Consider the following 54,740-nt stretch of genomic DNA (forward strand, 5'->3'; position numbering starts at 1 on the left):
GTGGGCCTGAGAGGCGCCGGCCTTGGCGGATCAAATCCACCGCGAGGATGTTTAGCAATGCCTGCGCCGCGGATAATTCCGCGATCGCGCCAGTATCGCCACGCCCCCTCCTCTGGATCGCGCGTTCGACAGCCCAGAACATGACTTGACGGCTTGTGTCTGGCATCTGAAAAGGGCTGGCCTGCGGACGTGGCGGAATTGGTAGACGCAAGGGACTTAAAATCCCTCGATCTCTGATCGTACGGGTTCGATTCCCGTCGTCCGCACCAGGTTGAAACCAAATTGAAATTCGGCTGCCCTGCACAGGCCCGCCCCTCTTGAAAAAGTCTGGCTGGGTAGCCGGACCAAAGACGGCCATCCGAATTCGTTTTTTAGCCGAAGCGAAACGAAGGCTGCATTTCCACGTTGAGGTTCGTCAAAACGAGGGAGATTTTAGAAAATGGATCCGGCAACTGCGGCAGTGATGGTTTTGCTCTCGTGCAGCCCGGGCGAGACCTCCATCTGCAAACCTATCGACACGGGGACGACAATTTACGCATCGCTCGATCTGTGCATGGCTTCACTGAAGGAAAGGCTCGCAAGTTCTCCGAACGGCGAAACCATTGGGCGATGTCGCCTGGTTGATGCGGCCGTCACCGGCGCCGTATCGGTCGGCCTTACAACGGTTTTTGTGACTCGCGGCCTCGGCGACGACGCCGTCACGAGTAGTTACGTCGTACCGCACGAGCAATAGGAGCTTCGTTCCCGTTGGCTTACGGTAGCGTTCGTCCCCTCGGCGATGGCGAGATGATGGACGGCGGCGCGGGCGTGAGGCTGCGGAAATAGCGCCGTACTACGTTCGCAATCCATACCTTAACGTTTGTTCAATGCGCCTAATTTAGAGTTGGAGCATGCGCTTCTCCATTGTGCTTTTTGGCTGGGCGGCAATTTTCGGCTGGGACTTCGCCGCCAATCAAGGCGAATTCACCATTCGCCTCGGTATGCGAGTTGCCCACCTGATCCAAACGTCGGGGCTTGTTTGAAACGACGTAGATAGATAGGGCTTCGACGCGTCCGCAAGGCTTCGCGATCGGCCTGGGTATCGCCATAGGCCACGCTGTAGCGGGTTGATCTCATAAGGGTTCACTCGGCCGCACCGGCCCCATGGTATTCCACTGGATGAACTCGACCTCCTTTCCCGTCACTTCCCGCACGGCCTTCAACAGCGCCTCATGAAGGTCTTGCATTGATCGGTAATGATGCACTGCCGCGATATAAATGGCTTCACGATACTCAAGTGCAGCGCCTCGGCCGCCGCTAATTTAGGAAGCGCTCGATTTCCGCCTCGGAAAGCTGTTTGGATGGTTTGCTCCTGGCCATTTGGCGATCTCCTTTTTTGAAGGGGTCGCCGCAACGAAAGGATTTCTAACTGGAATCCCTGCCAGCGACAGCACCGGGTTGAGCGCTGCCGGCGTCGATGAAAATGGCGTCTCATGGCGATCGTCAACTGCATCGCAAATCAGGCCAAACTCAACGGGCATATACAGTTGAAGCCAGATGGCTATGTAAGCCGTGTTCGTCAACACTCCGGTACAAAAGCAGGACAACACCAAAGACCCCGAGGATCCTTCGTCCGGCTAGAAACCCAGCCTGGAGATCGTCGACGTCGATGGTGCGTTTGCCAACAACACTCTTGTCGACAAGGCATTTCGAAAAGAGGCGCAGCTCTACCGATGAAGCGACTAGCTCAGGCTTTCTTACTCATCTCCACCCCCGCTATGGCAGAGATGTCTGTGACAGGTTGCAATGCCCTAAGCGATTCTGCCGGGGCGGCGGCTCTGCAACTGCGATCGCCGTGACATCACTCAACTTGTTGATGGTGATGTTCTGCTGTGCCGAATACGGTGACGTTCGTCCCTGCTTGTTAGATGCGCGTGGTGCCATTCCCTTGGCCACCAAAATGTCGTACCGGCGGCCGCTGATCGGTGCTTCGCCCATGGTCTGGTCCACCGCCCGCCTCAATGATTCCGACCAGTGCGCGAACAAACTCAACCATATCGTTTGCGGTGAGGGCTGCCTTGTCGGGACTCTGCCCAATGTGCTCGGCGGCCGCGCAGCATGACAGGCGGATGAGATCGTAGTGCGAATCCCTTTCATCCTCCGGCAACGCCGCTAATCTCATGGCTCGGCGATGAATCAATCGCAGCAATTGTTCGAGAGCTGCTCCGACGCTCATGCGTTTGCTCCGCATTGGTCAAGCGTTTCCGGCGCTCCAGGACGCGTTGGAACGTCGATGAGGACATGTCCCGTCCCCTGTCTCAAAGCTGCATCACAGCCATTAATATATCGTTTATTGCTAATATAAGACGCTTCGCAGGAGCCAGATGCGCGCGCCGGACGGCGCCCGCTGCTCCTCGGAAATCGTTCGTGTCAGCGTTCATGTCGGTGGTGTTGGTATAAAAGGCCCACCATCGTCGGGCAGCGGCCTCGAGGCGCCAGAACGCGACTCAAGCCGCCATCGGGTTCAGCTTCAGATGCTGGATCAGGATGATGGTCTTGGCGTCGACGATGCGGCCGTCGGTTATGCCGGCGAGCGCTTCGTCGAGCGGCATTTCCAGGACTTCGATGTCCTCGCCTTCTTCCGGGGCGCCGCCACCGGCGGAGATGCGGTCGGCGGGCGAATAGCGGGCGACGAAAAACCAGAGCCGCTCGGTGACGCTGCCCGGGCTCATGTAAGGCGAAAACAGCCGCTCGACATCCTTCAGGCGGTAGCCGAGCTCTTCCTCGGCTTCCTTGCGGATGGTGGTCTCCGGATCGTTTTCATCCAGCAGTCCGGCACAGGCTTCGATCAGCGGTTCGCGATGGCCGGTCACGTAGGCGGGATAGCGGAACTGGCGCACCAGAAGCACGGTCGAACGCAAAGGGTCATATGGCAGGATCACCGCCCCATCGCCACGATCATAGGTCTGGCGGATTTGCGTTTCCCACTGGCCGTCACGCCGGCGATAGTCGAGCACGGTCTTCTTCAGGACCGCCCAATCGTCGGAAAGAACCTCTTCCGAGCGGATGCGAACGCGGTCTTCCATCGGATACCCTCTGAGCTGTTGGCGCAGGCAGCCCTAGCGGCGAACCGGCTGCGGCGCAATCGGGCCAGCGATTGGTCCAGCAGGTGTTTCACTCTCTCGTGTGTGGCATGGAGGATATCCGTTGCCTAAATAGCAGGTTCCCTCCCCGGAGTTTCTTCCATGACGACATCGCTTTTCCAGCCCATCACGCTCGACGGGCTCAGCTTTCCCAATCGCATCGCCGTGGCGCCGATGTGCCAGTATTCCGCCGAAGACGGCTCGGCCAGCGACTGGCATCTTTACCACTGGATGAACCTGGCCATGTCCGGCGCCGGCATGGTCACTGTCGAGATGACCGATGTCGAACGGCGTGGGCGTATCACCCATGGCTGCCTCGGTCTCTATTCCGAAGACAATGAAGCCGCCGCGCGGCGGGCGCTGGACGCAGCCAGACGCGTTGCCGCCCCGGGCACCAAGTTCGGCACGCAGCTTGCCCATGCCGGCCGCAAGGCCTCGAACCGCAAGCCCTGGGAAGGCGGCGGGCCGTTGCAGCCAAACGAAGATCCCTGGCAGACCGTTTCGGCCTCGGCCATAGCCTACGACACCGGCTGGAACGTGCCGCGTGCGCTGGAAGACGACGAGATCCTCCAGCTCATCGAGCGGTTCGCGGAGGCCGCAAGGCGGGCCGAACGCGCCGGCTTCGACTTCATCGAACTGCATGCCGCGCATGGCTACCTGATCTTCCAGTTCCTGTCGCCGCTCTCCAATCAGCGCACGGACCGCTGGGGCGGCTCGCTGGAAAACCGGATGCGTCTCGCGGTCGAGATCGCCAGGGCGGTGAAGAAAGCGGCACCAAGCCTGATGCTCGGCGCGCGGCTGTCGGTGAAGGACTGGGTCGATGGCGGCTTTGACGTCGAGGACGCGATCGAGGTGGCCAAAGCGCTGAAGGCCGAGGGCGTCGCCTATCTCTGCTGCTCCAGCGGCGGCAACTCGCCGTTGCAGAAATTGCCCACCGGCCCCGGCTATCAGGTGCACCTGGCGGAAGCCGTGCGCAAGGGCGCCGACATACCGACCCGTGCGGTCGGCCTGATCGACGATCCGAAGCAGGCCGAGGCTGTTATCGCCGAGGGCCGCGCCGACATGGTGGCGCTGGCGCGCGCCTTCCTCGCCGACCCGCGTTGGGGTTGGCGTGCGGCCGCCACGTTCAGCGAAAAGATCCATCCGGCGCCGCAGCTCGCCCGCTCGGTGACGACGATGGAACACTGGATGAAGGCGGCGGGCTGACCGATCCCACCTCCCAATGCCGGCGCGGCCTGCCAACGACATGCATCAAACAAAGACTTAAGTCGCGTCGCAAACGCGACGCGACTTTTGGGCGCAGTCTGAGGGCCATTTTTGAAACCAAATTGGCTGCTTTGCGTTGCGGCCATGATGGACAACAAACCCTTTGAAACGCCTGTGGTGGTCGAGCTTGGCCATGTCGGCAAATATCGCCATATCCGCAGCACCCAGGAGGCGGCGGAGTGCCTGATGACGGTTTGGCCGCTCAATCGCGGCCCGCGTCACCGTGATGCTCTCGACACTTGCCTCAAAGTGCTGGAAGGTTATCGTTCGACGGCGGATGCACGACGGGCACTGATCGAGGCCGCCAGAGAATCGGAAGTGCTTGTGCCCGACGACAGGCTGTCCGACGACCGGCTGCATTGAGCAGGCGGAGCTTTCAACCGGAGGTTTTTAATGGCGAAGCTGACTTACAAGATCGTCGAACATGACGGCGGCTGGGCCTACAAGGTCGGCTCGACCTTCTCGGAGACGTTTCCCACCCACCAGGACGCGTTGCGCGCCGCCGAAATCGCTTCGGCCGAGCAGCAGGTCGCGGGCGCCACGGACGGCATCCAGTATGAGGACGCCGAGGGCAAATGGCACGAGGAATTGGCCGATGGCCGCGATCGGCCGCAGACCGAGGTTTCCGACTAGACTGCCAGCAGAAGAAAACTTGCCAGCACAAAAGACAGGGTGCCGACCGCGGACGCCAGGAGAGACGACGTCCTGCGGTCAGCGGCCGCCCGCGGCGGAATTATTTGCCGCAGTACTGATCGTTGACGTTCAGTCCGGCATTGGCGTCGGGACCAGGGGTGCTGGACGCACAAGGCCCGACCGGACCAGGGTTGCCAAGGCTGTTCAGCCCAGTGCCATCCGCATTGATGCTTCCGGTGGTGCTCTGGTCGACGCCTGAGGAATCCTCATTGCCGAACAGCCACCAGTTGTGATGGCTGGAATAGGTGCCGTCCGACGGCTGGGCCATCGCCGATGTTGCGAACCCGATTGTCAGAACCGTCGCCGCGAGAAGTTTCGTATACATGGAATCACTCCGTATCTTGGCCGCCTTGGGTGCGACACGGGGTAAACCCGGCGATCAGCAGGATGGTTCATTGAAATTGTTGTGAGGCCGCGGTGATGGAAATGCACGGGCTGCAATCCGCTCTATGAAACCACGACCCGCTTCGGTTCGACGAACTGCGGCATGTGGCCGGCACCTTCGACATGTTCGAAATCAAGCTTTTCGATCTTGCTTCGCATTGACTGGCCGTGGATGCGGATGTCAATCACGCGGTCGGCGGTTCCAAAAAGGATGCCGGTGGGCATGGCAACCTCGCCATAGCGTTGCTCTATGCGGCCGGGATCCTGTTCGATGGCCACGACATCAGCCGATGTTGCCTGGAAATGGGCTGGCCGCAAGCTTGCATCGAAACGGGTCAGGGGATCGCCCGTCGACACGTTGAAATTGCGAATACAGACGCCACCGGCCGGCCGAAACACAGCGCCGGCCGGGTGGCATTGCCGCAGGCCGCGCGCCGCGCTATCTCAGGCGACATCGCCTTCCCAGACGACCCGTCTTGCCGGAGCCTCCATGCCCGAAATCGTTACCGCCGCCATGCTTGTCATCGGTGATGAGATCCTGTCCGGCCGCACCAAGGACAAGAACATCGGCCATCTCGCCGACATCATGACGGCGATTGGCATCGACCTGAAGGAGGTGCGCATCGTCCCCGACGAGGAAGACGAGATCGTCGCGGCTGTGAATGCCGTGCGCGCACGCTACACCTATGTGTTCACCACCGGAGGCATCGGTCCCACCCATGACGACATCACCGCCGATTCGATCGCCAAGGCATTCGGCGTGCCCTGCGAATACGATGCCAAGGCCTATGCGATGCTGGAGGCGAGCTATGCCGCGCGCGGCATCGAATATACAGAGGCGCGCAAACGCATGGCACGGATGCCGCGCGGCGCCGACCATATCGACAACCCGGTGTCGGTGGCGCCCGGCTTCCGCATCGGCAATGTCCATGTAATGGCCGGTGTGCCCGCCATCTTCCAGGCCATGCTCGACAATGTCGTGCCGACGCTGAAGACCGGCACGAAGATGCTGTCGGCGGCGGTGCACTGCCCCTTCGGTGAAGGCCTTGTCGGCGGGCCGTTGGGCGAGATCCAGAAAGCGCATCCGGACACGATCATCGGCTCCTATCCGAAATATGGCGATGGGAAGTTCTGGACTGAACTGGTCGTTCGCGCCCGCAGCCAGGAGGCACTCGACGCCGCGCGCGGCGATGTCGAGGCGATGGTGGCGGGATTTGCCGGTAAGGCGGGCTGATCGGCTTCAGGCCGGAACCAAGCACGACGCCGCGACGTTTCCTTTCTGCGAGTTCCGGCGCTCGCAAGATTGAGGGATCATCATGCGTTTCAAGACCATCGTTGCCATTCTGCAGAACGAGCAGGACGCCGAGCGCGTGCTCGACTGTGCCATTCCGCTCGCCACCCGCTTCCAGAGCCATTTGATCGGTATCCATGCCGAGGCGCTTCCGGTGCCCTACACATCGGCGACCGGCTTCCCGGACACCGAATTCCTGCAGGTCTCGGCTGACATGAACCGCGAGCGGGCCAACAAACTCCAGGCCGCCTTCCTCAGGCGTATCGAGGATTCCGGCCTCTCCTTCGAGTGGCGCAGCCTGGAGAGCTTTTCCGGCGACAGCGCGCTGACGGGCATTTCCAGCGTGCGTGCCGCCGATCTCATCATCGCCGCCCAGCGCGAGACCGGCGGCGACCCCAGCGCCGACGTCGATACGTTGGTCTATGACGCCGGCCGGCCGGTCTTGGTAGTGCCCCACGCCGGCCCGCTGGTCACCACCTTCAAACGTGTGCTGCTCGCCTGGAACGGCAGCAAGGAAGCCGCCCGCGCCGCATTCGACGCGCTGCCCTTCATCATCGAGGCCGAGAAAACCGACATATTGGTGATCGATCCGCCCGATACGCTCGACGAAAGCCCGGAGGCCGCCGGTGCCGAAATCGCTTCCGCCCTGTCACGTCACGGCGCCACCGTCAGCGTCTCGGTGCAGAAATCGGCCGGCATGTCGGTCGATGACATGATCCAGAACAGGGTCGCCGAGAGCGGTGCCGATCTCCTGGTTCTTGGCGCCTACAGCCACTCCTGGCTGCGTCAGCTTCTGTTCGGCGGGGTGACGCGCACGGTACTGCGCACGGCGCAGGTGGCGGTCTTCCTGTCGCGATAAGTCCACAACGATCGCTGGTGGCCACCCTTGCCAAACCCAAGGGTTTCCAGTTAATTCCGCGCGCATTCCCCTGTTTTCTTGCACGCGGCCCTCGCGTGCTGCGGAGTGCGCGAGACATGTCCCTTCCCGAAAAAGCCTTCCCGGTCTCCTGGGACCAGTTCCATCGTGACGCCCGCGCGCTCGCCTGGCGGCTTGCCGGCACCAACAAGGGGCAATGGAAGGCGATCGTCTGCATCACGCGCGGCGGATTGGTCCCGGCGGCGATCATCTCGCGCGAGTTGGGCATCCGCATCATCGAGACGGTCTGCGTGGCCTCCTATCACGACTATACCAGCCAGGGGCAGTTGCAGGTGCTGAAGGAGGTCACGCCGGCGCTGCTTGCCGATGATGGCGCCGGGGTGCTGATTATCGACGACCTGACCGACACGGGCAAGACCGCCGGCATCGTGCGCGCGATGATGCCCAAGGCCCATTTCGCCACCGTCTATGCCAAGCCCAAGGGCAGGCCCCTGGTCGATACTTTCGTCACCGAGGTCAGCCAGGACACCTGGATCTATTTTCCCTGGGATATGGGCTTCACCTATCAGAAGCCGATCGCTGACGATCACGCCGGTTGATTCGCAAGAGGCCTCTTCCGCGCTGGAGTACGAGCAAGCCTCCTTTGCTTGCTGAAGGAGCCAGCGGGCAAATTTGCTGGTGAAATCGGTTGCCAAGGGTGCAACCAGTCAGGCCGATGAAAGTTTTTACTTTTATTGTAGACAATTCCACCTAAATTTATGAGGCGGCAAAACGATTCTAAGGGCTGGGGCTAGCTTCTCCTATGTTAATGGGGCCAACGACGCACAACCATCTGGCTGAAAGGGTCCGACGACTCTTCGGCACCGCGCCCTGCCGTCTGCAGGTTGCCGCCCTGCCTTGGCGTAATGTCGGGAACGGTGTCGAGATCATGCTGATCACCAGCCGTGACACCGGCCGCTGGGTGCTTCCCAAAGGCTGGCCTGAGGCCAGGGAGCCGCTCTGCGAGGCGGCCGCACGCGAGGCCGGCGAGGAAGCCGGATTGCGCGGAAGCGTCTCCCATCTCGAAGCTGGCCGCTACTTCTATGCCAAGGTGCTGGCTTCCGGCGAAGAAGTGCCCTGCGAGGTGCTGGTGTTTCCGCTGCATGTCGACAAGATCGCCGACCGCTGGAAGGAAAAACACGCCCGCACCCGCAAATGGGTCAGTCCCAGCGAAGCGGTGCGCATGGTCCATGAACGCGACCTGTGTCAGATCATCGCCTATTTCTGCGCCGACCCGCACAGATTTTCCTAGCCCGCCGCCGGCCTGTGCCGCGTGCGCCACGGCGGATTCATACGCCTGTGATGTGCCGCATGAATGGTTTGCTAATTCTTCTTCGCTAGGAAGCGGCCAATCTGGCGTTTGATCGATGGCGAATCCTGTAGAACCACTTCCGCAAGACCCGGGCGAGCCCAAGCGCGAGCATCGCCCACGCGTGCTCAAGGGTGCAAGCATCATCACCGGGGCCCATTCGGAAGTCGCCGTTTTGCTGCGCAACCAGCATGCGGGCGGCGCCGAACTGAAAATACCGCTCGAGGCCCGGATTCCCGATCGCTTCCTTCTTTACGTGCCGCTCGACGGCGTCGGCTATCGCTGCGAGGTCCGCTGGCGCCGCAAAGACAGGATTGGCGTGCAGTTCACCGGCACCGAGCCGAAACCCAAGATGCACTACGGCTGAACCAAGGCCTGCCAGCCTGCTTTTGCAGCCGATCGGATTGCTCTCGACGGGCGCCTCGCGACCGTCAACGCCTCGCAAACCTGTAATCCGAAATGACGATCGCAAGGCGCATTTCTTTCCCCGTTATCCACATGCGTGACACACAAGATGTTGGGGTCACAAAAGCTACGCAAACGAATCCTTGACGGCGCAAAACGAGTCGCCTTTTATAGGCCATGTGCTCCTGTTGAGAGCGCGACCGGAAAGTTCTGAGCCCGGTCTTTTTCCCGGATTATGTGTGTTTTTGCCCGCATTTCCGCCTGTTTACGAGGCCGGCGGAAGCGTTGGGATCGTGGGGCATGGGGCGACGAAAGGGAGAATTGTCGGACTGGAATAAATTGTCTGTTAATACTATATTTAGTGTTTGCAGGTAGGTTCGGCGCTAGATAGTGTGAATTTCCCTCGATCGAGGGACTCGAAAAATTCAATTTCGAAGGACCCGCAAGGTCGGTCGGCAGCCTCGGCAAGCGCCTGGCAAGGCGTCTTGTTGTGCGCGCGGCAGCAGCTTGCGACGGGGAGATGCCGGCATTGTTCGCGATGCCTGCAAACGGCGGACTGTGCTTTTCGCTTTGGGGGCAGAAATCCCCTGACGAAAGCGCTATATATAGGCAAAAGGGACAGGACCAATGCGCATCGAGCGTCGTTTCACCAAGTCGGGGCAATCTGCTTACGCGGAGATTGAATTCCGCAAGGCGCTTTCCGAGATCAAGAATCCGGATGGCTCGGTGGTGTTCCGTTTGGACAATATCGACGTGCCGGCGCAGTTCTCCCAGGTGGCGGCCGACATCCTGGCGCAGAAATATTTCCGCAAGGCTGGTGTCCCCGCACGGCTGAAGAAGGTCGAGGAGAATGACGTCCCCTCGTTCCTGTGGCGCTCGGTCGCCGACGAGGCCGAACTTGCCAAGCTGCCGGAAGCCGAGCGCTATGGTTCCGAGATCGACGCCCGCCAGGTCTTCGACCGTCTGTCCGGCACCTGGACCTATTGGGGCTGGAAAGGCGGCTACTTCAAGTCTGAAGACGACGCGCGCGCTTTCCGCGACGAGCTTGCCTACATGCTGGCCACGCAGCGCGTGGCGCCGAACTCGCCGCAATGGTTCAACACCGGTCTGCACTGGGCCTATGGCATCGACGGTCCGAGCCAGGGCCATTTCTATGTCGACCCCTTCACCGGCAAGCTGACCAAGTCGAAATCATCCTACGAGCATCCGCAGCCGCATGCCTGCTTCATCCAGGGCGTGCAGGACGATCTCGTCAACGAGGGCGGCATCATGGACCTTTGGGTGCGTGAGGCGCGCCTGTTCAAATATGGCTCGGGCACCGGCTCGAACTTCTCGCTGCTGCGCGGCGAAGGCGAAAAGCTGTCGGGCGGCGGCCGTTCTTCGGGCCTGATGAGCTTCCTCAAGATCGGCGACCGCGCGGCTGGCGCCATCAAGTCGGGCGGCACAACGCGCCGCGCCGCAAAAATGGTCATCGTCGATGCCGATCACCCCGATATCGAGGAATTCATCGACTGGAAGGTCAATGAAGAGCAGAAGGTCGCCTCGCTGGTGACCGGCTCCAAGATCGTCAAGAAGCATCTCGAAGCCATCATGAAGGCCTGCGTCAACTGCGAAGGTCAGGATGACGATTGCTTCGATCCGTCGATCAACACCGCGCTGAAGCGCGAGATCAAGGCGGCCAAGAAGTCCGCCGTGCCGGAGAACTACATCTACCGCGTCATCCAGTTCGCCAAGCAGGGCTATACCTCGATGTCGTTCAAGACCTACGACACCGACTGGGATTCGGACGCCTACCTCACCGTTTCGGGCCAGAACTCCAACAATTCGGTGTCGCTGAAGGACAATTTCCTGCGCGCCGTCGAGCAGGATGGCGACTGGCAACTGACCGCCCGCAAGGACGGCAAGGTGCTGAAGACGCTGAAGGCCAGGGACCTCTGGGAAAAGATCGGCTACGCCGCCTGGGCTTCGGCCGATCCCGGCCTGCATTTCAACACGACGATGAACGACTGGCACACCTGCGCTTCGGCTGGTGCGATCCGGGCCTCCAACCCGTGCTCTGAATACATGTTCCTTGACGACACGGCCTGCAATCTCGCCTCGATCAATCTGCTCCCTTACCGCAATGCCGACGGCACGATCGATATCGCCGCCTACGAGCATACGGTCAGGCTGTGGACCGTCGTTCTCGAAATCTCCGTCATGATGGCGCAGTTCCCGTCGAAGGAGATCGCCAAGCTCTCCTACGACTACCGCACGCTCGGCTTGGGCTATGCCAATATCGGCGGTCTCTTGATGACTTCGGGCATTCCCTACGATTCCGACGAGGGCCGCGCCATCTGCGCCGCGCTGACCGCGATCATGACCGGCGTCGCCTATGCCACCTCGGCGGAAATGGCCTCCGAGCTCGGCGCCTTCCCGGACTATGACCGCAACGCCCAGAACATGCTGCGCGTCATGCGCAATCATCGCCGCGCCGCCTACGGCGACAGGGACGGCTACGAGAAGCTGGCCGTCAATCCGGTGCCGCTGGTCGCCTCGGACCTCAAGCAGCAGGCGCTTGCCGAGCATGCGAAAGCCGCCTGGGACCGCGCCATCGAGCTTGGCGAGGAGCATGGCTACCGCAATGCGCAGGCGACCGTGATCGCGCCGACTGGCACGATCGGCCTCGTCATGGATTGCGACACCACCGGCATCGAGCCCGACTTCGCCCTGGTGAAATTCAAGAAGCTTGCCGGCGGCGGCTACTTCAAGATCATCAACCGCGCCGTTCCGGAGGCGCTGCGCACGCTCGGCTATTCCGAGAGCCAGATCGCCGAGATCGAGGCCTATGCGGTCGGTCACGGCAACCTGAACCAAGCGCCCGGCATCAATCCCGGTTCGCTCAAGGCCAAGGGTTTTACCGACGAGAAGATCAGCGCGCTCAATGCGGCGCTGAAGTCGGCCTTCGACATCAAGTTCGTCTTCAACCAGTGGACGCTCGGCGCCGACTGGGTGAAGGAGACCTTTGGCTTCACCGACGAGCAGCTCAACGACTTCTCGTTCGAAATGCTGCCGGCGATGGGCTTCTCCAGGAAAGATATCGAGGCCGCCAACATCCATGTCTGCGGTGCCATGACTCTGGAAGGCGCGCCCTTCCTCAAGCCCGAGCATCTCGCCGTGTTCGATTGCGCAAGCCCGTGCGGCAAGATCGGCAAGCGCTCGCTGTCGATCAATAGCCACATCCAGATGATGGCGGCCGCACAGCCCTTCATCTCCGGCGCCATTTCCAAGACCATCAACATGCCGAACGATGCGACGGTGGAGGACGCCAAGAACGCCTACATGCTGTCGTGGAAGCTGGCGCTGAAGGCCAACGCGCTCTATCGCGACGGCTCCAAGCTGTCGCAGCCGCTCAATGCCTCGCTGCTCGCCGATGGCGAGGACGACGAGGACGAAGCGGTCGAGCAGCTGATCGCGGCGCCACAGGCGGCGCGGGCGGCGCAGATCACCGAACGCATCGTCGAGCGCATCATCGAGCGCGTGTCGCGCGAGCAGGAGAAGCTGCCCGGACGCCGCAAGGGGTATACCCAGAAGGCCAAGATCGGTGGCAACACCATCTTCCTGCGCACCGGCGAATATGATGATGGCCGCCTCGGCGAGATCTTCATCGACATGAACAAGGAAGGCGCGACGCTGCGTGGTCTTCTCAACAACTTCGCAATCGCGATTTCGCTCGGCCTGCAATACGGCGTGCCGCTCGACGAATATGTGCATGCCTTCACCTTCACCAAGTTCGAGCCGGCTGGCATGGTGATCGGCAACGACGCCATCAAGAGCGCGACGTCGATCCTCGACTACGTGTTCCGCGAACTTGCGATCTCCTATCTCGGCCGCAACGACCTCGCCCATGTCGACCAGTCGGACTTCTCCAACACCGCGCTTGGCCGTGGCATCAGCGAAGGCAAGACCGACGCCGTCTCCAAGGGGCTGACGCGCGGTTCACCGGTGAAGCTGGTTTCCCGGGTAGGCGGCAACGAGCCGAAGGGTTTTGCCGGCTCCGCCTCCGGCACCCCTGCCCGCTCGGCGCCGTCGGCCTTCTCCGGCTCCAACGTGCTGGCGTTGAAACCGGCCAGCGACGAGGCAATCGCCTACAAGCGCGACTATGAGGAGCGGGCCAGGGAATTGGCCGAGGATATGGCCTTCGAGGAAGCCGCCGACGCGGCCTCCGGCGCCGCGGCCCTGTTCACGGACGCCGCCGCCAATGAAGCCGCCGAGGCGAAGAAACTCGCCGCCGACCGCCGCGCCAAGTCACTGCTCCAGGGCTACACCGGCAATTCCTGCTCCGAGTGCCAGAATTTTACGATGGTGCGGAACGGGACTTGCGAGAAGTGCGACACGTGTGGCGCCACGAGCGGGTGCAGCTGAAATCCTTGCCCTTATGCTCTCCTGACGCGTCACTGAATCTCGCTCAACGTCAAGGTGGATCGCTCATTCGACACACGAAGTCCGCTCACCTCCGGCGGTAAGCCGAAAAACACAATTTCCCGGGCGCTTTTCGCGCCCGGGAATGCGAAGGGGAACAAATCAGAAACGCGCTGCACCTAACTGCGTTTCTCCTAGCGACGTCGACCTCCGCTTTGACGGGCTGATCTCCAAGGGCAGGCAAGTCGGTCGTGGATGGCGATTGCGAGCCGGAGCAGAAGTTTCGCCGCGCCGTCGATGCCTTCCTGCGATTTGTCGAGGACGAACCGGACGCCGCTCGCGTGCTGCTAACGATCCCGTCCGGTGATCCCGCGGCCGCGCGGGTTTCGCGCGAGGTTCAGGCCGGCGCTTCCGCGGGAATAGCAGCCCTGCTTGTCGCGTTCATGCCGGGCAGCCCCGTGTGGCGCCTGCGCGCCACCTCCGAGTTTCTCAAGGAAGGCCTGCACGCACTTGCCGTTTGGTGGCTCGAAAATCCTGGCAAAACACGCGATGAGATCGTTGACGTCGTCATGCGTGTTGTTTGGCCCGGCCTGCAAGCGGGAGCCCAAACGACGGAAACTCCGTAGCCGACCCGACGCCTGCCCTACAATTGGCGCATCTGGAAGCATCCCCGCCAATCTTCTTTGCGAACCGCGTGCAAGACTTCTGGGCGAACGTGTCGCATCCATTGTCGTTCCGACGCAGGAACTCTTCGCACCGTCAGGTCGTTCTTCAAATCTAGCGGACCGGCGGATTGCCTGAAGGTTTGCCGCTCGGTCTTTTTCGATCCGAAAAACAGGGGAGACTGGGCATGCAGGTGCGCGAAACGATGACACGCGACGCATCGCCAATCCGGAGGAAACTCTCCAGCAAGCTGCTCAGGTGATGGCCGAGCTTGATGCCGGTGTGCTGCCCGTTGGTGAGAACAATAGGGACCGGGTCATGCTCGACGTTGCCGATTTCACCCGCGCCCGGCGGCACATGGTGGAAACCCAACTCAAATGGCGCGGCGTGCGTGATCCAGCGGTCTTGATGGCGACGCACCGCCACTTTTCGAACGGTTGCCGAGCCAGGAAGGAGAAATGCAATGCCAGACAAAAAGACCATCGAGAAGGCGCGAAAGGACAAGCGCCAAGGCAAGTCGCCGAGCACCCAGGCTGGCGAATTCGTTCATGAGGAGATCGAGAAGGTCCGGCGCGGCGAGCATGGCGCGCGCTCGACCAAGCAGGCGATCGCCATCGGCCTATCGGAAGCACGTCGCGCTGGGGTTGATCTGCCGCCGCCCAACAAAGGCAAGGTCAAGGAGAGCACGCGCAAGAGCGCCGAATACGCCTACGAAGTCGGCCAGGGCGAGCGCACGCCGAAGCGCCGCCCGAAGGTCTCGAAGGCTGTGTCCGAGGTCCTCGAACACGAACCGAAGAACACGGCATCGCATGAGGCTCTCTCACGGCAGACCAAGCGCGCGGCATCACACCGGACGGCGGAAGAACGCTCGGCTGCGGCGAAGAAGGCAGGCGAGACGAAGGGCCCGTCCGGTCGCTCGGCCGCGGCACGCAAGGCTGCCGAAACCCGTGCGCGGAAGACCTAAAACACGTCACGGACAACCTTTCGCTTTCCCGGAGCTTGGCAGGCAGTTCTACCGAGATATCGCGAGACCAGATCCAATCCTGGACCTGCTCAATGTGCTCCCGTGCGTGTCCCAGTCGTCAAATGCTTCCCACGAGCTGCGTGCACCACAAAAGCCCACAGACACCGATCCATGGAACCCCCACGCATTCTTCCCGTTTCAATTCGTGCTTCCAGAAAACCGTCACGCCATTTGAGCGGATAATCCTGAACGCCGAGGGTTCCGTGACCGAAGCGAAGGTTCGTAATTTCACCATCAACTTTGGGCCGCAACACCCGGCAGCGCATGGCGTCCTGCGGCTTGTGCTCGAACTCGACGGTGAAGTGGTCGAGCGCGTCGATCCGCATATCGGACTGCTGCACCGCGGCACGGAAAAACTGATCGAGCACAAGAACTACCTTCAGGCACTCCCATACTTTGATCGGCTCGACTACGTCGCCCCGATGAATCAGGAGCACGCCTTCTGCCTTGCGGCTGAGAAATTGCTCCAGATATCGGTTCCGCGACGCGGGCAGCTCATCCGCGTCCTTTTCTGCGAAATCGGGCGGCTGCTGTCGCACCTGCTCAACGTCACGACGCAAGCAATGGACATCGGCGCTCTGACGCCGCCGCTGTGGGGCTTCGCCGAGCGTGAGAAGCTGATGGTTTTCTACGAGCGTGCTTCCGGCGCCCGGATGCACGCCAACTATTTCAGGGTTGGCGGCGTGCATCAGGATCTGCCACCGGAACTTCTCGAGGACATCTGGAATTTTTGTGACCCTTTCCTCAAGGTCTGCGACAATCTCGATGAACTGCTGACTGGCAACCGGATTTTCAAGCAGCGAAACGTTGACATCGGAACGATCGGCTTGGACGACGCCTGGGCATGGGGCTTCTCAGGCGTGATGGTGCGCGGTTCCGGAGCCGCCTGGGATTTGCGCAAGGCCCAGCCCTACGAATGCTATCCCGAGATGGATTTCGACATCCCCGTCGGCAAGAACGGGGATTGCTACGACCGCTATCTGGTTCGAATGGAGGAAATGCGCCAATCCGTCCGGATCATCAAGCAGTGTTTGGAAAAGTTGCGGCTGCCGGCGGGCCAAGGACCAGTCGCGATTCCCAATCAAAAGATCACGCCGCCAAACCGTTCCGAAATGAAACGCTCCATGGAAGCGACTATCCACCATTTCAAACTCTACACCGAAGGCATCCGTGTCCCCACTGGAGAGGTGTATGCGGCTGTCGAAGCACCAAAGGGCGAGTTCGGCGTCTATCTGATTTCAGATGGCGGCAATGTCCCGTATCGATGCAAAATTCGGGCCCCATCCTTTGCCCACCTGCAGGCGATGGATTTCCTGTCGAGAGGCCACATGATCGCCGATGTGTCGGCAATCATCGGCTCGCTCGACATCGTGTTTGGAGAAATCGATCGTTAGCGCGGAATGTCAGGTGGCAAGCTGGCGCGATCGGCGGCATCAGTTACACGGCAACGAGGGTGGCTTGGCACGAATGATCGTCAAAGTATCATCTTCGGTGGCGCAGACGGGAGCAGAACATGAATTCTATTCTGCGCCGGCGATTCAATGTGAAGCGACCATGTGAATCATCGCCCAGATCAGCACTGCGAGGACGGCCACATCCGCCAGCGGCTTGGCGGCTAACCCGTACAGGCCGACCGAAGCGCCATCCTGACATCTCTTTGTATTTTCGCGATTATTCGGCGCAAACCTTGGAGCAACAGGAAAGCATTGTCCTTTCCGCCTCATCCATGATCGCGAGATCTGGCGGGAAAGCCTGCGCTCGACGCCCTCGATAGTTGGAGGAAGTATCCGAGCTGCTTTTACCTGCTGCAAACGGATAATAGCACTAATTCCCATCCTTAAGTCAGCCTTAATACGTTTGGCGCTATATTAAGGAAAGCGCTCTAAACTTCCTGCGGAATCAGCGTAGGGGGCGGAATTGGTCCAATTGCACCAATGTTTTACCTGAAGCCATTGAAGGATGTTAGCGTCAGGACCAAGCTCTCGCTGGGCTTTGGTCTGGCGTTGTTGTGCGTCCTGGCAGTAGGGCTATTTGGCGTGAATCAGCTGCGATCTCTCAATGAAATCACAGGTGAGATCACAGGCGTTTGGTTGCCGCAGGTCCAGGTCGTGGAGGAGATGAAGCGCAATCTGGCGGAACATCAGCTCTATGCGACGCTGCGCATGCGCACCGACGATACCCGACAGCTGCTGCGCATCGATGACGAGATGGCGAGGGAGAGCGACGAGATTCTGAGGGGTCGGCGTGCCTACCGCAGGAGCGCCGGATCGCGCGCCGAGCAGGAACTGTTCGATCAGTTCGTTTATCTGTGGACGGCCTATCAAGACTCCCTGACATCCATTTTCCCGCTCCTGGAAACAGAGGGGCCAACAAAGGCCCTTAAAGAGTTCGAGACGGTATCGCTGCCGACCGTCGCCGAGGCGGCGCAGCGGCTGGACGGCTTGCTGGCCCTCACCAATCAGCGCAGCACGGCTGTCGCAGCCATGGCGGATCGCACCTACACCATCGCGCAGCGGCTGACCTGGGCCGCGATTGCCTTTGCCGCCGTGTGCCTCGGCGGGCTTGTCGCCTGGATTCGACACAATGTCAGCAAGCCGATCCTCACGGTGAGCGAGGCGATGCATCGCCTAACACTGGGTGACCGCCGCTCAACCCTCGTCGCACCCAAAAGGGATCGCCGGGACGAGATCGGGGTGTTGTTCTCGGCCTTTGCGGGCTACCGTGCCAGCCTGGAGCGCAGTGATGCCTTGGCCCGCGAGGCGGAGTTGGAACGGCAGCATCTGGCCGCGGCAGCAGCAAACATGCCGGTGGGTCTGTGCATGTTCGATGCCGAGCGGCGGCTGGTTTTTTGCAACCAGGCCTACGCTGACCTCTATCACTTGCCGGAGACCCTGACCCGTCCAGGCTCGCATTGGGCCGATTTGAAGCGGTTCCGGATAGCCGCGGGGCTCTATGTCGGCCTGGAGCCTGAAAGATATCTGGAAGAACTCTCGGCGACGATCGACCGTGCCGAGCGCGTCGTGAGCCTCGTCGAACTCCGGGACGGGCGCACAATCGACCTCATCCACCAGCCGCTGCCAGGCGGCGGATGGCTTGCCACGCACCACGACGTGACCGATTTGCGGCGTAGCGAGGCCCGCATCTCGCACATGGCCCGCCACGACGGGCTTACCGATCTTCCGAACCGTACATTGTTCCACGAACGCGCCGAGGAAGCTCTGATCGAGATGAGCCGGCAGAACGGCAAGGTCGCCGTCCTTTGCCTTGATCTCGATCATTTCAAGACGGTCAACGACACGCTGGGGCATCCGATTGGTGACGCCCTGCTGAAGGAGGTCGCCGGCAGGCTGAGGCGCGTCCTCCGTGAAGGCGACACGGTAGCCAGGCTCGGTGGCGACGAGTTCGTGATCATTCAAAAGGGGACCGATCAGCCGGTCGAGGCCACTGCCCTTGCTCAAAGGGTCATAGACGCGCTGAGCGCGCCTTACATCGTCGATGGACACGGGGTTATGATCAGCGCCAGCGTCGGCATTTCGATTGCGCCGGACGATGGCGAGAACGCCGATCAACTGCTCAAGAACGGTGACATGGCGCTCTACCGGGCAAAGGCGGACGGACGCAGAACATATAGGTTCTTCGAGCCGGAAATGGATGCCCGCATGCAGGCGCGGCGATTTCTCGAACTCGATCTGCGCGAGGCGGTGGGGCGGGAGCAGTTCGAGATCTATTACCAACCGCTCCTCAATATCGACCGCGGCGAGGTCAGCTGCTTCGAGGCGCTGCTGCGCTGGCATCACCCGAAGCGTGGCATCGTCTCTCCGGCAGAGTTCATTCCCCTGGCCGAGGAGATCGGCCTCATCGTCCCGATCGGTGACTGGGTGATCAAGCAAGCGTGTCTCGACGCAGCAGGCTGGCCCAAAGGCATCAAGGTTGCCGTCAACCTGTCGCCGACGCAGTTTCGCAGCACACGCTTGCTTTCGACGATCGTCGAGGCACTGGATGCCTCGGGGCTGCCCGCGAGTCAGCTCGAGCTTGAGATCACCGAGACGGTGCTACTGGCCAACAGCCCGGCGACGCTCGCGCTGCTGCAGCAGATCCACATGCTGGGGGTGCATATTGCGATGGACGACTTCGGAACCGGATATTCGAGCTTGAGCTATCTGCGCTCTTTCCCGTTCGACAAGATCAAGATCGACCAGTCCTTCGTGAGGGATGCCGATGACGTCGACAGCTCGGTTGCCATCATCCGGGCCGTCACGAGCCTTGGCAACAGCCTCGGGATACAGACCACCGCCGAAGGAGTTGAGACAGCGGAACAGCTCGAGCGGGTACGAAGAGAAGGCTGCACCGAGGCACAGGGTTTCCTGCTCAGTCGGCCGCTACCTGCTCGGGAAATCCCCGCAATGCTGGAGCGTACGCGCGCCGTCGTGGCTGGCGACATCATCGAGCCTGCACCCGAAATGACGGCCGAGCGGAAAGATCGGCGCCGCAAGAGCGCGTTGTAGGTAGTCGCCCATAGTTGCAGCCGCGCGAGAAGCTCGGCCTATCAGTCAGAAGACAAAGCTCGGCGGAGCGAGCCGGAGCGCCCGCCGGAGCGCTCGTTCATCGTCAGATCAGCTGCGATGCGAGACACCTTTCCGTTGAGTTCCGGCGTGGTGCGCTGATTGAAAGCGGAAAGGCGAAGGACCGCCTTCTGGCCGAGTTGAACCTGGTCGATGTCGGGCGGCGCGATCCGATGAAGCCGCCTTGATATCCAGGTATGGGGCCGGAACAAGAACTATTCCCTCAGACACGCTATGGCTGAACGAAACGCGAAGGCCATCCACATGAGGAAGTGATAAAAGAGCAATTTGACGATCGATCCGATCGGACGGAGAAATCTGGAAAAACAACAGCCGGGACGATGCGCATGAGCGACGAAACCGACGATGACACCGATATCGTGAATCAGCTCGCCTATGTCAGAGCCGACCCAACCCAGCACGACACGCTTACGCTTCTTGCGATGATCGATGCCGCGATTGCCGAGATCATGAGCTTGAGGATGAAGCTGCGGCTGAGCGAGGAACGGAATGGCGGGAGCAGCCAGCTCCAATAGCTGGCCGGAACGGGAATGAACGGCGACGCGAAGCCTGGTCCGCGTCCGCCATCATCCGCCGGCCGCCGGCCCGAGCGCACCATTGCCGCTCGTCGCCATGGAGACGTCGAGGCCGCGGCCTGCTTAGCAGGCCACGGAGGCCTCGGCGAGCAAGCCTGATTCGGCCGCCAGCCGCAATTCCATCAGCCACCAGGCGTCGTAGAACTTGCTTACGAAGCAGCGGTCCGCGCGTCTTCGCTGCTCTCCTTCGTCACCGCGATTCCGCCGGCATCTTGCGGCACGCTGTTTACGGCTTGCTGAAGTTTCGAGCGGGTTTCCTCCAGATCAAGCTCCTTCTCGGCCTCACGCATGGCGTCGTCGAACTGCCTGCGGAAATCGCCGAGATACCGGTTGACCGTCTTCATAGTCGCGCCAAGCGAGCGCATCACACTTGGAAGCTCTCCTGGCCCGAAAACAACCAGCGCCACAACGAAGATGACAACAAGATGGTCCCAGCCAAGTCCGAACATCGGTAAGTCCCATGGCGCCTTTGACGGCGCCGGCAGAAGCCCAGCCTGACCACCATCATAGCGCCCCGCCCGCGTCATTCCAGTATGCGGTGGTGCAATGCTGTTCACAGTTGCTTCGCCCGGCAGGCTGCCGGCGTTAAATGCCGCAAAGGTGAACGTCGGACGGCTCAGCCTTAGTCCGCGTCGGCCATCATCTGCCGCCCACCAGCCCACGCGCGCCATTGCCGCTCGTCGCCATGGAAGACGTTGAGATCGATGCGGCCGGTGACGCCGTGCGACAGGCCGGAGCCGGAATATTGCCAGAACAGCCATTTGCGGTCGGGATAGACCTTTGACGGGTGTCTCGCCACCGCACGCAGCCAGAACGGGTAGTCGAGGAAAGCGCCCTGGAGATTGTCGCGATAAAAATCCGGCGCGGTGTAGATGATCGGACGCTGGCCATAGTGACGCTCCAGCTTGTCCATGAACACCTGCATCTTCTCCAGGACCTTTTCGCGCGACGGCCGCCGCTGGCAGCTGGAGTCGCCGTTCCACTCGACGTCGATCACCGGCGGCAAGGCGCCTTCGACCTTCGGCACGTTGCGGATGAACCAGTCGGCCTGCTCGCCGGCGGTTCGGCACCAGTAGAAGAAGTGATAGGCGCCGCGCTTCAGCCCGGCCGCGTCGGCGCCGCGCCAGTTCCTGGTGAACATCGGATCAAGATGGTGGCCGCCATCGGTCGCCTTGATGTAGGCGAAGTTGGCGCCCTGGGCGCGTAGCTTCTCCCAATTCACATTCCCTTGCCAGCGCGACACGTCGACCCCGTGCACGGCAAGATGCCGGGGCGAGGAGCGGCCGAAATTGATCGGTTTGGCATCGCGAAAGCCATAGCGCGTGATCGGCCCGGCAAGCATGGGCGGGACCGCCCGCGACAAAAGTTTCGGGGGCGAGACCAGGGCTGCCGGCTCGACCGGCGGATCGACGCTGTCGGGCAATTCGGGCGCCGGAAACGCCACCGTTTCCTCCTCCGCCAGGCCAAAGGGGCGAACAGTGTCGTCCACGGGCGCGGGCTCGGTCCGCTTGCGCGCATTGTTGGACCTGTTGACGGGGACGGATGCGATCGGCGCGCTTGGCCGCACCACCGAACTGGTGGTTTCGTTCGACGGCTTCTGCACATCGAGCGCGTCCATGCCCGATGTCGACGAGCAGCCGGCAAGGCACAGTGATGCGATCACGAAACTGATGACGCCTGGTAACCGCATCTGGACCTGTACTCGAAACACAACAGACCGAAGGCGACGGCCGACGGACAACCAGGCTCAGTTATGAACGAGAAATTACCAATAAAGTTTGAATCAAGTTTTTACCAAACCTGTGACCTATTTCAGACATCCGCCGTCGATGGCGGCCCAAGCCTTGACAGCGCCATGATGTGGCTGTTGAGAGCGGTATGCGGCGTTCTCAGCCGACGTTTCCCGCGAGCCCAAAAAAGGCGCCTGATGATTGCGTTGCAGCGATTTCTCCTGGTCCTCCTGCTCGCGGCCCTCTCCTGGAGTGACGCCCTCATGGTGGGGACGGCGCATGCCAGCGGGCTGGTCGCCGTTCCACCCGGCAATCGGTCCGAAACGCAACCGCCAATCCCGGATGCATCCGCGACGCGTACGCACGCCTTCAAGACCACCTACGCGGAAAAATACGAGAAGATCGTCGCGCTGCTGAAGCGCGAGAAGAGACTGGTGGCGCACATCAAGCAGGTGGCGGCCGCCTACGATATCGATCCCATCCATATCGTCGGCGCGCTTGTCGGCGAACACACTTACAACGTCACCGCCGTCGGCTCGGTGCAGACTTACTATGTGAAGGCACTGTCCTATTCCGGCCTCGACTTTGCCTTCCGCTACAAAGGCGTGCCGGTGCAGACCTTTGTCCAGCGGCCGGAGTTCGCGGCCTGCGCCGAGGCCAAGGACAGTGCCGCCCTGTGGAGTTGCCGCGACAAGGTTTGGGTCGAACATTTCCGTGGCAAGAGCGTCGATGGCGTCGCCTACGAGGCCATGACCTTCCAGCAGGCGTTCTTCCAGCCCTTCTTTGCCGGCCAGACATTCGGCCTTGGCCAGATCAGCCCGTTGACCGCGCTTGAAGTGACGGACCTGGTCAACAGGGTGAGCGGCTATGACAAGCTGACGCCAGATCATCCGCAGGCGATCTATCGCGATGTCATGGATCCGGACCGCAGCATCGTCTACATCGCGGCGATCGTGCGCGACGCCATCGACGCCTACAAACAGGAGGGCTTCGACATATCGGGCAATCCGGGCGTAACGGCCACGCTCTACAATGTCGGCCAACCCCGGCAGCGAGCGGCCGACCTGCGCGCGGCAGCCGCCAGTGGCAAGGGCCGCAAGCTGCCGGTGGAAAATTATTACGGCTGGCTCGTCAACGACAAGCTCGACGAACTCAGGAGCCTGCTCGACAGCGGCAGCTGAGAGACGCTTTTATCAAGGAGCTTGCGTGCAGTCGTTCATCGACCAGAGCGTTTGTTTCATCGAAAACCATCAGGCCTGGGCAGGCGTCGTGGTCGGGCTGCTGGCATTCGGCGAGTCGCTGGTGCTGATCGGCATCCTCTTGCCCGGCACCACGGTCCTGGTCATCGTCGGCGGTCTAGTGGGCGCAGGCATTGTCCAGCCTTTGCCCGTTCTTCTCGCAGCGATGGTCGGTGCGGCGCTCGGCGACACCGTCTCCTATTTCCTTGGCAAATGGCTCGGACGCGGTGTCGTCCATAAATGGCCGCTCAATCGCTACCGCCGCGAGATCGCCCGGGCGCGGCTATTCTTCCATCGTTATGGCTTCGCGGCCGTTTTCGTCGGCCGCTTCTTCGGCCCGGTCCGCGCCACCGTGCCGCTGGTCGCGGGCATGATGGGCATGAACCGCCGCCGTTTCCAGATCGCCAACATCCTGTCGGCGGTCATCTGGGCTCCATCCGTGCTGTCGCCGGGATGGCTGGTGGCCAAGGGAGCCGGCAGTCTCCCCGAGCTCGATGCGACCAGCCTGTTCGGCATGGCGACGATCGCTGCTATCGCCTTGGTCATCATCGCGGTGGTCGCGGTCAAGCTGCGCGGCAGGCGCTAGCCTAGCCGCGCTTCCTGAACACGCCGATCATCGGTCCCAGATTCCAGTAATCGTCGTTACGGCCGATGGCCGGGGCGAGCAGGCTTGAAATCGAGCCGTCGAGGAACAGCGCATTATCGCAGCCGAGCGCATCGCGAAAGAGCCGGGCGAATGCATGGAACGTCACCGCGCCATTCGAAATGGCAAAGACCGCGACACCGTCCTTTCGCACGCCGACACCGTCGCGGGTCTTGCGCGAGGTGCTGTCGGACTGGAATTTCGGATGAAGCTGGCCGTCGATGACCAGCATCGGCCCGGATTGCGTCGCATAGTCGGTGGGCGGCCGCTTCCTGACGAAGTCCCTCGTCGCCCGGACCGTGGCCTTGCCGCCGCTGATGTAGAAGATGCCATTCGGCTGCAGCGAAAAATTGCCGGTTCCCGATCCCGTCTTCACGTCAGCCATTTCCTGGCCTCGCTCGATATAGAGGCCGACCGGTCTGAGGTCGGGGTGATACATGCCGGCATTGATGGCAAACAGCATTGTGCGGCCGGCCGCGCGCTGGGCATTGTCGAGATTGTGCAGCGACTGAAAAGGTTTACCGGCTGGATCCTTCCAGAACAGCTCGATCGAATAGCGTTTCGGGTCGACCTCGCAGACGAGATAGCTGGCCGCCTCAAAAGCAAAATCACGGCACGGTGGCACCTTTGCGAACCATTGGCCGAACGCCATCGTCGTGGCGATCGCCTGCGGCAGCGCGGTCTTGGCGAAGGTCGCCAACAGCGGGACGGCGTTGAGAAGTGTCGGAAAATCCATGCACCTACCGGATCGCCAGCTTCAATGAGCGGACGTGGATAGCATCGCTGGACGCCACTATGGAAGACAGTTGAAGAGAGCGCGGACACGGTCCGGATGCGGTGGCGCGGAGACTATTTGACAGCGCTGACCAGCTGTTCGTCGCCGCCAAGGATGGAAACCCAGTGCCCGGTGTTGTCGCTCGCCTGCCTTTTCAGGTAGCGGTAGCTGGTCTGGTTCCAGAGGCGGACCTTGTCTGTCAGGTTGTCGAGGATGAAGTCGCCCTTGTCGGTGCGCACTGTCAGCACGGCATGACCTTCGCCGTCGGGCTTACGCACCACCGTCATCAGGAGATTGGCGATGGCAATGCCCAAACTGCTGAGTTCGCGGCGCTTTTCCAGCGCGTAGTCCTCGCAATCACCGAAGCCGTTGTCGGGGTAGGCCCACCACTCCTCCTTGCCGTAATTGTCGAGGTCGCTCATCGGCTTGACGCGCGTGTTGACCGAGAGATTCACGGCCGTGATCTCGTGCAGCAGCTTGCCGGTCATATGTTCCGGCGCGCTGTCGTGGGAGCGGATGGAGCATTCCGCGACATGGATCTTGCAAAAATCATAGTGGCCGATCGGCTGGGAGGTCGAGCCACCGATAACCATGGACGCGGGCGCGGAATAGGCGAAACTCGCCGCCGAACAGAAAGCGGTCAGCGCAGCCGCCAGCCCCAGCCCCTTCGCCTTGCGGCGCCAACCTGTCGAGGATGCCATGCGGCCCCGCCCATCGTTTTTGTTAACGGAACGTTAAGGGCGGTTATGTCCCGAAGTCAATGAACGCGGCTGATCACATCTTTGCTGGCGCCGCACGGGCCTTCGGGGGTTGCAGGGGCGCAACACCAGGATTCAGGTTCCCAGGCTAGGCCAGCCATCCCATCGCCACACCGAGCAGCAGGACGACACCGAGCAGGCCACGGTAGATGACGAAGGGCCAGGCGGAGAACCGTTCCAGCACGCGCATCAACCCCCAGATGGCGAAGAAGGCGGAGATCGAGGCGACGACCAGCCCCGTGGCAAGAACCGACCACCCATGGGCATCAAGGTGAACCTTGTGCAGTTCCCACAGTTCCTTCAGACCGGCCAGCGCGATCGCCGGCAGCCCGAGCAGGAACGAGAAGCGCGCCGCCTCGGCCCGTTTGAAGCCGAGCCCCAATGCCGCCGTCAAAGTTGAGCCCGAGCGTGAGACGCCGGGTATCAGCGCGCCGATCTGGGCGATGCCGACCAGAAGCGCGTCGGCGAGCGACGCTTCGCCCATGGTGCGGCGGTGGCGGGCGAAAATCTCGGCCAGCGCCAGCAGGACCGCCATGACAATGCAGGCCCATCCGATCACGCTCAGGCTGCGCAGCGGCGAATTGCAGGTATTAAGAACGCCTGACAGCGCCACGCCGGCAATGACGATCGGGATCGTCGCCAGCACGATCCAGGAAGCCAGCCGAAAGTCGCGGTCCGCGAAATCGCGCCGCACGAGAGCTCCGAGCGAGCCGAACACGAGATCCCTGACATCGCCCCAGAAATAACTGACGACGGCGGCGAGCGCGGCAAGCTGCATGGCAGCGGAGAAGGCGGAGCCGGGATCCTGCCAGCCAAGCACCGCCGGCACGATGCGCATGTGGGCGGTCGAGGAAATCGGCAGCAATTCGGTGATGCCCTGAACGAGGCCGAGAAAGGCGACCTTGGCATATCCCAGGCCGACAAAGCCCGTATCCACGCCCTGAGTGCAGATGTCAGCCATGTCGGGTTCCGTGTGTGAGAGATCTAGCTTGCGCAGGTGTTACCGGCGTCGGCCGGTCCCGCGCAAGCCTTACCGTCATGGATCGGATAATCAATTTACGGATTTGTAAGCTGGCGCCGTGCGTCGAAATACGTCGTCCAAGACCGGCCCAAGAGGCCGGCCTGTGTTCTCATGGGATAGAACGGCAAGCAATTACGGGCACAGCCAGGGTTTCTGGCAGGTCCTGGCGATCACATGGGCCGGGGGAACGAAGGGTTCCTCGGCCGATGGTCGGCGCACCCGTTCGAGCAGCATGCGTACCTGTTCCGGGCGCACCCGGTCGCGCTCCATCACAAGCAGGACCATCGGATCGCTCAAAAGCTCGTCCAGGGTGCTGATGCTGTCGTTCATCCGTCGTCTCCTCGAATGCCGGCCCGCGCAGCATAGATAGGACGCAAAGATGGCCCGCCAATGACGTTTTGCCGGCTATCGCGTGTCGATTTGGATTAATTTTTTGTCATGACTGGACGACTTCATCCCCCTCCTTGTAGGAAAAGGGGGCGGTTACGGAGGCGGAGCGCCTTCATATTGCGGCAGGCCGTCGTCAAGCACCAACCAGGGCTGCTTCGAGCCGGTCCAGATATGCATCCGCGGCCGAAACAGCGAAGGGTCGTCGAGCGATCCGGTGGTGATGCCGATGATGCCGGCGGAATCGCGACGCGAAAACATCGTCGTGCCGCAGTTCGGGCAAAAGCCGCGCTGGAGATCCGGCGAGGTGTTCACTGTCGCCAGCGGTCCTTCGACCGTCACATCATCGATGCGAAACAGCACGCGAGCGTTGAAGGCGGCGCCGATCGCCTTCTGGCAAAGCCGGCAATGGCAGATGCGTTCATTGACAGGAACCACGTCGGCGCGATAGCGCACCGCTCCGCATAGGCACCCGCCCTGATATCCAGCCATCGTCCTGATCTAATCTCGGAGAGAGTAATCGACAGGCTAGCGGCGGGACCGATTGGGTCAATTGAAAAGCTTTGATACAAGGTCATCGATTATGATGATGCGGATGGAACGGAAACCATGACGCCGGATATCGAAACCATCGGCATTGCGGACCTGTTCGGGCCGCCCTCGCCTACGCGCGAGCGCACCGACGCCAGGATCATGGCCGCCGCCTCGGGCATCGGTTTCATGGCGGTCCGCGATTTTCCCGGCGATGACTGGCTGACGCCGGACAAGCGTGCGCAATTGCTGCGCATCTTCGAGCTTCCCGATGCCGAGAAGCAGAAACTGCTGCGCTGGAATTTCGACCGCACCAGGAAGAATTTCTACCGCGGCTGGTTCCCGCTGCAGCCGCGAGCCGTTTCCTACAAGGAAGGCATCGACATGGGGCCCGACCTTGCCGATGCGACGCGTGTTTCGGCCTCCGACGATCCTTTGCGCGAGCCAACACCTTTGCCGGCCGAAAATGCCCTGCCCGGCTGGCGCTCCGCGGCGGCCGACTACTATCGCGCGATGGAGACGGTCGGCAACGCGCTGATGCGGTCGATCGCCCGCGGGCTTGGCCTGCCGGAAACGATCTTCGATGCCTATTTCGATCAGGGCATCTCGACGCTGCGCCTGATCCGTTATCCCCTGCGCGACGCCAATGCCGGCGTCGATACTGGTGGCCCGCAGGTCACGGTGGTCCATAAGGGGGAAACGCGCACCATCATCGGCGGCGAACATGCCGATTCAGGCTTCGTCACTTTACTGGCGCAGGACGGCGTCGACGGCCTGCAGGCAAAAAACCTCGCCGGCGAGTGGGTCGACGTGCCGCCTGCCAACGGCACGCTGGCGGTCAATTTCGGCCAGTTGCTGGAGCGCTGGACCGGTGGACGTGTCAGGGCGACGCGGCACCGGGTGATTGCGCCGAAGACGGTGCGTTTTTCGATTCCGTTTTTCTACGAGCCGCGCGTCGATGCCGAGATCGCCCCATTGCCGTTGAGCGGCGCCGAGCCTTTCGAGCCATTTCTCTATGGCGACTATCTCTGGGACTCGGCGACGAATTTCGTCGAGATGAGCGGCATCAAGCATCTCAGGCTGCCCCGTCGCGCAAAGGCTTCATAAACAAACCGTCGGCCATCTCGTTGGGGGCGGCCGACGGGAATCGACGGGCGGTTACTTCGTTTCGCTGACCATCTCGTCCCAGCTCTTCACCTTGGTCTCGCCGTTGAGGAACGGCAGCGCGGCGACCGTCAGTTCCTGAGCGAAGAAGACTTCGTAATGGGTACGGTTGGGCAGGATCGCCAGGCGGTTCTGCGACAGGTTCTCACGCATCCAGCCGGCGTCCTTCAGGCCGCCGCCGAGCATCTGGTAGAACTTGATCTCGTGCTCGGGCTTGTACATGTCGCTGTCGCCATAGGCCAGCATGACCGGCATCTTCAGCTTGGGAACATCAGCCGAGAAGTCGTAGTTCTGACGCATGAAATTGCCGAGCGCATCGAGCAGTTTCGGGAAGTCTTCCGGGTGCGGCGCCACGGCGACGTAGGATTTGTACATCGGCGTGTCCTTCATGAATTCGGCCGCGGCCGCGCTCACCTGTGCCTGTTGCGGACGCATCTCGTCATAGAAGCCGTCGGCGGCATAGCCGGTCGAGACCAGGACAAGGCGCCGCACGGTCTCGGGATGCTGGACCGCCATGCGGAAGGCGACCCCGCCGCCCAGCGAATAACCCATGACGTCGACCTTGTCGTAGCCGAGCTCCTTCACGACACCGGCCATGTCGTCGCCAATCGCTTCCAGACTGAATGGCCGGTCGCCGAGCGCCGTGCGGCCATGGCCTTGCAAATCGACGCCGATGACGGTGCGGTTCTCGGCAAGCTTGGGCAGGATCGGCGCGAACATGTCGATGGAGCCGAGACCGCCATGCAAGAGAAGCAGCGGCTCGCCCTTGCCGTAGACGGCATAATAATAGTTCAGGCCGTTGATCGGCAGCAGGCCGGACTTTTCCGGCTTCGGAAGTTTCGTTTCGGTGGTCATCGCAGGTTCCTCTGCATTGGTGGTGCCCGGACAGCCGAGAAGCGCTGCAACCGAGACAAGAATGGCGAAAAGCACGGTCTTGGACATATCGATCTCCTCTCGTGCGCTGGCGTCAAAGCGTTTTGGCGAGGTCTTCAAGCTGGTCGGTGCACTGGCCCCAACCCGCGTGAAAACCCATCGCCTCATGCTGTTCGCGGTCGGCGACGCTCCAATGACGGACGCGGGCGATGTAGCGGGTCTTGCCCTCGCCTTCGTCCTCGAAGGTCAGTACGCCGGTCATGAACGGCTTTTCCGATGGCTCCCATGCCTGTGTATAGGCATCGGTAAAGACGATCTTCTTGCCGGGAACGACTTCCAGGAAAACGCCGGGGTTGGGGAATTCATTGCCGTCAGGGCCGGCCATGACGACAAGGCTTGAGCCGCCGGTGCGCACATCCATTTCGGCGCGCGGCGTCGTCCACGGCTTTGGCGCGAACCACTGCGTCACCAGTTTCGGGTCGGTCCAGCAGCGATAGACGTTCTCGCGCGGCGCATCGATAATGCGGGCGACAACCAGTTCGCGGTCATTGGCGGGGGCGATATCGAGCTTGGTGGTCACGGTGGTCTCCTCGGGTTTCATCTGGCTTCCGTCCCAAGGACGAGCCGGAAGAACGCAACCCGACATGGCCAGCGAAAAAACTCTGGAGATTATTGCTGGGAAGAATGGCGAACCGAGCTCGCGTCAGTGGCGCTTGGCTTGCACCAGATAAGCGTCGATCTCGGTCTCGCCGAGCCACTTGGCTGCTTCCAGACGATGCAGGCCTTCGACGAGTACATGGCGCTTGCCGTCGTGGCGGACCTGGATCGGCGTCTTCATGCCGTTCTCCAGTATGTCCTCGGCGAGATGCCGCACCGTCTCGGGATGCAGCGTCTTCCTGCGCGCAGTGGGCACGTAGATGTCGTCGACCTTGACCTTTTGCACCCTCAGCATGGCTGTCCCCGTGGCGGAACCGCCGCCGGCTTCCTGAGATAGTCGGTTTGTTCAGGAGGGCCAAGGGCGCGGCTAACGAATATCGGCCCGTCCACCGGTTTGCCTCTCGCCACGCGTTTCGCTATGGCGTCTCGCGATCCTAATAGAGGCCACGGAACCATGAGCAAATCCCTCGTCACCTTCGTCGGCGTCGCCCATCCCTGGATGTGCGATGTGATGGGACACGTGAATGTGCGCCACTACGCGGCGATGTTCGATGATGCCAGTTTCCAGCTCCTCGGCCATATCGCCGGGCAGGATGGCAGCCAGGCAGCGGCGACCGGGTGGGCCGATGTGCGCACCGAGATCGACTATCGTCATGAAACGAAAGCCGGCTCGCTGATTACCATCCGTTCGCATGTTGTGAAGATCGGCCGCACCTCCGTCACCTTCGAACAGGTCATGTCAGGATCGCTCGACGGCGTCGTCCATGCATCGAGCCGCACGACCAGCGTGCGCTTCGATCTTGCCGCACGGGCCTCGGTGGCGCTCGACGAGCCGATGCGCAACCGCGCGGCGGCGTTCCTGATCGAATAGGCCGGCTTCGACAGCTCAGCCGTTGTAGATGCGATCCTCCATCGGCGTCTCGGTGATCAGCGTCTGAAGCCCCGAAAGCAACGCCTTCTCGGCCCGGTTCATCGCCCTGTCGGGATTGGTCAGCAGAAAGATGTCGATCGCCGGCGGCGCATCGTAGGGTGGCAGCCGCCATAGCATGCCGTCGCGCACATCGCGCCGTGCGACATGCAGTGGCAGCGGGCCGATGCCGAGCCCCGCCACGATCATGCGCCGCACCTCCTCCAGGCTCGAGGACACGCCGACGACATCGGCGTTCAGCCGGGCTTCGCTGCGCAGCAACGCGACAGGCCTCAACGCGTCCGAAATGTGGTCGGTCTGGAAGGAAACCTGGGGCTCGCCGCGCAGATCCGCCAGTGTCAGTCCGGTTTTCCCGTAAAGCCCGTGCCGCGGGCCGCAGAAGAAACCGAAGAACTCGCGATAGACCATCTGATAATCCAGTGTCGGATCGCGCTGGCTGACCAGGCAGATGCCGAAGGACGCGCGACGCTCCCTCACCTGCTTGGCCACGTCCATGCTTGCCGCGACCGAGATGGTGATCGAGGCGCGCGGGTAGTTGCGGTGGAATTCCGCCAGCGCGCGGTCGAACAGCGGCGAGACGACATGGCTGGCGGTAGCGATCATGACGTGGCCGGTGACATCGTCGCTGATGCCGCGCATCAAGAGCGGCAGCTGCGATATGCTGCCGAAGACCTCGACGCTCTGCTCGTAGATCAGCCGCCCGACCTCGGTGAGTTCGAAGCGCGTCGCATCGCGCTCGACCAGCCGCCGGCCAACGCGGTCCTCCAGGCGCCGCAAAGCGTTACTGACGCTGGGCTGCTTGAGGTTGAGGCGCTCGGCGGCGCGGGTGATGCTTTTCACCTCGGCGATGACGACGAACGTCCGCAGAAGGTTCCAGTCGAGGTCCCAGACCAGACGTTCGGGGCGCGGCAAGGCCATTCCTGATATCTATGCTCCCTATTCCCATTATCTATTTGCGTAATGCTTGCGCAAAAGCAATCATTGCCGTCAGGAGAGCGCCCCAACGCCTCCCAAGAACAAGCCTTCGCGCTCCATCCAGAGGAAAGAAATTTCAGATGAACAAGGTATTCTCCGGCATCGCGGGTGCCGCACTGCTGCTTGCGTCGGCCTTCACCACCGTTTCGGCGCAGGCCGACGATCTCGAAAAGGTCAAGGCGGCGGGCGAACTGAAAATTTCCATGAGTGGGCAATATCCGCCCTTCAACTTCGTCAACGACCAGAACGAGGTCGTCGGCTTTGACGCCGATATCGGCAAGGCCATCGCCGAGCGCATCGGCATCAAGGGCACCATCATCACCACGGCCTGGGATGGCATCATCGCCGGGCTGCTGGCCAACAAATACGACACCGTCGTCGGCTCGATGACGATTACGCCGGAGCGCGAAAAGGTGGTCGATTTTGTCGGCCCTTACTATCACGCCGGCCGCGCTGTTTTCGTCAGCGAGGCTTCCAAGGTCCAGGGCCTGGACGACCTCAAGGGCAAGACCCTTGGCGTGACGCTGGGCGAAACCCATGAGAAATGGGCACGCGCGCAAGGCGGCTGGGACGTCCGCACCTACAAGGGCCTGCCGGAACTTCTGCTGGAGCTGAAGGCCGGACGCGTCGACGCCATTGTCGTCGACAACATTCCGGTGATGGTCGCGGTCAAGGAAACCGGCGAGAAGGTCCGCAGGCTCGACACGCCCAATATCGAGGGCGGCAGCGTCGCCATCGGCATCGCCATCCGCAAGGACAATCCGGGGCTCAAGGCCGCCATGCAGAAGGCGCTGGACGAGATGATGGCCGACGGCACCTATGAGAAGATCTCCAAGCAGTGGGTCGGCAGCGACATCCGCTGATCCCCGCAGGTTCAGGTGGCTGCCAAGGCCACCTGACCAAGCGCCACTCCCGCCGGGCCGTTCCATGGATTTCTCCCTGATGCAGCGCGTCTTCCCGTTCTTCCTGGAAGCCGCTTTGGTGACGTTGGAGCTGACAGCCCTGGCCCTGGTTCTGGGGCTAGTCGCGGCAGCCTTGGCCGCTGCCGCGAGGATGTCGAGGTCGGCGATCCTGCGCGCCGTCGGCACGGCCTATGTCAGCCTGTTTCGCGGCACGCCCTGCCTGATCCAGCTCTTCGTGCTCTATTTCGGCGGCCCGCAGATCGGCATCAACCTCGATCCATTCGCGGCTGGTGTGATCGGCCTTGGCCTCAACATCGGGGCCTATATGGCCGAATCGATCCGTGGCGCGGTGATGGCGGTCGACCGGGGCCAGACGGAAGCTGCCCGCACGATCGGCTTCAGCCGGTTCCAGACCTTGCGCAAGGTCGTGCTTCCGCAGGCGGCCAGGCTGATGATCCGGCCGCTCGGCGTCAATACGGTCGCCCTGCTCAAGGGGTCGGCGCTCGTATCCACCATTTCGGTGGTGGAGCTGACCTATACCGCCCAGCGCTTCATCGGCTCGACCTACAAGCCGTTCGAGATCTTCGGCGTCGCGGCGCTGCTCTACATGGTCATGGTCTACGCCGTCGCCCGTGTCGTCGATCTGCTCGACAAGCGCTTCGCCATCATCTGAGGGGAGAGCAACGATGCAAGGTTTGGATTTCACCGTCATCGCACCCTATTGGGATCTCTTGCTGACGGGTGCCTGGTGGACCGCTGTGCTGACGGTTTCGGCGGGAGCACTCAGTTTCATCTTCGGCATCCTGTTTGCCGTCATAGTGCTCTATGCGCCGGCAATTCTCGCCTATCCCGTGCGTGCCTTCATGTGGGTGTTCATGGGCACGCCGCTGCTTTTGCAGTTGTTCCTGATCTATTTCGGCCTGGTGCAGGTCGGTATCGACATCCCCGCGCTTGCCGCCGGCATCGTCGGGCTCGGCCTGCACTTTGCCGTCTACAATGCCGATGTGACGCGCGCGGGAATCGTGGCGGTCGATGTCGGCCAAACGGAAGGGGCGCGCAGCATCGGTTTCGGCAAGTGGCAAACGCTGCGCTATGTTGTCATACCGCAGGCCGTGCGCAACACGGCGCCACCGATCGGAAGCAACCTGATCGCGCTGTTGAAAGAATCCTCGATCGTCTCGGTCATCGGCATCGCCGAGCTGGTCCACTCGGCGCAACTCGCGATCAGCGAAACCTTCCGCCCCTTCGAGTTCTACATCACGGCCGCCGCGCTCTATTACCTCTTGAACCTCGTGCTCGAAGCGGCCTTGCATCGGTTTGAAAGACATGTGGGGGTCTCCCGATGAACACGCAGCGGCCGATGGTCGAGGTTTGCGGCGCACGCAAGTCCTTCGGCGCCGTCGATGTTTTGAAGGGCATCGACCTGTCGGTCGAACGTGGGCAGATCGTGGCCATCATCGGGCCGAGCGGCTCTGGCAAGAGCACGCTGCTGCGCTCCATCAACCATCTCGAGACCTTGAACGGCGGTGAAGTCTGGCTCGACGGCGTGCAGGTCAACCAGAAGCTGCACGGCCAGGCCTTCGAGCGGCACATAAACAAGGTGCGCCAGCAGATGGGCATGGTGTTCCAGCACTTCAATCTGTTCCCGCATTTGACCGTGATCGAGAACATCACGATGGGGCCGGTGATCCTGAAAGGCATGCCGAAGGCGGAAGCCCGGGCGCTGGCCGTTGGTCTGTTGTCGAAGGTCGGGCTCGCCGACAAGATCGACGCCTACCCCTCGCGGCTTTCGGGTGGCCAGAAGCAGCGTGTGGCGATCGCCCGCGCGCTGGCCATGCAGCCCAAGGTGATGCTGTTCGACGAAGCAACCTCCGCACTAGACCCCGAACTCGTCGACGAGGTCAACGCGGTGATGAAACAGCTTGCCGCCGAGCACATGACCATGCTCATCGTAACGCATGAAATGCGCTTTGCCGGTGAAGTCGCCGACAGGGTGCTGTTCATGGACGGCGGCGTGGTCGTCGAGGAGGGCCCGCCGATCGAGATCTTCCGTTCGCCGCAGAAAGAACGCACGCGCAGCTTCCTCAAGAAATATCTTTCCGCCTGAGCACGCCGATGACCAGATTAGCCACGGAATTCCCTGATTTCGGACTGACAGAGGAGCAGCGCCGCCACGCGGTGCGCGGCCACTACTACGAGTGGCCCGGGATGGACGGCGATCACGGCGAAATCTGGTGCTACAGCGACCGCTTTTCCTATCGCGCCGGCGAGACAGTGACGCTGCATGTCAGTGCGACCGCACCGTCCTTCGGCATGACAATCGTCCGCGATGGCGGCAGCGAGACAAAAATGTTCGAGAAATCGGGCATCGCGGCGCGCTGGCAGGAAAGTCCGGATCAATGCTCGGCGGAGGGCTGTGCTTGGGAAGCCTCGTTCGAATTGCGCGTGGGAAATGACTGGCCGTCCGGTGCCTATCGGGTGACGCTCACCGCCGACGGACGCGATGGCAAGCCAATTCACAGCCATCATCTGTTCATCGTCTCTCCCCAATCCGGGAGAAAGCCCGGCCGCGTGCTGCAGGTGGCGGCGACGGGCACCTGGCTTGCCTACAACACCTGGGGCGGCTCGAACCACTATCAGGGCATCACCGGGCCGGATCGCAACCAGTACTCGCCAATCGTCTCGACGCAGCGCCCCTGGTGCCGTGGCTTCGTCGTGCTGCCGAAACATGCGCCGCGCGTGCCGCTGGAGGTCGCCGTGCCGCCAAAGACGGTGCCGCGCTATCCGCATATGGAATGGGCGCTCGCCACTGGCCATTCGAAGAAATACGCCTCGTCGGGCTGGGCCAGCTACGACAGCCATTTTTTTCGCTTTGCCGAACGTGCCGGCTACGGCGTCGATCTCGCCAGCCAGCACGATCTGCATTTCTCGCCCGAAATTCTCGACGGCTACGACTGCGCCGTCTTCGTCGGTCATGACGAATACTGGACCTGGGAAATGCGCGACGCGGTCGACCACTATGTCGAGCGCGGCGGTCATGCGGCGCGCTTCGCCGGCAACTTCATGTGGCAGACCCGCCTTGAGGACGAGGGCCGCCGGCAGGTCTGCTACAAATACCGCGCCCGCGCCGAGGACCCGGCCTATCGCGGTGGCGACGTGACCCGCGCTACCAATTCCTGGGAGGCGCCGGAAATCGGCCGGCCGGGTTCCGCAACCTTCGGGCTCAATGCCTCGCGTGGCCTTTACGCCGGTTGGGGCGGCTGCGCGCCGCGCGGCGTGCGCGGCTTTCCGGTCTACCGGCCGGAGCACTGGGCTTTCGCCGGCACCGGCATCTATTATGGTGATCTCCTCGGCGCCGACAGCCATGTCTATGGCTATGAGGTCGATGGGCTCGATTTCGAGATACGCGGTGGCCTGCCCTACCCCACCGCGACCAGCGGCGCGCCTGATGGGCTGCAGGTTCTTGCCGTCGGCATGGCGTCCCAGGTCGAGGAAAGCGCCGACATTCCTATCGAAGACCAGTTCCTCACCGACGAAGATGGCCGCTTCAGCGCCGAAACGCTCTTCGGCGACAGGAGCGACGCCAATCTGGAAAAAGTCAAACGCAGCAACGGCATGATCGTCAACTTCCCGCGCGGCAAGGGCGAGGTGTTCCACGCCGGAAGCTGCGAATGGGTCGCCGGTCTGCTACGACAAGACCCAATGGTCGAGCGCGTGACCCAAAATGTCCTTGATCGCTACCTTGGAAAGTCCTGACATGTCGAAAGTCCAGCCTGCCATTCAAGACACTGACGCCCGGCGCCAATCGCATCTGTTCTACCTCTCCAGCCTGCGCCGGCCGCTGATCGACCGCGCCGAAGGCATCTACATGTGGACGCAGGACGGCCGCCGCTTCATCGACGGATCGAGCGGCCCGATGGTCGCCAATATCGGCCATTCCAACCGCAACGTGCTCGACGCCATGAAGCGGCAGATGGACCGCGCCACCTTCGCCTATCGGCTGCATTTCGAAAACGAACCGGCGGAAGAGCTGGCGCGCGAATTGGCCGGCAAGCTGCCGGAAGGCATGGACCGGATCTTCTTCGTCTCCGGCGGCTCTGAGGCGACGGAATCCTGCATCAAGCTGGCGCGGCAGTGGGCCGTCGCCACCGGCCAGGCCAGCCGCTGGAAGGTGATCACGCGTTTCCCCTCCTATCATGGCGGCACGCTGGGTTCGCTCTCGATCACCGGCGACGATGCGCTGGCCGAAACCTTCACGCCGATGATGCGGGTGATGCCGACGGTGCCGGCGCCAACCGCCTGGCGCGATCGCGACAATCTGTCGATGGAGCAGCGCGGCATCCGCTACGCCGACATGCTGGAGGAGAAGATCCTGGCCGAAGGCCCGGACAGCGTCGTCGCTTTCATCATGGAGCCGATCGGCGGTGCCGCGACCGCGGCCCTGGTGGCACCGGACAGCTACTATGCGCGCATCCGCGATATCTGCGACCGCTACGGCATCCTGCTGATTCACGACGAAGTCATGAGCGGCGCCGGCCGCACCGGAAAATTCCTCGGCGGCGACCACTGGAACTGCAAGCCTGACATTGTCGCGCTATCGAAGGGGCTGGGCTCCGGCTATGCGCCCCTCGGCGCGCTGGCAGCGCCCCTGCGGCTTGTACAGCCGCTGCTCGCTTCCGGCGGTTTCCAGCACGGCCATACCTATGCCGGTAATCCGCTCGCCTGCGCCGCTGGGCTCGCCGTGCTCGGAGAAATGGACCGACTCGACCTGATCGCCAACGCGGCTGCCATGGGCGATGTGCTGATGGATGGATTGAAGGGATTGGCCAAGCGCTTCCCCTTCATCGCCGACGTGCGCGGCAAGGGCCTGCTCACCGGCGCCGAGATGGTCGCCGATCCCGATACGCTGAAGCCGATCGACCAGAGCAAGAAAGCCACGCAGCGTCTGCTCGACCTTGCCTATGAGCGTGGGCTGATCATCTATGGCCGCAAGGTCAAAGGCGGCATCGACGGCGACAATTTCATGGTCGCGCCGCCGATGATCGTCACCGGCGAACAGGTCGGCGAGATCATCTCCATCATCGGCGACTCGCTGGAGGTTCTGGCTTCCGAACTCGACCTGCCCGTCGAAGGCCGGGGATAAAGGAATGGCGCCGCGAAAAGTCATCATCACCTGCGCCGTCACCGGCTCGGTGCATACGCCATCGATGTCGCCCTATCTGCCGGTGACACCGGACCAGATCGCGGCTGATGCCATCGCGGCTGCCGAAGCCGGCGCCTCGATCCTGCATCTGCATGCCCGCGACCCCAGGGATGGCCGACCGACCGCCGATCCGGACGTCTACATGCAGTTCCTGCCGCGCATCAAGCAGGCGACGTCAGCCGTGATCAACATCACCACTGGCGGCTCCTCGCTGATGACGCTGGACCAGCGGCTGGCGGCGCCACTGAGGGCAGAGCCGGAAATGTGCTCGCTCAACATGGGTTCGATGAATTTCGCACTGTTCCCGATGCTCGACAAGCCACGGGAATGGCAGCACGAATGGGAGCCCAAGCTGCTTGAGGCCACGCGGGACACCATCTTCAAGAACACCTTCGCCGACATGGAAGGTGTTTTGGAAAGGCTGGGCAAGGGCTGCGGCACTCGCTTCGAATTCGAATGCTACGATGTCGGCCATCTCTATTCGTTGGCGCATTTCCGTGATCGGGGGCTCGTGTCGGGACCGCTGTTCATCCAGTTCGTGCTGGGCATTCTGGGCGGCATCGGCGCCGATCCCGACAATCTCATCCATATGAAGCGCATCGCCGACAAATTGTTTGGCGATAGTTACCAGTTCTCGGTGCTGGCCGCCGGCCGCAATCAGATGCCGCTGATCTCGATCGCGGCGGCGATGGGCGGCAATGTCCGCGTCGGGCTCGAAGACAGTCTCTACGACGGCCGCCACCTGGCGAAATCCAACGCCGATCAGGTGCGCCGCATCCGTGGCATTCTCGATGGATTGTCGCTGGAAGTTGCCACGCCGGCAGAGGCACGTGAGATGCTGGCGCTGAAAGGTGGCGACCGGGTGGCGTTCTGATGATGATGATCTGAAATGCTGGCGTTCCGTCCCACCCCCCTCTGTCCTGCCGGACATCTCCCCCGCAAGGGGGGAGATCGGATTTCACGCCGGTTTTCGCAAATCACCAACGTTGCAAGAAGGGCGGCAGGATCGAAGCTGCCAATCTCCCCCCTTGCGGGGGAGATGTCCGGCAGGACAGAGGGGGGTGCCTTGGCGCCCTACCCGTCGTGAGCGGCATCCTCATCCGCCCCGGCCGAATCGACGATGTGGACACGATCCACGCCGCGCTTCTTAAACTCGGCACCCATATTGGCGCGCATCAGGAGATCACTTCGACGCCCGATGATCTCCGCTGCTACGGGTTCGGCGAAAAGCCTGCCTTCTCGACCCTCATCGCCGAAACCGACGGCGAATTCGCCGGCCTCTGCCTTTATTTCCCGATCTTCTCGACCTGGATGGGCCGGCCCGGCGTCTATGTGCAGGACCTCTATGTCGAGGACCGGTTCCGCGGCCGCAAGATCGGCGAGCGCCTGCTGCGACGCGTCGCGGCGGAATGCCGGAAAGAAGGCGGCGTCTATCTCAGGCTGTCGGTCGATACGGATAATGAGGGCGCCAAGGCCTTCTATGAAAGGCTGGGCATTGCCTGGTCGAACTATGAACAGACGCAGAAGATCATCGGCGAGGCCTTCCTTGCCTTTGCCGACGCGCCGGAAAACGGGGAGCAGGAATGAAAGCCTTCTATGCCGAGGAGCAGAAGCGCCACGATCCCAAGGCCTTTCTTTCCAGCGGCGCGCCGCAGCCCAATCCGGAAAAGCCGGAGCGCGTCGAGAGATTATTAGCCGGCGCAAAATCTGCCGGCTGCACGATCGAACGGCCCCGCGATCATGGGCTCGGTCCTGTCTCGGCGGTGCATACGCCTGAATATCTCGACTTCCTCGAGCACATTTTCGCGCGCTGGCAGCGCATTGAGGGCGCCTCGGCCGAGGTGATCCCCAACATCCACCCGATCGGGCGCAGCGGCTCCTATCCGGCCTCGGCGGTCGGCCAGGCCGGCTACCACATGGCCGATACCGCTTGCCCGATCTCGGGCGAAACCTGGCATAGCGCGCTGTGGAGCGCCTGGAGCGCGGTCGAAGCCGCCGAGGCGGTGATGGCTGGCGCACCGGCCGCCTATGCGCTGTGCCGCCCGCCCGGCCACCACGCCTTTGCCGACGTCGCCGGCGGCTTCTGCTTCATCAACAATTCGGCCGTCGCGGCCCAGGTGCTGCGCAAGCAAGCCGCGCGCGTGGCCATCCTGGATGTCGACCTGCACCATGGCAACGGCACGCAAGGCATCTTCTATGCGCGGCCCGACGTGCTCACCGTCTCACTGCATGCCGACCCGGTGCGCTTTTATCCCTTTTTCTGGGGCCATGCCGACGAGCGCGGCGAAGGGGCCGGCCTCGGCTACAATTTCAACCTGCCACTGCCGCGCAAGTCCGCGGATGCGGCATTTCTGGATGCGCTTGCGGTGGCATTCCAGCGCATTCGCGCCTTCGCACCCGATGCGCTGGTAGTGGCGCTCGGCCTCGACGCCTTCGAAGGTGACCCGTTCGGCGGACTTTCGGTGACGACGCCAGGCTTCTCGCGCATCGGAGAGGCCATCGCCCGTCTCGGCCTGCCAACGGTCATCGTCCAGGAAGGCGGCTATCTCTGTGACGCGCTCGGCGACAATCTCACCGCCTTCCTCGCCGGTTTTGGCGGCAAGGCACGGTGATATCGTTCCGACGCGGCCTCAGGACCGCTGCTGTCTCAGCATGGCAATGACCCGGCGCACGCTCTCAAGCGTCTCGTCGATTTCGGCAGCCGTGTTGTAATGAGCGATGCCGATGCGAACGACACCGTGCTCGGTCGGGATGCCGAGTTGGTGGACGATCTCCCAGGCGTAGTTATGGCCGGACCACAGGAAGATGTTTTCGGCGTTCATCTGCCGCACGATCGTTTCCGGGACGATAACCTCGACGGTGAAGGAGACCGTCGGCACCCGATCACCGAGCCGTTTCGGATCGGTGATGCCGTGGATGGTCAGGCCTGAAATATCGGACAGGCCGTCGATCAGCCTTTGCGCCAGCGGGTTTTCATAGGCGATGGACACTTCGAACGCCCTGGCGATCTTCTGCCTCCTCGAGCCGCCCTCGCCCGCCGCCGCACCCAGCCCGGCAAAATAATCGACCGCCGCCGTAAGACCGGCCATCAGTTCGATCTGCGGCGTGCCGAGTTCGAAGCGCTCCGGCAAACCGTTGGACGAACAGCGGCATTTGTAGGCTTCCAGGCTGTCGATGACGTCGCGCCGGCCCCACAATATGCCCATATGCGGGCCGAAGAACTTGTAGGCCGAGCAGATCAGGAAATCGCAGCCGAGATCCCGTACGTCGATCAGACCATGCGGCGCGAACTGGACGGCATCGACATAGACCAGGGCGCCGGCCTGTTTTGCAAGTTGGGTCAGAGATCTAACCCTGTTGATCGAGCCGGTGAGATTGCTGGCGTAGTTCAAGGCGACGAGCCGTGTCCTGCCGGACAGCAGATCGGCCAGCGTTGCCTCCTCGACCTGCCAGCTCTTTTCATCGAACGGCAGCCAGCGCACAACCAGGCCGAGATCCTCGGCCAATTGCAGCCAGGGCGACACATTGCCCTCGTGATCCATGCGGGTGAGGATGATCTCGTCGCCCGGCTTCAACGTGCGGCCGAGTGTGCGCGACATGTGATAGGTCAGCGTCGTCATGTTGGCGCCGATGATGATTTCCCGCGGGCTCTCCGCACCAAGGAAATCGGCCATTGCCTGATGCGCTTCGTCGACGACTGTTTGAGCAGCGACCGTCGTTTCGAAATAACCGCCGAGATTGGCGTTTGTGGTGAGCAGGCAGCGCGCGACCGCGTCGGCGACGGCTTGCGGCACCTGCGTGCCGGCAGGATTGTCGAGATAGATGCGGCGGCGGCCCTTGTCGGTCAGTGAGAGGGCGGGAAATTTTCCACGCACGGCCTCGATCGAAAAACCAACCATTCTCTCCACCCCTCTGTTTTGCCGCGATAATTCTGCAACCGGACCCGATCAAGGACAGGGATTACCGACCCTCTGGTGAATGGCATCCACTGCCTTCTGCATCTCTTCGGTCCACACCACATCGACGGAGGATAGTGCCATGTCGAGTTGCTCGACACTGGTGGCTCCTACGATGTTGGACGTGACGAAGGGACGGCTCGATACGTAGGCATTGGCAAACAGGGCCGGCTCCAGCCCGAAACTGCGCGCCAGCTCATTGTATTCGAGCTGCGCTTCGGCCGCATTCGGTGTCTCATAGCGCTGGCCACGGTTGAACAGTTGCGAGCGCGAGCCCTGCGGGCGCGCGCCATGATCGTATTTGCCGGTCAGGTAGCCCTGCGCCAACGGCGAGTAGGCGAGCAACGACACGTCCTCACGCGAGCAGACCTCGGCAAGGTTAACCTCGAAGGTGCGGTTCACGAGATTGTAGGCGTTCTGGATCGACGCGACGCGTGGACCGATTCCTTTGTCGGCCTCTGCGACGAAGCGCATCACGCCCCACGAACTCTCGTTCGACAGGCCGAAATGACGGATTTTTCCAGCCTTCACCAGTTCATCGAACACTGCGAGTGTCTCGGCGATCGGGGTTTCGCCAGCCGACGCGCCGACAGAATCCGCACGACGCGCTACCGCGCCGACGCGTGTTGGGTTGGCGCCCCAGGGGATGTCCCGTTCCGGCCAGTGGATTTGGTAAAGATCGAGATAGTCCGTGCCAAGCTTGGCCAGCGACTTGTCGATGGCGTCAAAGATATCGGCCCGCACCAATTGCGAGGGCCTGTCGCCGCGAAACCAGCTGTTGGGGGTGCGACCGACGACCTTGGAGGCGAGGATCACCTTGTCGCGGTTACCTCTCGCCTTCATCCAGCTACCGATAATCTTTTCGGTCCGCCCCTGTGTCTCGGCCTTGGGCGGAATCGGATAGAGTTCGGCGGTGTCGATGAAATTGACGCCGCGCGAAAAGGCCAGGTCCATCTGGGCGTGCCCCTCGGCCTCGGTGTTCTGCTGGCCCCAGGTCATCGATCCTAGGCAAATCTGGGTAACAAGAAGATCGGTCCGACCGAGACAGCGTTTGTGCATGGAATTCTGCTCCGGAGGGAAAGCTTGCGCGGCCGCGCGGGGAGGAAATCGCACCTTACAGGAAAGCGGTGGCGCTCTCCAAGTCTCGCAAGGCCGGACTTTTAAGTCGAGGCGTTTAGCGGCGCACGCGGGCTACGGCGCGGCGCTTGGCCTCGTCGATCAGCATGTTGGCCACCTGCATGCGGACCATGGCGCGCTGGCGCAGATGCGGGGCGACACGGTCCGGATGATTGGCGAAGGCAAAGCTGCGGCGCATGCGGCCGAAATCGGCAGCGCCCTTGGGCTGATCCAGGCCCAGTTCGGCCGCGATCGATTCAGGATCGATCGGTGGCAGTTCTTCTTCGGGTTTCGGCTCCTCGCCAATCAGAGCCAGCCTGGCATGGTCGAGCAAGGCGGCAAATTCGCTCGCCAGATCCGCGCCTGCCTCACGATATTCGGCGGCGGATACCTTGATGCGGCCGGAATGGAGTTCATCCGCCACCGAGAGATAATCGAAGGGAATGGACGGACGCGCGCCCGTCTCGTCGGCCTCGATGCCGTCACCCTTTTCGGAAGCAACGAAGAGATCGTCGAGCAACGAAGCGAAATCACGCTTGGCGCTGGTAGCGATGTCAGCCTCCTCCTTGCCCGACTGTTCCGTTATCAGAAACATAGAACCGGCTCGTTAAAAATAGATGCCACCGGTCTTGATGAATTTAGCCATTCGGAGGATCGCGCCCGGTTCCCAACAAAAGCCGGACTGCACTTTCGTGCAGCCCGGAAATTCGCCAGGAGTGGCGAGGAAAACTGGCCATGTGCCAGCGACCAAGCTACGGTTTGTGCGGCGCGAAAGTTTCACCAGGCTCGCGAAAAAATCTTATGAAAAATCATTCGGACATGGCAGGCATGCGAATGCTGCACTGCACAATTGTCACGATTCACCTATATTGAGGGCCGTGGAGGACCAATCAGGAGCCTGAATCATGGGTTTCTTCACTGAAATGTTCGCCCGGCCACGGCCGCAGGAACATTTGCGATATCGCGCGGCACTGGCGCTGCTCCACTCTATGAGCAATGCCGACCGCGCCGACATCGGCATCAAGCCAGCCGATTTTCCGCGCATCGCCCGCGAAATGTCCGTTCGCTAAGCTGGTTTGCGAGATGTCCCGGATCGATCCGGGACATCTCAAGACCTCAATCCTCAACGCGTTCCGAGGAATGTCGCCTTGCCGAGCGGCACGCCATTGTGGCGAAGGATGTCGTAGGCGGTGGTGAGGTGGAAATAGAAGTTGGGCATGGCCAGATGCAGCAGGTACTTCATCCCGCCCATCGTCGTTTCACGCCCACCGAGCTTCAACTCGATCGTCTTGTCTTCCGAACCGTCGATATCGGCTGCGGAAAAAGTCGTCAGATGTGTAACCGTCTTAGCTATCCTCGCCTCAAGGTCGGCAAAGCTTGCCTCGTTGTCCTCATATTTCGGCACTTCGCGGCCAGCCAGCCGCGAGGGCGCGCCCTTGGCATGATCGGTTGCGATCTCTGCACCTGCCTGGTCAAGGCGAACATGTCGGGCGCCAGCCGCGCCGTCAGAAACACCTGCGGGTCGATCTTGCGATCAAGCGCATTCTGTTCGGCAGCCGCCAGAACACGGGAAAGGGCTTTCAGCCTGGCCGAAAACACCGGCACGGATGCCTCATACATCGATATTGTCACGTCAAATCTCCTGTCCGGTCTGAGCGCCGTCAGCTGGAGCTAGCGCCTCAAGGCGCGATTCTTCAAGCGCTATGCGCGCCGCGTCACCACGCCGCCGCAATCGCAATGGTAGAATCCGCGTTATCGAACGCGGAGATTCCCGATGAGACGCGTCCTTCTCGCAGCGACTGCCCTTCTCTCCCTTGCCGCGACGGGCCTGCCGTGCCTCGCCGCCGGCGATGCTCCGGAAGCGCCCTATATCGACGACCGGTCGAGTGCCGAGGCGGTCATCCGTTCGCTCTATAGCGCCATCAGCCGGCATGAATTCGCCCGCGCCTGGGGCTATTTCGGCGATACCAAGCCGGCTAAGGATTTCGACAGTTTCGTCAAGGGCTATGACGGCACCGACAAGGTCGAAGTCGCGACCGGTGCGGTTTCAGACGAGGGAGCCGCCGGCAGCATATACTATAACGTGCCCGTCGCCATCCGTGCCACGGACAAGAAGGGCGGCGAAAAGGTCTTTGCCGGCTGCTACACGCTGCGCCAGGTGAATGCCCAGGCCCAGGCGGAGCCACCGTTCGATCCCATCCATATCGAGAAAGGCGCGCTGAAACCTTCCACCGCCGATTTCGAAGGGGCGTTGCCGGCAAGCTGTGGCGACGGACCGCCGCCGCCCAAGAAGGACACCGCGCTCGAACAGGCCAAGAAGGCTTTTCTGGCGACGTATGGCGACCAATGCGACAAGAATCTCTTGGTCAACGGGCCGGAAACTTTCTCGATCAAGTACAGGGACAAGGACGCGGCCGCCAGCGATCCCGACCGGGAAACGCGGCTTTTCCATTTCTCTTGCTCGGCCGCGGCCTACAATGAGAACTCCATCTACTACATGAGCGATGATGTATCAGGTGTGCGGCAGTTGCAGTTCACCGAGCCGGAGATGGATATCCGCTACGTGAACAACGACAGCGAGGGCAAGGTCGAATCCATGCACATCGTCGGCTTCCGGACGACAGGCTGGGCGACCAATTCCAGCTATGACAAGGATGCCCACACGATCACCACCTTCAACAAATGGCGTGGCGCCGCAGATGCCTCTTCATCGGGCACCTATCTATTCCGCAACGGCGATTTCTCGCTGGTCCAGTATGATGTCGACGCGTCCTATGACGGCGAGCAGAACCCGCAGACAGTCGTCGACTACAACACCGCCCCCTGAAGGGCCGGCAGGTTTCCGGCGGCGGTCAAGGCGCCTTCGACAGCATCCAGTTGAGTGTTCCCCGCCAGTCGGCCATGCGGATCGGCGTGCCGTGCGTGCCTGTCTCGAAGCGGACGAAGCGGGTCGGATATGTCTTCGACTTGGCCATGATCGAGCGGAAGAAGGCTTCCTGATTGGCCACGGGAAAGACTACGTCATGGCTGCCCTGGCCGAAGAAGACCGGCACGCGGCGTTTAAAGGCGGGGCTATCGAAAAAACTCTCGTCCCAGAGCGAGCCGAGCAACAGCAAGCCATCGATGCGGCCGCCCGTATCCTTGCGTCCCGCAAGCTTCCAGCACAGTGCGCCACCCATGGAGCCGCAGGCGACGAAGATCTTCGCACCCGGAGACTGTTCGGCATAGTGATCGATCAGGGCCGCGACCTGCGCGGCGCCCTTGTCGCCGAAATCGGGGAAATCCGGAGAGAGATAGAGGCCGCCGTTGCCGGCCATCAGGTTCTTGATGCGATTGAAATTGCCGCCGAAAGTGAAGTCGTCGACCCCTTGCTTGCGGCTGCCGCCCTGTCCATGCAGATAGAGCACGATGATAGCAGCGCCTTGCGTCTTGCCGACAGCGACATGCCTGACATCGCCGGCGTCCGTCTTCAGCATCAGATCCTGCTGCACCTTGCGCACGCCGGTATCGGTATATTGCGGATGCACGCGTTTTTCCGGCACCTCGTCGCGCTGGTTGATGTCGCGCATTTCCCGGTAGTCGATGACCATGTAGGCGCCATTGGTGTCGGACGAAAGCGTGGCCGGATAGGCGAAGAGATCGTCCTTGAAGGGTTTTAGTTCAAGCGCATTGGCGTGGGCGGCAGGAAACAAGAAGAATATTGCAGTCAGAAATGCTCGCAAACCTCGGCGCTGCACCCCCCTCGGGCCTACCGGCCATCTCCCGCTCAAGGGGGGAGATTGGATGTCATGATGGCTTTCGCCAATTTTCGACGTTGAAAAAAAGGCGCCGGGGCCAAAGCCGCCGATCTCCCCCCTTGAGGTGGAGATGGCAGGCAGGCCAGAGGCGCGACGAAACGAGAAAGAAAAATTCATTGCCGAGGCATGCGTAATACAGCTTGGGTTTGTCAATCCTGCAGCACGCCGCCGGCATCCTCCAGCGCCTCGCGGGTGTCGACATCGACTGACGCGCCCTCGCCGATCTCGACATCGATGACATCGAGCCCTTCGGCCTCGACCAGATGGCGGGCACCGGTATCGCCTTCGAGATGGGCGATCGCCGGGAACAGCGAGCGTGGCAAAAGCACCGGGTTGCCGCGCTTGCCCTCATGCGAGGCGCGAACCACCGAATTGCCTCCAGCCTTGCGGAAGGCATCGATCAGCCTGTCGAGGTCCTCGGACGCGACGCCCGGCATGTCTCCCAGCACGATCATCGCGCCGGCGGCGTCCTCAGGCAGGTAGGCAATACCGGCTTTCAGCGAGGTGGACAGGCCATCGCTGAAATCGGGATTGTCGGCGAAGATGACGTCGAGATCCGACAAGGCCGCGCGTACCCGCTCGCGCTGATGGCCGGTGACGACGATCGTGCCCGATGCCTTCGAGGCGAGCGTACGCTCGGCGGTACGACGCACCAGCGGTTGGCCACCGAACAGCGCGAGCAATTTGTTCGGCCCGCCCATGCGGCTCGACCGGCCGGCCGCCAGAAGAACGATCCCGACCTTGAGCTTGCTCTTGGCGGGCAGCGGCTCGCGGGGCTGCGGCCGCGTCGGGATTTCCATCAACAGCCCGCCGACCCCCATGCCGGCAATGTCGCGCGCGGTGACGTCGAGGCCGGCAATCAATCGGTCAAGCACCCAGTCGAAGCCATTTTCCTTGGGACTGCGGGCGCAGCCGGGCGCACCGATGACGCGCTTGCCGCCAAGCGTGCCCAGCACCAGCAGATTGCCGGGATCGACCGGCATGCCGGCGCGGATGACGGTCCCCCCCGCCATTTCGATAGCCGCCGGAACGACATCGGCGAAATCGCTCATCGCCGAGGCGCCGAAGATCACCACCATGTCGTTGTCGCACGCCAGCGAGCTGGCAGCCTCGGCCAGCGGCGCGATCTCGTGCGGCGTGCGGCGTTCCGCCGTCAGCCTGCCGCCCGTGCGCGCCAGCCGTGCTTCGGTGACACGCAACGTCTTGTCGAGCACACCGGGCTTAATACCCGGCAGAACCGTCTGGATGACGCCGACGCGCACCGGTTGATAGGCGTTGACCGCAAAGATCTCGCCGCCGGCACAGATTCTCGTCACGGCGCAGATAAGCGTGGAGGCGACAGCGAACGGGATGATCTTCACCGTCGCGACCATCCCGCCTTTCTCGACCGGCGCGTGCTGGGGCAGCGTCGCGATGGTGATGGCGGGATCGACAACGTTGATGGCGTCGATCATGGCGGCATCGACCGTGAAGATGCCGGCCGCCCTGGCATGGAGATTGACCCGACCGGTGGCGGCGGGTCTGGCCTCGACGCCGCTGAAAGTCATGCTCTCGGTAATTCTCTGTGCTGCGGCGTCCTCGCTGAGATCGTCCGCGGCCAGCACGGCCGCAACGACCTGCGATACACCTGCTGCTTTGAGTATGGAGACATCTTCGGCGCTGAGCCTGTGGGCCTTGCGAAAGCGCCTTTCGCCGGCGGTGGTGGCATGCGCCAGCACCGCGCCTTCGGCCGTCTCGATCGGGATCGGACCGAATTTCACGCCACCACGCCCACAGAAGGCCGCGCGTCAACCTGGACGCGCGATGCAGAGGCATCGAGGACGCGCGAGCGGAAGGCGGAGATGGTTTGCGCGAGAATGGCGACCGCGATCTCGGCGGGGCTCGCGGCGCCGATATCGAGCCCGATCGGCGCGTGGATGCGGGCGATCTGCTCGGCACTCGCGCCCAGCGCCAGCAAGCGCTCGACGCGCTTGGCATGCGTCTTGCGGCTGCCGAGCGCCCCGACATAGAAGCAGTTGGCGTCGAGCCCCGCCTTCAGCGCGAAATCGTCGATCTTCGGATCATGGGTGACGGCTGCGAGAGCCGTGTAGCTGTCGAGCGGTTGGCGCTTCAATACGTCTTCCGGCCACTCGGCGTGCAGGACGACATCGGGAAAGCGGTCCGGCGTGGCGAAAGCGGTGCGCGGATCGATGATCTCCAGCGGATAGCCGGCAATCCTTGCCATCGGCGCCAGCGCCTGGCTGATATGGACGGCGCCGATCACCACTAGGCGCGGCTGGGGCAGATGCGCATTGAGAAAGAAGGTCCGTCCTTCCGCTTCGACGGAACCGGAATTGCCCGATCGGAAAGCCCTGGCGATCGCCGTTCCGAGCTCGCCCGCAACTTGGTCGCCCTCACGCACGATACGATCGCGGCCGTCACCGAGATCGGTCACCAGGATCGCCGCGCGGCGGGCGCGTCGTTCGGCGTTGAGGGTTTTCAGCGCATAGGGATCCATTGGATCAGCCGAGCCTTTCCACATAAACCTTGATGCGGCCACCGCAGGACAGGCCAACCTGCCAGGCGGTCTCATCGGCGACGCCGAACTCCATCATCCTTGCCTTGCCGGAGCCGATGACGTCCATCGCCTCGGTCACCACCGCGCCCTCGACACAGCCGCCCGAAACGGAGCCGTGGAAATTGCCGTCCGCGTCGATGACGAGGTGGCTGCCGACCGGGCGTGGCGCCGAACCCCAGGTCTCGACCACGGTCGCGATGGCGACATCCTTGCCTTCCTTCATCCAGCCTTCCGCGATGATCAGCGGATCGCGGGCCTCATCGAGATAAATGCTGTCGCTCATCGTTGCTTCTCTCAGGGGTCTGTTTTTCCAAGGAGCCGAGAAACATATGGCTATGCGGCGCGCCTCGCGCCAGCATCCATCCATCGGCGGGGATCGACGGAAAGCGCCGATTTCTTGTCCAGCGAGGCGCAGAGGTCGGCGAGCGCGTCGAGATTGTGCACCGAGCGGAATTCATCGACGTGCGGCAGCATCGCCTTGACGCCGCGAGCGCGTGCCTGAAAACCGTCAAAGCGCAGCAATGGGTTCAGCCAGATCAGCCGTCTGCAGGATTTATGCAGCCGCTCCATCTCCTCCGAAAGGCCGGCGACATCGTCGCGCTCCAGCCCGTCGGTGATCAGAAGCACGACCGCGCCCTGTCCCAGCACACGCCGCGACCATGTCAGATTGAACTCGGCCAGCGCATCGCCGATGCGGGTGCCGCCGGACCAGTCCTTGACCGCCACCGAACAATCGGCGAGCGCCGCATCGGGATCGCGATGGCGCATTTGCCGCGTCAGATTGGTCAGCCTGGTGCCAAAGACGAAGGTGTGAACGCGTCGGCGTTTTTCCGTCAGCGCGTGCAGGAAATGCAGGAAGATGCGCGTGTATTGGCTCATCGAACCAGAAATGTCGGCCAGCACCACCAGCGGCGGGTGGACCTCACGGACCGAGCGGAATTTCGGCAGGATCAACTCGCCGCCGGTGCGCGCGGCCGAGCGCATCATGGCGCGCGGATCGATGCGGCGGCCATGCGCATCGGCCTTGAAGCGCCTTGTCCGCACCATATCGACGGGCAGCCGCAACTCGGCGATCGCCTTCCTGGCGTCGGCCATCTCGGCGGCATTCATCTGGGCAAAATCCTTGCCCCGCAACACCTCGTTACCGGAAAATGTGAAGCGGGCATCGACCTCGATCTCGGGAACTTCCCGCGGCGGCTGGTTCTTGTGGTGGCCTTCGAACATCGCCTGGGCGACACGGTTTTCAGCCGCGCGCGGCTTCTGCTTCTCCCTGACGTCGGGCGCCACCGGCGAAAACATCGCCAGCAGTTTTTCGATCAGTTCGCGCGACTTCCAGAACAGCCGGAAAGCCTCGTCGAAGGTGGGGTGATCCTCATGTCGTGAGACCAGCACGGCATGCAGCGTCCAGTAGAAATCATCGCGCGAGCCGATGCCGGCGGCGAGCACCGCCTCGATCGCGTCCTTGACCGAGGCCGGCCCGACCCGCATGCCGGCCTTGCGCAAGATGCGGGCAAAATAGACGATGTTGTCGGCGATGCGGCCGTCCGCCGTTGCCTCTCTGGGGTCTGGACGCGGCGCCTTCATTGCGGCTACTCCGCCGCCGCGAGTTCGGCTTTAACCTCGTTGAGGATGCGCCGCCCTTCGCCCTGTTCGATGCGGGCAATGTCATCCTGATATTTCAACAGCACGCCGATCGTGTCGGATACGGTCTCGGGATCGAGCGCCACCTTGTCGAGTTCGGTCAGCGCGCCGGCCCAGTCGATGGTCTCGGCGACGCCCGGCACTTTGAACAGCTCCATCCGGCGCAGCTTCTGGATGAAGGAGACCACCTCCGCCGAGAGCCTCTGGTTGGCCCGCGGCACCTTGCGGCGCACGATCTCCAGCTCGCGCTCGGCATTGGGATAATCGACCCAGTGATAGAGGCAGCGCCGCTTCAGCGCGTCGTGGATCTCGCGGGTGCGGTTGGTGGTGATGATGACGATCGGCGGTTCTTCCGCCTTGATGGTGCCGAGTTCGGGCACCGTCACCTGGAAGTCGGACAAGATTTCGAGCAGGAAGGCCTCGAAGGCTTCGTCCGTGCGATCGAGTTCGTCGATGAGGAAAACCGGGGCCGCCCCCGTCTTGCCGGTCAACGCGTCCAGCACCGGGCGGCGGATGAGGTATTTTTCGGAGAACACGTTGCGCTCCATGGCGAAGCGATCGACCTTGCCGGCCGCCTCCTCCATGCGAATCTCGATCATCTGCGCGGCGTAGTTCCACTCATAGACGGCCGAGGAGACATCGAGCCCCTCATAGCACTGCAGGCGGATAAGCCGGCGGCCAAGCGCCTCGGCCAGCACCTTGGCGATCTCGGTCTTGCCGACGCCAGCCTCGCCCTCGAGGAACAATGGCCTGTTCATGCGCAGCGACAGGAAAAGCACGGTCGCCAGCGACCGGTCCGCCACATAGTCCGCGCCGGTCAGGAGATCGAGCGTCTCGTCGATCGTCCGCGGCACGGCTCGCGGTCTCAAATCGCTCATTCCTTCTCCGTGGGCGCCGCTGCCCCACTGTCCAGAACGTGGTAGCCGCGTGCGTGATAGATCAGCGGCCGCAAATTATCGCCCATGCGTAGGCCTGTCACCTTGCCAAAAAGCACACGATGGGTCGCCAGATCCTTGGTGTCGATCAGTTCGCAATCGAACACCGCGAGCGCGCCCTTCAACGTCGGCGCGCCGGTGGAAATCACGTCCCATTCGCCGAGCGCGAAACGCTCCTCGACCGGCAGGCCGGTGATGCCAGAAAACCCAATCGACAGCGGCTGCTGGTGCGACGCCAGCGTGTTCAAGGCAAATCTACCGTTCTTCACGAAAGGCTCGTTCTTGGGATTCTCGCGGTTGAGGCAGACCAGGATGGTCGGCGGCGTGTCCGATACCGAACAGGCAGCAATCACCGTCGCGCCACGCTTGCCCGCCGGCCCGTCCGTGGTGACCACATGGACGTGACCGGCAAAATGGCTCATCGCGTCGCGATAGGCCTGCGGTCCAATATCGTTCTTCTTCAGCACCGGAATTTTCCACAGCCAGAAACCCTACCGCTATATATGGCCAGACATGACATGCCACAAGCGAAGTGCTTGGCCCATATCCCTGAATTCGCGTGTTGCACCAAGGCCGGGCAGCCTTTAGGTCTTGGATGGATTGATGCCTGCGCTGTTATTCGCGGGCTTGGAGGGACTCTTCGAAAGGATGCGATCCGGGGCAACGATATCCGCACTGGCCTGGCTGCTCGTGGCCAGCACGGCCAGCGCTGAGACGCTCACCGTCGGCGTCGCCGCGCCCCTGTCGGGACCATCGGCCATCCTCGGCAAGCAGATCGAGACCGGCGCCGAACTTGCGGCGGAAGCAAACGGCATCGAACTCAAGACCGAGGACGACGCCTGCACCGCCGATGGCGGCGCGGCCGCGGCCAGGAGCTTCGCGGCGGCCAAGGTCGGTATCGTGGTCGGCTTCCTCTGCACAGAGGCGATCGAGGCGGCGTTGCCGATCCTGAAGGACGCCAATATTCCGGTCATCACCGTCGGCGTGCGCACCGAAAGTCTGACCGACCGCCGCGCCAAGACCGGCTGGCCGGTCTATCGCCTCGGGCCGCGCGGCGACGATGAGCGCAACGCCGTTGCTTCCGCCCTCATCCACCTGTGGCAGAACGAACTGTTCGCCATCATTGATGACGGCACCATCTATGGCCGCGAGATCGCCGAGACATTTCGCGCGGCGGCGGAACAGGCGGCGCTGAAACCTGTGTTTGTCGACACGTTCCGGCCACAGCTCGACAACCAGATCGGCCTCGTCGGCCGGCTGAAAAAGGCCGGCGCCACCCACGTCTTTGCCGGCGGTGACGGCGATGACATCGCGATCATGGGCCGGGATGCCGCGCAGCTTCAGGCGGGTATCGTCTTTGCCGGCGGCGAAAATCTGCGCACGCCGCCGAACAACGTTCCCTACGCAGCGGGCACGCTGATGATCGCGCCGCCCGAATGGGCCGATGTCGCCGATCGCAAAGTGCTGGAAAGCTTTTCCGCCCGAAAGATCGTGCCGGACGGCTACACGCTGCCGGCCTACGCAGCGGTTGAGATCGCCAAGGCGGCGTCAGCCTTGTCCGAGAGCTCGGGACAGCCGCTCGCCGACGCCCTGACCGGGCATGATTTCACCACCGCGATCGGCCCGATCCGCTTCGATGCCAAGGGCGACCTCAACCAGAGCCTTTACCGCGTCTTCCGCTTCGACGGCACGCGCTTCGTGCCCCTGGAAAGCAACTGATGTTCCGCACCGGTCCGCGCAATCTGATCACCGATGTCGCCGGCCTGCGCGTCGGCAACGCGTCCGATACGAGACTGAAATCCGGCGTGACGGCTGTGCTTTGCGACGAGCCGGCGGTGGCTGGTGTACAGATCCTGGGCGGTGCGCCAGGCACACGCGAGACGGACCTTCTCGAACCGCACAATTCGGTGGAGACGGTCCATGCCGTGGTGCTTTCGGGCGGCTCGGCGTTCGGCCTCGACGCGGCGTCCGGCGTGCAGGGCGCGCTGCGCAAGCGCGGCATCGGCTTCGAGGTCGGCGGCTTTCGGGTGCCGATCGTGCCGGCCGCGATCCTGTTCGATCTGCGCAATGGCGGCGACAAGGATTGGGAGCGTTATCCCCCGTACCGGGATCTCGGCTACGAGGCGGCGCAATCCGCCGCGACCGATTTCCAACTCGGCACCACCGGCGCCGGCACCGGCGCGCTGACCGCAGGGCTGAAAGGCGGCCTGGGCTCAGCCTCGACCCTGCTGGACAGTGGCGTCACCATCGGTGCGCTGGCCGCCGTCAACCCGACCGGATCGGTCACAGTCAGCCGCACCCGCCATTTTTGGGCGGCGCCG

The 54,740-nt window shown here is 62.2% G+C and carries 59 protein-coding genes, 1 tRNA gene and 2 pseudogenes (1 of these 62 running past the window's edge); 34 read left to right on the plus strand and 28 right to left on the minus strand.

The window, feature by feature from the left end; all coding sequences use genetic code 11:
• Positions 1-183: 183 nt before the first annotated feature.
• From FJ930_RS24030 to FJ930_RS30780, 3 genes are all read left to right on the plus strand, one after another.
• Positions 184-269, plus strand: a tRNA-Leu gene (locus FJ930_RS24030).
• 170 nt (positions 270-439) lie between these two features.
• A complete protein-coding gene (locus tag FJ930_RS24035; RefSeq protein ID WP_141840384.1) occupies positions 440-733 on the plus strand; it encodes a hypothetical protein in 294 nt (97 codons plus the stop codon).
• 157 nt (positions 734-890) lie between these two features.
• Positions 891-1,022, plus strand: a complete 132-nt coding sequence (locus FJ930_RS30780; protein ID WP_281406639.1) for a hypothetical protein — start codon at positions 891-893, stop codon at positions 1,020-1,022.
• 881 nt (positions 1,023-1,903) lie between these two features.
• On the opposite strand, the gene FJ930_RS24045 is transcribed toward FJ930_RS30780, so the two are convergent.
• Together FJ930_RS24045 and FJ930_RS24050 are read right to left on the minus strand one after the other, a co-directional pair.
• Complete coding sequence (locus tag FJ930_RS24045; protein WP_141840385.1) at positions 1,904-2,215, minus strand: hypothetical protein; 312 nt, start codon at positions 2,213-2,215, stop codon at positions 1,904-1,906.
• Between the two features lie 271 nt (positions 2,216-2,486).
• A complete protein-coding gene (locus FJ930_RS24050; RefSeq protein WP_141840386.1) occupies positions 2,487-3,065 on the minus strand; it encodes an NUDIX domain-containing protein in 579 nt (192 codons plus the stop codon).
• A 159-nt stretch (positions 3,066-3,224) separates the two neighbouring features.
• Between FJ930_RS24050 and FJ930_RS24055 the strand changes: the two genes are divergently transcribed.
• From FJ930_RS24055 to FJ930_RS24065, 3 genes are all read left to right on the plus strand, one after another.
• Positions 3,225-4,328 (plus strand): NADH:flavin oxidoreductase/NADH oxidase, encoded by a 1,104-nt coding sequence (locus FJ930_RS24055; protein ID WP_141840387.1) that lies wholly within the window; start codon positions 3,225-3,227, stop codon positions 4,326-4,328.
• Positions 4,329-4,472: 144 nt separating this feature from the next.
• Positions 4,473-4,751 carry a DUF982 domain-containing protein gene (locus tag FJ930_RS24060; RefSeq protein WP_032925336.1) on the plus strand — a complete coding sequence of 93 codons (279 nt, stop codon included), beginning with the start codon at positions 4,473-4,475 and terminating at the stop codon, positions 4,749-4,751.
• Positions 4,752-4,781: 30 nt separating this feature from the next.
• Positions 4,782-5,021 (plus strand): DUF2188 domain-containing protein, encoded by a 240-nt coding sequence (locus FJ930_RS24065; protein WP_140607517.1) that lies wholly within the window; start codon positions 4,782-4,784, stop codon positions 5,019-5,021.
• A 100-nt stretch (positions 5,022-5,121) separates the two neighbouring features.
• Here FJ930_RS24065 and FJ930_RS24070 read toward each other — a convergent pair whose 3' ends face one another.
• Together FJ930_RS24070 and FJ930_RS24075 are read right to left on the minus strand one after the other, a co-directional pair.
• On the minus strand, positions 5,122-5,406 hold the full coding sequence (locus tag FJ930_RS24070) for a hypothetical protein (RefSeq protein ID WP_140739065.1): 285 nt from the start codon (positions 5,404-5,406) through the stop codon (positions 5,122-5,124).
• Positions 5,407-5,528: 122 nt separating this feature from the next.
• Positions 5,529-5,744, minus strand: a complete 216-nt coding sequence (locus FJ930_RS24075) for an alpha/beta hydrolase (protein ID WP_246677009.1) — start codon at positions 5,742-5,744, stop codon at positions 5,529-5,531.
• A 211-nt stretch (positions 5,745-5,955) separates the two neighbouring features.
• Between FJ930_RS24075 and FJ930_RS24080 the strand changes: the two genes are divergently transcribed.
• The 7 genes from FJ930_RS24080 to FJ930_RS24110 all read left to right on the plus strand — a co-directional run bounded on the left by FJ930_RS24080 (position 5,956) and on the right by FJ930_RS24110 (position 14,413).
• On the plus strand, positions 5,956-6,699 hold the full coding sequence (locus FJ930_RS24080) for a competence/damage-inducible protein A (protein WP_141840388.1): 744 nt from the start codon (positions 5,956-5,958) through the stop codon (positions 6,697-6,699).
• A gap of 82 nt (positions 6,700-6,781) precedes the next feature.
• Complete coding sequence (locus tag FJ930_RS24085) at positions 6,782-7,615, plus strand: universal stress protein (protein WP_141840389.1); 834 nt, start codon at positions 6,782-6,784, stop codon at positions 7,613-7,615.
• 116 nt (positions 7,616-7,731) lie between these two features.
• Positions 7,732-8,232 carry a xanthine phosphoribosyltransferase gene (gene gpt / locus FJ930_RS24090; protein ID WP_140607521.1) on the plus strand — a complete coding sequence of 167 codons (501 nt, stop codon included), beginning with the start codon at positions 7,732-7,734 and terminating at the stop codon, positions 8,230-8,232.
• 203 nt (positions 8,233-8,435) lie between these two features.
• Positions 8,436-8,924: an NUDIX hydrolase gene (locus tag FJ930_RS24095; RefSeq protein ID WP_141840390.1), complete on the plus strand. Its 489-nt coding sequence runs from the start codon at positions 8,436-8,438 to the stop codon at positions 8,922-8,924.
• 115 nt (positions 8,925-9,039) lie between these two features.
• Positions 9,040-9,348, plus strand: coding sequence for a PilZ domain-containing protein (locus FJ930_RS24100; protein ID WP_140739054.1), 309 nt, complete (start codon positions 9,040-9,042; stop codon positions 9,346-9,348).
• Positions 9,349-10,013: 665 nt separating this feature from the next.
• On the plus strand, positions 10,014-13,790 hold the full coding sequence (locus FJ930_RS24105) for a vitamin B12-dependent ribonucleotide reductase (RefSeq protein WP_141840391.1): 3,777 nt from the start codon (positions 10,014-10,016) through the stop codon (positions 13,788-13,790).
• Positions 13,791-14,038: 248 nt separating this feature from the next.
• The gene (locus tag FJ930_RS24110; protein WP_141840392.1) at positions 14,039-14,413 is read left to right on the plus strand and encodes a hypothetical protein; all 375 of its coding nucleotides are present in this window, start codon (positions 14,039-14,041) and stop codon (positions 14,411-14,413) included.
• A 151-nt stretch (positions 14,414-14,564) separates the two neighbouring features.
• Here FJ930_RS24110 and FJ930_RS24115 read toward each other — a convergent pair whose 3' ends face one another.
• Entirely contained in the window at positions 14,565-14,924 is a 360-nt protein-coding gene (locus FJ930_RS24115; RefSeq protein WP_141840393.1) for a hypothetical protein, read from the minus strand.
• On the opposite strand from FJ930_RS24115, the gene FJ930_RS24120 reads away from it, so the two are divergent.
• The 3 genes from FJ930_RS24120 to FJ930_RS24130 all read left to right on the plus strand — a co-directional run bounded on the left by FJ930_RS24120 (position 14,914) and on the right by FJ930_RS24130 (position 19,979).
• Entirely contained in the window at positions 14,914-15,414 is a 501-nt protein-coding gene (locus tag FJ930_RS24120; RefSeq protein ID WP_141840394.1) for a DUF6496 domain-containing protein, read from the plus strand. The genes FJ930_RS24115 and FJ930_RS24120 overlap by 11 nt on opposite strands.
• Before the next feature lie 263 nt (positions 15,415-15,677).
• Positions 15,678-16,868, plus strand: a complete 1,191-nt coding sequence (locus tag FJ930_RS24125) for an NADH-quinone oxidoreductase subunit D (protein WP_141840395.1) — start codon at positions 15,678-15,680, stop codon at positions 16,866-16,868.
• Positions 16,869-17,408: 540 nt separating this feature from the next.
• Positions 17,409-19,979 (plus strand): EAL domain-containing protein, encoded by a 2,571-nt coding sequence (locus FJ930_RS24130; RefSeq protein ID WP_141840396.1) that lies wholly within the window; start codon positions 17,409-17,411, stop codon positions 19,977-19,979.
• Between the two features lie 83 nt (positions 19,980-20,062).
• Here the strand turns inward: FJ930_RS24130 and FJ930_RS30570 are convergent.
• A pseudogene (locus FJ930_RS30570) lies at positions 20,063-20,209 on the minus strand (HlyD family secretion protein); the annotation flags it as partial.
• A 174-nt stretch (positions 20,210-20,383) separates the two neighbouring features.
• On the opposite strand from FJ930_RS30570, the gene FJ930_RS24140 reads away from it, so the two are divergent.
• A complete protein-coding gene (locus FJ930_RS24140; RefSeq protein ID WP_140739033.1) occupies positions 20,384-20,572 on the plus strand; it encodes a hypothetical protein in 189 nt (62 codons plus the stop codon).
• A 209-nt stretch (positions 20,573-20,781) separates the two neighbouring features.
• Here the strand turns inward: FJ930_RS24140 and FJ930_RS24145 are convergent, their stop codons facing one another.
• Together FJ930_RS24145 and FJ930_RS24150 are read right to left on the minus strand one after the other, a co-directional pair.
• Positions 20,782-21,303, minus strand: coding sequence for a twin-arginine translocase TatA/TatE family subunit (locus tag FJ930_RS24145; RefSeq protein WP_140739030.1), 522 nt, complete (start codon positions 21,301-21,303; stop codon positions 20,782-20,784).
• The gene (locus FJ930_RS24150) at positions 21,255-22,322 is read right to left on the minus strand and encodes a GH25 family lysozyme (protein WP_141840397.1); all 1,068 of its coding nucleotides are present in this window, start codon (positions 22,320-22,322) and stop codon (positions 21,255-21,257) included. Before FJ930_RS24150 ends, FJ930_RS24145 begins: the two co-directional genes overlap by 49 nt.
• Positions 22,323-22,625: 303 nt before the next feature.
• Between FJ930_RS24150 and FJ930_RS24155 the strand changes: the two genes are divergently transcribed.
• Together FJ930_RS24155 and FJ930_RS24160 are read left to right on the plus strand one after the other, a co-directional pair.
• Positions 22,626-23,543, plus strand: a complete 918-nt coding sequence (locus FJ930_RS24155) for a DUF1402 family protein (protein ID WP_246677010.1) — start codon at positions 22,626-22,628, stop codon at positions 23,541-23,543.
• A 25-nt stretch (positions 23,544-23,568) separates the two neighbouring features.
• Positions 23,569-24,186: a DedA family protein gene (locus tag FJ930_RS24160; RefSeq protein ID WP_141840399.1), complete on the plus strand. Its 618-nt coding sequence runs from the start codon at positions 23,569-23,571 to the stop codon at positions 24,184-24,186.
• Position 24,187: 1 nt separating this feature from the next.
• Here FJ930_RS24160 and FJ930_RS24165 read toward each other — a convergent pair whose 3' ends face one another.
• From FJ930_RS24165 to FJ930_RS24185, 5 genes are all read right to left on the minus strand, one after another.
• A complete protein-coding gene (locus FJ930_RS24165; RefSeq protein WP_141840400.1) occupies positions 24,188-24,979 on the minus strand; it encodes a phosphodiester glycosidase family protein in 792 nt (263 codons plus the stop codon).
• Between the two features lie 113 nt (positions 24,980-25,092).
• Positions 25,093-25,719, minus strand: a complete 627-nt coding sequence (locus FJ930_RS24170; RefSeq protein WP_141840401.1) for a transglutaminase-like cysteine peptidase — start codon at positions 25,717-25,719, stop codon at positions 25,093-25,095.
• A 145-nt stretch (positions 25,720-25,864) separates the two neighbouring features.
• Positions 25,865-26,737, minus strand: a complete 873-nt coding sequence (locus FJ930_RS24175) for an undecaprenyl-diphosphate phosphatase (RefSeq protein WP_140610173.1) — start codon at positions 26,735-26,737, stop codon at positions 25,865-25,867.
• A gap of 192 nt (positions 26,738-26,929) precedes the next feature.
• A complete protein-coding gene (locus tag FJ930_RS24180; RefSeq protein WP_140739009.1) occupies positions 26,930-27,127 on the minus strand; it encodes a hypothetical protein in 198 nt (65 codons plus the stop codon).
• A gap of 153 nt (positions 27,128-27,280) precedes the next feature.
• Entirely contained in the window at positions 27,281-27,676 is a 396-nt protein-coding gene (locus tag FJ930_RS24185; RefSeq protein WP_141840402.1) for a GFA family protein, read from the minus strand.
• Positions 27,677-27,793: 117 nt separating this feature from the next.
• Here FJ930_RS24185 and FJ930_RS24190 point away from each other — a divergent pair, with 117 nt between their 5' ends.
• On the plus strand, positions 27,794-28,822 hold the full coding sequence (locus FJ930_RS24190; RefSeq protein WP_141840403.1) for a 2OG-Fe(II) oxygenase family protein: 1,029 nt from the start codon (positions 27,794-27,796) through the stop codon (positions 28,820-28,822).
• A 51-nt stretch (positions 28,823-28,873) separates the two neighbouring features.
• On the opposite strand, the gene FJ930_RS24195 is transcribed toward FJ930_RS24190, so the two are convergent.
• The 3 genes from FJ930_RS24195 to FJ930_RS24205 form a co-directional block, all read right to left on the minus strand.
• Positions 28,874-29,821, minus strand: a complete 948-nt coding sequence (locus tag FJ930_RS24195; RefSeq protein WP_141840404.1) for an alpha/beta hydrolase — start codon at positions 29,819-29,821, stop codon at positions 28,874-28,876.
• Positions 29,822-29,846: 25 nt separating this feature from the next.
• Entirely contained in the window at positions 29,847-30,332 is a 486-nt protein-coding gene (locus FJ930_RS24200; protein WP_140739173.1) for an SRPBCC family protein, read from the minus strand.
• Positions 30,333-30,455: 123 nt separating this feature from the next.
• Positions 30,456-30,704 carry a ParB N-terminal domain-containing protein gene (locus FJ930_RS24205; protein ID WP_127320334.1) on the minus strand — a complete coding sequence of 83 codons (249 nt, stop codon included), beginning with the start codon at positions 30,702-30,704 and terminating at the stop codon, positions 30,456-30,458.
• A gap of 159 nt (positions 30,705-30,863) precedes the next feature.
• Here FJ930_RS24205 and FJ930_RS24210 point away from each other — a divergent pair, with 159 nt between their 5' ends.
• On the plus strand, positions 30,864-31,280 hold the full coding sequence (locus FJ930_RS24210) for an acyl-CoA thioesterase (protein WP_141840405.1): 417 nt from the start codon (positions 30,864-30,866) through the stop codon (positions 31,278-31,280).
• A gap of 15 nt (positions 31,281-31,295) precedes the next feature.
• Here FJ930_RS24210 and FJ930_RS24215 read toward each other — a convergent pair whose 3' ends face one another.
• Positions 31,296-32,255, minus strand: a complete 960-nt coding sequence (locus FJ930_RS24215) for a LysR family transcriptional regulator (RefSeq protein WP_141840406.1) — start codon at positions 32,253-32,255, stop codon at positions 31,296-31,298.
• Positions 32,256-32,392: 137 nt separating this feature from the next.
• Between FJ930_RS24215 and FJ930_RS24220 the strand changes: the two genes are divergently transcribed.
• The 9 genes from FJ930_RS24220 (at position 32,393) to FJ930_RS24265 (ending at position 41,029) form a co-directional block, all read left to right on the plus strand.
• Positions 32,393-33,175, plus strand: a complete 783-nt coding sequence (locus FJ930_RS24220; protein ID WP_141840407.1) for an ABC transporter substrate-binding protein — start codon at positions 32,393-32,395, stop codon at positions 33,173-33,175.
• A 64-nt stretch (positions 33,176-33,239) separates the two neighbouring features.
• Positions 33,240-33,887, plus strand: coding sequence for an amino acid ABC transporter permease (locus FJ930_RS24225; RefSeq protein ID WP_141840408.1), 648 nt, complete (start codon positions 33,240-33,242; stop codon positions 33,885-33,887).
• Positions 33,888-33,900: 13 nt separating this feature from the next.
• Positions 33,901-34,560: an amino acid ABC transporter permease gene (locus FJ930_RS24230; protein ID WP_141840409.1), complete on the plus strand. Its 660-nt coding sequence runs from the start codon at positions 33,901-33,903 to the stop codon at positions 34,558-34,560.
• A complete protein-coding gene (locus FJ930_RS24235) occupies positions 34,557-35,321 on the plus strand; it encodes an amino acid ABC transporter ATP-binding protein (protein ID WP_140738982.1) in 765 nt (254 codons plus the stop codon). Before FJ930_RS24230 ends, FJ930_RS24235 begins: the two co-directional genes overlap by 4 nt.
• Before the next feature lie 8 nt (positions 35,322-35,329).
• The gene (locus FJ930_RS24240) at positions 35,330-36,970 is read left to right on the plus strand and encodes a N,N-dimethylformamidase beta subunit family domain-containing protein (RefSeq protein WP_141840410.1); all 1,641 of its coding nucleotides are present in this window, start codon (positions 35,330-35,332) and stop codon (positions 36,968-36,970) included.
• A gap of 1 nt (position 36,971) precedes the next feature.
• Positions 36,972-38,357 carry an aspartate aminotransferase family protein gene (locus FJ930_RS24245; RefSeq protein ID WP_141840411.1) on the plus strand — a complete coding sequence of 462 codons (1,386 nt, stop codon included), beginning with the start codon at positions 36,972-36,974 and terminating at the stop codon, positions 38,355-38,357.
• A gap of 4 nt (positions 38,358-38,361) precedes the next feature.
• On the plus strand, positions 38,362-39,291 hold the full coding sequence (locus FJ930_RS24250) for a 3-keto-5-aminohexanoate cleavage protein (RefSeq protein ID WP_141840412.1): 930 nt from the start codon (positions 38,362-38,364) through the stop codon (positions 39,289-39,291).
• A 209-nt stretch (positions 39,292-39,500) separates the two neighbouring features.
• Positions 39,501-40,004, plus strand: a complete 504-nt coding sequence (locus FJ930_RS24260; protein WP_141840414.1) for a GNAT family N-acetyltransferase — start codon at positions 39,501-39,503, stop codon at positions 40,002-40,004.
• Positions 40,001-41,029 (plus strand): histone deacetylase family protein, encoded by a 1,029-nt coding sequence (locus FJ930_RS24265; RefSeq protein ID WP_141840415.1) that lies wholly within the window; start codon positions 40,001-40,003, stop codon positions 41,027-41,029. The genes FJ930_RS24260 and FJ930_RS24265 overlap by 4 nt, the downstream gene beginning before the upstream one ends.
• A gap of 18 nt (positions 41,030-41,047) precedes the next feature.
• On the opposite strand, the gene FJ930_RS24270 is transcribed toward FJ930_RS24265, so the two are convergent.
• The 3 genes from FJ930_RS24270 to FJ930_RS24280 form a co-directional block, all read right to left on the minus strand.
• Positions 41,048-42,316, minus strand: a complete 1,269-nt coding sequence (locus FJ930_RS24270) for a cysteine desulfurase-like protein (protein WP_141840416.1) — start codon at positions 42,314-42,316, stop codon at positions 41,048-41,050.
• Between the two features lie 48 nt (positions 42,317-42,364).
• The gene (locus FJ930_RS24275; protein ID WP_141840417.1) at positions 42,365-43,432 is read right to left on the minus strand and encodes an aldo/keto reductase; all 1,068 of its coding nucleotides are present in this window, start codon (positions 43,430-43,432) and stop codon (positions 42,365-42,367) included.
• 115 nt (positions 43,433-43,547) lie between these two features.
• Positions 43,548-44,084 carry a hypothetical protein gene (locus FJ930_RS24280; protein WP_246677011.1) on the minus strand — a complete coding sequence of 179 codons (537 nt, stop codon included), beginning with the start codon at positions 44,082-44,084 and terminating at the stop codon, positions 43,548-43,550.
• Between the two features lie 310 nt (positions 44,085-44,394).
• Here FJ930_RS24280 and FJ930_RS24285 point away from each other — a divergent pair, with 310 nt between their 5' ends.
• Positions 44,395-44,559 (plus strand): hypothetical protein, encoded by a 165-nt coding sequence (locus FJ930_RS24285; protein ID WP_140493788.1) that lies wholly within the window; start codon positions 44,395-44,397, stop codon positions 44,557-44,559.
• A 53-nt stretch (positions 44,560-44,612) separates the two neighbouring features.
• Here FJ930_RS24285 and FJ930_RS30850 read toward each other — a convergent pair.
• Positions 44,613-45,121, minus strand: a pseudogene (locus FJ930_RS30850) (DUF1993 family protein).
• A gap of 142 nt (positions 45,122-45,263) precedes the next feature.
• Here FJ930_RS30850 and FJ930_RS24295 point away from each other — a divergent pair.
• Positions 45,264-46,316: a DUF1176 domain-containing protein gene (locus FJ930_RS24295; RefSeq protein ID WP_141840418.1), complete on the plus strand. Its 1,053-nt coding sequence runs from the start codon at positions 45,264-45,266 to the stop codon at positions 46,314-46,316.
• Between the two features lie 25 nt (positions 46,317-46,341).
• Here the strand turns inward: FJ930_RS24295 and FJ930_RS24300 are convergent, their stop codons facing one another.
• The 7 genes from FJ930_RS24300 to FJ930_RS24335 all read right to left on the minus strand — a co-directional run bounded on the left by FJ930_RS24300 (position 46,342) and on the right by FJ930_RS24335 (position 52,886).
• Positions 46,342-47,190 carry an alpha/beta fold hydrolase gene (locus FJ930_RS24300; RefSeq protein WP_141840443.1) on the minus strand — a complete coding sequence of 283 codons (849 nt, stop codon included), beginning with the start codon at positions 47,188-47,190 and terminating at the stop codon, positions 46,342-46,344.
• 245 nt (positions 47,191-47,435) lie between these two features.
• Positions 47,436-49,046: a molybdopterin-binding/glycosyltransferase family 2 protein gene (locus FJ930_RS24310; protein WP_141840419.1), complete on the minus strand. Its 1,611-nt coding sequence runs from the start codon at positions 49,044-49,046 to the stop codon at positions 47,436-47,438.
• Positions 49,043-49,783, minus strand: coding sequence for an XdhC family protein (locus FJ930_RS24315; protein ID WP_141840420.1), 741 nt, complete (start codon positions 49,781-49,783; stop codon positions 49,043-49,045). The genes FJ930_RS24310 and FJ930_RS24315 overlap by 4 nt, the downstream gene beginning before the upstream one ends.
• A gap of 4 nt (positions 49,784-49,787) precedes the next feature.
• Complete coding sequence (locus FJ930_RS24320) at positions 49,788-50,126, minus strand: XdhC family protein (RefSeq protein WP_141840421.1); 339 nt, start codon at positions 50,124-50,126, stop codon at positions 49,788-49,790.
• Between the two features lie 50 nt (positions 50,127-50,176).
• On the minus strand, positions 50,177-51,427 hold the full coding sequence (locus FJ930_RS24325) for a VWA domain-containing protein (RefSeq protein ID WP_141840422.1): 1,251 nt from the start codon (positions 51,425-51,427) through the stop codon (positions 50,177-50,179).
• A gap of 5 nt (positions 51,428-51,432) precedes the next feature.
• Complete coding sequence (locus FJ930_RS24330) at positions 51,433-52,362, minus strand: MoxR family ATPase (RefSeq protein WP_141840423.1); 930 nt, start codon at positions 52,360-52,362, stop codon at positions 51,433-51,435.
• Entirely contained in the window at positions 52,359-52,886 is a 528-nt protein-coding gene (locus tag FJ930_RS24335; protein WP_140699222.1) for a flavin reductase, read from the minus strand. Before FJ930_RS24335 ends, FJ930_RS24330 begins: the two co-directional genes overlap by 4 nt.
• A gap of 181 nt (positions 52,887-53,067) precedes the next feature.
• Here FJ930_RS24335 and FJ930_RS24340 point away from each other — a divergent pair, with 181 nt between their 5' ends.
• Both FJ930_RS24340 and FJ930_RS24345 read left to right on the plus strand, forming a co-directional pair.
• Positions 53,068-54,138: a branched-chain amino acid ABC transporter substrate-binding protein gene (locus FJ930_RS24340; protein ID WP_141840424.1), complete on the plus strand. Its 1,071-nt coding sequence runs from the start codon at positions 53,068-53,070 to the stop codon at positions 54,136-54,138.
• Positions 54,138-54,740, plus strand: partial view of a P1 family peptidase gene (locus FJ930_RS24345; protein ID WP_141840425.1) — the 5' portion only. The gene runs 420 nt beyond the window's last position; the window shows 603 of its 1,023 coding nt (coding positions 1-603); the start codon lies at positions 54,138-54,140; the stop codon falls past the right edge of the window. The genes FJ930_RS24340 and FJ930_RS24345 overlap by 1 nt, the downstream gene beginning before the upstream one ends.

The sequence above is a fragment of the Mesorhizobium sp. B2-4-15 genome (assembly GCF_006658505.1).
Lineage (GTDB): Bacteria > Pseudomonadota > Alphaproteobacteria > Rhizobiales > Rhizobiaceae > Mesorhizobium.

Bases quoted from the DNA above. Each gene is read 5' to 3' on its own strand.
- FJ930_RS24035 (WP_141840384.1), top strand. From the start codon at position 440: ATGGATCCGGCAACTGCGGCAGTGATGGTTTTGCTCTCGTGCAGCCCG.
- FJ930_RS30780 (WP_281406639.1), top strand. From the start codon at position 891: ATGCGCTTCTCCATTGTGCTTTTTGGCTGGGCGGCAATTTTCGGCTGG.
- FJ930_RS24045 (WP_141840385.1), bottom strand. From the start codon at position 2,215: ATGAGCGTCGGAGCAGCTCTCGAACAATTGCTGCGATTGATTCATCGC.
- FJ930_RS24050 (WP_141840386.1), bottom strand. From the start codon at position 3,065: ATGGAAGACCGCGTTCGCATCCGCTCGGAAGAGGTTCTTTCCGACGAT.
- FJ930_RS24055 (WP_141840387.1), top strand. From the start codon at position 3,225: ATGACGACATCGCTTTTCCAGCCCATCACGCTCGACGGGCTCAGCTTT.
- FJ930_RS24060 (WP_032925336.1), top strand. From the start codon at position 4,473: ATGATGGACAACAAACCCTTTGAAACGCCTGTGGTGGTCGAGCTTGGC.
- FJ930_RS24065 (WP_140607517.1), top strand. From the start codon at position 4,782: ATGGCGAAGCTGACTTACAAGATCGTCGAACATGACGGCGGCTGGGCC.
- FJ930_RS24070 (WP_140739065.1), bottom strand. From the start codon at position 5,406: ATGTATACGAAACTTCTCGCGGCGACGGTTCTGACAATCGGGTTCGCA.
- FJ930_RS24080 (WP_141840388.1), top strand. From the start codon at position 5,956: ATGCCCGAAATCGTTACCGCCGCCATGCTTGTCATCGGTGATGAGATC.
- FJ930_RS24085 (WP_141840389.1), top strand. From the start codon at position 6,782: ATGCGTTTCAAGACCATCGTTGCCATTCTGCAGAACGAGCAGGACGCC.
- gpt (WP_140607521.1), top strand. From the start codon at position 7,732: ATGTCCCTTCCCGAAAAAGCCTTCCCGGTCTCCTGGGACCAGTTCCAT.
- FJ930_RS24095 (WP_141840390.1), top strand. From the start codon at position 8,436: ATGTTAATGGGGCCAACGACGCACAACCATCTGGCTGAAAGGGTCCGA.
- FJ930_RS24100 (WP_140739054.1), top strand. From the start codon at position 9,040: ATGGCGAATCCTGTAGAACCACTTCCGCAAGACCCGGGCGAGCCCAAG.
- FJ930_RS24105 (WP_141840391.1), top strand. From the start codon at position 10,014: ATGCGCATCGAGCGTCGTTTCACCAAGTCGGGGCAATCTGCTTACGCG.
- FJ930_RS24120 (WP_141840394.1), top strand. From the start codon at position 14,914: ATGCCAGACAAAAAGACCATCGAGAAGGCGCGAAAGGACAAGCGCCAA.
- FJ930_RS24130 (WP_141840396.1), top strand. From the start codon at position 17,409: ATGTTTTACCTGAAGCCATTGAAGGATGTTAGCGTCAGGACCAAGCTC.
- FJ930_RS24140 (WP_140739033.1), top strand. From the start codon at position 20,384: ATGAGCGACGAAACCGACGATGACACCGATATCGTGAATCAGCTCGCC.
- FJ930_RS24145 (WP_140739030.1), bottom strand. From the start codon at position 21,303: ATGGCGCGCGTGGGCTGGTGGGCGGCAGATGATGGCCGACGCGGACTA.
- FJ930_RS24150 (WP_141840397.1), bottom strand. From the start codon at position 22,322: ATGCGGTTACCAGGCGTCATCAGTTTCGTGATCGCATCACTGTGCCTT.
- FJ930_RS24155 (WP_246677010.1), top strand. From the start codon at position 22,626: ATGGTGGGGACGGCGCATGCCAGCGGGCTGGTCGCCGTTCCACCCGGC.
- FJ930_RS24165 (WP_141840400.1), bottom strand. From the start codon at position 24,979: ATGGATTTTCCGACACTTCTCAACGCCGTCCCGCTGTTGGCGACCTTC.
- FJ930_RS24170 (WP_141840401.1), bottom strand. From the start codon at position 25,719: ATGGCATCCTCGACAGGTTGGCGCCGCAAGGCGAAGGGGCTGGGGCTG.
- FJ930_RS24175 (WP_140610173.1), bottom strand. From the start codon at position 26,737: ATGGCTGACATCTGCACTCAGGGCGTGGATACGGGCTTTGTCGGCCTG.
- FJ930_RS24180 (WP_140739009.1), bottom strand. From the start codon at position 27,127: ATGAACGACAGCATCAGCACCCTGGACGAGCTTTTGAGCGATCCGATG.
- FJ930_RS24185 (WP_141840402.1), bottom strand. From the start codon at position 27,676: ATGGCTGGATATCAGGGCGGGTGCCTATGCGGAGCGGTGCGCTATCGC.
- FJ930_RS24190 (WP_141840403.1), top strand. From the start codon at position 27,794: ATGACGCCGGATATCGAAACCATCGGCATTGCGGACCTGTTCGGGCCG.
- FJ930_RS24195 (WP_141840404.1), bottom strand. From the start codon at position 29,821: ATGTCCAAGACCGTGCTTTTCGCCATTCTTGTCTCGGTTGCAGCGCTT.
- FJ930_RS24205 (WP_127320334.1), bottom strand. From the start codon at position 30,704: ATGCTGAGGGTGCAAAAGGTCAAGGTCGACGACATCTACGTGCCCACT.
- FJ930_RS24210 (WP_141840405.1), top strand. From the start codon at position 30,864: ATGAGCAAATCCCTCGTCACCTTCGTCGGCGTCGCCCATCCCTGGATG.
- FJ930_RS24215 (WP_141840406.1), bottom strand. From the start codon at position 32,255: ATGGCCTTGCCGCGCCCCGAACGTCTGGTCTGGGACCTCGACTGGAAC.
- FJ930_RS24220 (WP_141840407.1), top strand. From the start codon at position 32,393: ATGAACAAGGTATTCTCCGGCATCGCGGGTGCCGCACTGCTGCTTGCG.
- FJ930_RS24225 (WP_141840408.1), top strand. From the start codon at position 33,240: ATGGATTTCTCCCTGATGCAGCGCGTCTTCCCGTTCTTCCTGGAAGCC.
- FJ930_RS24230 (WP_141840409.1), top strand. From the start codon at position 33,901: ATGCAAGGTTTGGATTTCACCGTCATCGCACCCTATTGGGATCTCTTG.
- FJ930_RS24235 (WP_140738982.1), top strand. From the start codon at position 34,557: ATGAACACGCAGCGGCCGATGGTCGAGGTTTGCGGCGCACGCAAGTCC.
- FJ930_RS24240 (WP_141840410.1), top strand. From the start codon at position 35,330: ATGACCAGATTAGCCACGGAATTCCCTGATTTCGGACTGACAGAGGAG.
- FJ930_RS24245 (WP_141840411.1), top strand. From the start codon at position 36,972: ATGTCGAAAGTCCAGCCTGCCATTCAAGACACTGACGCCCGGCGCCAA.
- FJ930_RS24250 (WP_141840412.1), top strand. From the start codon at position 38,362: ATGGCGCCGCGAAAAGTCATCATCACCTGCGCCGTCACCGGCTCGGTG.
- FJ930_RS24265 (WP_141840415.1), top strand. From the start codon at position 40,001: ATGAAAGCCTTCTATGCCGAGGAGCAGAAGCGCCACGATCCCAAGGCC.
- FJ930_RS24270 (WP_141840416.1), bottom strand. From the start codon at position 42,316: ATGGTTGGTTTTTCGATCGAGGCCGTGCGTGGAAAATTTCCCGCCCTC.
- FJ930_RS24275 (WP_141840417.1), bottom strand. From the start codon at position 43,432: ATGCACAAACGCTGTCTCGGTCGGACCGATCTTCTTGTTACCCAGATT.
- FJ930_RS24280 (WP_246677011.1), bottom strand. From the start codon at position 44,084: ATGTTTCTGATAACGGAACAGTCGGGCAAGGAGGAGGCTGACATCGCT.
- FJ930_RS24285 (WP_140493788.1), top strand. From the start codon at position 44,395: ATGGGTTTCTTCACTGAAATGTTCGCCCGGCCACGGCCGCAGGAACAT.
- FJ930_RS24295 (WP_141840418.1), top strand. From the start codon at position 45,264: ATGAGACGCGTCCTTCTCGCAGCGACTGCCCTTCTCTCCCTTGCCGCG.
- FJ930_RS24315 (WP_141840420.1), bottom strand. From the start codon at position 49,783: ATGGATCCCTATGCGCTGAAAACCCTCAACGCCGAACGACGCGCCCGC.
- FJ930_RS24320 (WP_141840421.1), bottom strand. From the start codon at position 50,126: ATGAGCGACAGCATTTATCTCGATGAGGCCCGCGATCCGCTGATCATC.
- FJ930_RS24325 (WP_141840422.1), bottom strand. From the start codon at position 51,427: ATGAAGGCGCCGCGTCCAGACCCCAGAGAGGCAACGGCGGACGGCCGC.
- FJ930_RS24330 (WP_141840423.1), bottom strand. From the start codon at position 52,362: ATGAGCGATTTGAGACCGCGAGCCGTGCCGCGGACGATCGACGAGACG.
- FJ930_RS24340 (WP_141840424.1), top strand. From the start codon at position 53,068: ATGCGATCCGGGGCAACGATATCCGCACTGGCCTGGCTGCTCGTGGCC.